This window comes from Sphingobacterium sp. ML3W (genome assembly GCF_000747525.1).
Taxonomy (GTDB): Bacteria; Bacteroidota; Bacteroidia; order Sphingobacteriales; family Sphingobacteriaceae; genus Sphingobacterium.
Genome location: NZ_CP009278.1, coordinates 4,668,412 through 4,726,082 on the forward strand (window position 1 = coordinate 4,668,412; position 57,671 = coordinate 4,726,082).

45 protein-coding genes, 3 tRNA genes and 1 riboswitch (2 of these 49 only partly in view) are annotated in these 57,671 nt (G+C 36.0%); of the genes, 15 read left to right on the plus strand and 33 right to left on the minus strand.

Going from position 1 to position 57,671, the window contains the following annotated elements:
• The 4 genes from KO02_RS19980 to KO02_RS19995 all read right to left on the minus strand — a co-directional run.
• Nucleotides 1–2,340 carry the 5' portion of a DUF2723 domain-containing protein gene (locus KO02_RS19980; RefSeq protein WP_051960093.1) on the minus strand. 675 nt of this gene lie to the left of the window's left edge, so the window shows 2,340 of its 3,015 coding nt (coding positions 1–2,340); its start codon is at nt 2,338–2,340; its stop codon lies off the left edge, out of view.
• Between the two features lie 181 nt (nt 2,341–2,521).
• Nucleotides 2,522–3,478, minus strand: a complete 957-nt coding sequence (gene metF / locus KO02_RS19985) for a methylenetetrahydrofolate reductase [NAD(P)H] (RefSeq protein ID WP_038701161.1) — start codon at nt 3,476–3,478, stop codon at nt 2,522–2,524.
• A gap of 60 nt (nt 3,479–3,538) precedes the next feature.
• A riboswitch (SAM riboswitch) is annotated at nt 3,539–3,644 on the minus strand.
• Between the two features lie 158 nt (nt 3,645–3,802).
• Nucleotides 3,803–4,330, minus strand: coding sequence for a ribosome maturation factor RimM (gene rimM, locus KO02_RS19990; protein ID WP_038701163.1), 528 nt, complete (start codon nt 4,328–4,330; stop codon nt 3,803–3,805).
• A gap of 133 nt (nt 4,331–4,463) precedes the next feature.
• Nucleotides 4,464–4,985 carry a 30S ribosomal protein S16 gene (locus KO02_RS19995; protein ID WP_038701165.1) on the minus strand — a complete coding sequence of 174 codons (522 nt, stop codon included), beginning with the start codon at nt 4,983–4,985 and terminating at the stop codon, nt 4,464–4,466.
• Between the two features lie 317 nt (nt 4,986–5,302).
• Here KO02_RS19995 and KO02_RS20000 point away from each other — a divergent pair, with 317 nt between their 5' ends.
• Complete coding sequence (locus tag KO02_RS20000) at nt 5,303–8,674, plus strand: UvrD-helicase domain-containing protein (protein ID WP_038701167.1); 3,372 nt, start codon at nt 5,303–5,305, stop codon at nt 8,672–8,674.
• Between the two features lie 3 nt (nt 8,675–8,677).
• A complete protein-coding gene (locus KO02_RS20005; RefSeq protein ID WP_051960095.1) occupies nt 8,678–11,554 on the plus strand; it encodes a PD-(D/E)XK nuclease family protein in 2,877 nt (958 codons plus the stop codon).
• 63 nt (nt 11,555–11,617) lie between these two features.
• Here the strand turns inward: KO02_RS20005 and KO02_RS20010 are convergent, their stop codons facing one another.
• From KO02_RS20010 to KO02_RS20020, 3 genes are all read right to left on the minus strand, one after another.
• Entirely contained in the window at nt 11,618–12,484 is an 867-nt protein-coding gene (locus KO02_RS20010) for a cupin-like domain-containing protein (protein WP_038701169.1), read from the minus strand.
• A gap of 359 nt (nt 12,485–12,843) precedes the next feature.
• A complete protein-coding gene (locus KO02_RS20015) occupies nt 12,844–13,614 on the minus strand; it encodes a uroporphyrinogen-III synthase (RefSeq protein WP_038701171.1) in 771 nt (256 codons plus the stop codon).
• Nucleotides 13,615–13,626: 12 nt separating this feature from the next.
• Nucleotides 13,627–14,538, minus strand: coding sequence for a DUF4271 domain-containing protein (locus KO02_RS20020; protein WP_081918504.1), 912 nt, complete (start codon nt 14,536–14,538; stop codon nt 13,627–13,629).
• A 151-nt stretch (nt 14,539–14,689) separates the two neighbouring features.
• On the opposite strand from KO02_RS20020, the gene KO02_RS20025 reads away from it, so the two are divergent.
• Nucleotides 14,690–15,250 (plus strand): DNA-3-methyladenine glycosylase I, encoded by a 561-nt coding sequence (locus KO02_RS20025; RefSeq protein WP_038701173.1) that lies wholly within the window; start codon nt 14,690–14,692, stop codon nt 15,248–15,250.
• Here KO02_RS20025 and hpt read toward each other — a convergent pair.
• Both hpt and KO02_RS20035 read right to left on the minus strand, forming a co-directional pair.
• Complete coding sequence (gene hpt / locus KO02_RS20030) at nt 15,247–15,786, minus strand: hypoxanthine phosphoribosyltransferase (RefSeq protein ID WP_038701175.1); 540 nt, start codon at nt 15,784–15,786, stop codon at nt 15,247–15,249. The genes KO02_RS20025 and hpt overlap by 4 nt on opposite strands.
• The gene (locus tag KO02_RS20035; protein ID WP_038701177.1) at nt 15,786–17,864 is read right to left on the minus strand and encodes a transglycosylase domain-containing protein; all 2,079 of its coding nucleotides are present in this window, start codon (nt 17,862–17,864) and stop codon (nt 15,786–15,788) included. Before KO02_RS20035 ends, hpt begins: the two co-directional genes overlap by 1 nt.
• Before the next feature lie 144 nt (nt 17,865–18,008).
• Here KO02_RS20035 and KO02_RS20040 point away from each other — a divergent pair, with 144 nt between their 5' ends.
• Nucleotides 18,009–19,073 (plus strand): Mrp/NBP35 family ATP-binding protein, encoded by a 1,065-nt coding sequence (locus tag KO02_RS20040; protein WP_038701179.1) that lies wholly within the window; start codon nt 18,009–18,011, stop codon nt 19,071–19,073.
• 69 nt (nt 19,074–19,142) lie between these two features.
• Here the strand turns inward: KO02_RS20040 and KO02_RS20045 are convergent, their stop codons facing one another.
• The 5 genes from KO02_RS20045 to KO02_RS20065 form a co-directional block, all read right to left on the minus strand.
• Nucleotides 19,143–19,907, minus strand: a complete 765-nt coding sequence (locus KO02_RS20045; protein WP_038701181.1) for an exodeoxyribonuclease III — start codon at nt 19,905–19,907, stop codon at nt 19,143–19,145.
• Between the two features lie 21 nt (nt 19,908–19,928).
• Nucleotides 19,929–20,681: a peptidylprolyl isomerase gene (locus KO02_RS20050; protein ID WP_038701183.1), complete on the minus strand. Its 753-nt coding sequence runs from the start codon at nt 20,679–20,681 to the stop codon at nt 19,929–19,931.
• 9 nt (nt 20,682–20,690) lie between these two features.
• Nucleotides 20,691–21,038, minus strand: coding sequence for a hypothetical protein (locus KO02_RS20055; RefSeq protein ID WP_038701185.1), 348 nt, complete (start codon nt 21,036–21,038; stop codon nt 20,691–20,693).
• 175 nt (nt 21,039–21,213) lie between these two features.
• Nucleotides 21,214–21,648 carry a low molecular weight protein-tyrosine-phosphatase gene (locus KO02_RS20060; protein ID WP_038701187.1) on the minus strand — a complete coding sequence of 145 codons (435 nt, stop codon included), beginning with the start codon at nt 21,646–21,648 and terminating at the stop codon, nt 21,214–21,216.
• Between the two features lie 100 nt (nt 21,649–21,748).
• Nucleotides 21,749–23,296 carry a Do family serine endopeptidase gene (locus tag KO02_RS20065; RefSeq protein ID WP_038701189.1) on the minus strand — a complete coding sequence of 516 codons (1,548 nt, stop codon included), beginning with the start codon at nt 23,294–23,296 and terminating at the stop codon, nt 21,749–21,751.
• Nucleotides 23,297–23,537: 241 nt separating this feature from the next.
• On the opposite strand from KO02_RS20065, the gene dapF reads away from it, so the two are divergent.
• Together dapF and KO02_RS20075 are read left to right on the plus strand one after the other, a co-directional pair.
• The gene (gene dapF, locus KO02_RS20070) at nt 23,538–24,320 is read left to right on the plus strand and encodes a diaminopimelate epimerase (RefSeq protein WP_038703072.1); all 783 of its coding nucleotides are present in this window, start codon (nt 23,538–23,540) and stop codon (nt 24,318–24,320) included.
• 158 nt (nt 24,321–24,478) lie between these two features.
• Nucleotides 24,479–27,364 carry a DEAD/DEAH box helicase gene (locus KO02_RS20075; protein ID WP_038701191.1) on the plus strand — a complete coding sequence of 962 codons (2,886 nt, stop codon included), beginning with the start codon at nt 24,479–24,481 and terminating at the stop codon, nt 27,362–27,364.
• Nucleotides 27,365–27,431: 67 nt separating this feature from the next.
• Here KO02_RS20075 and gltX read toward each other — a convergent pair whose 3' ends face one another.
• A complete protein-coding gene (gene gltX, locus KO02_RS20080; protein WP_038701193.1) occupies nt 27,432–28,958 on the minus strand; it encodes a glutamate--tRNA ligase in 1,527 nt (508 codons plus the stop codon).
• Nucleotides 28,959–29,120: 162 nt separating this feature from the next.
• On the opposite strand from gltX, the gene KO02_RS20085 reads away from it, so the two are divergent.
• The 6 genes from KO02_RS20085 to KO02_RS20110 all read left to right on the plus strand — a co-directional run bounded on the left by KO02_RS20085 (nt 29,121) and on the right by KO02_RS20110 (nt 35,536).
• Nucleotides 29,121–30,347, plus strand: a complete 1,227-nt coding sequence (locus KO02_RS20085) for a sensor histidine kinase (RefSeq protein WP_038701195.1) — start codon at nt 29,121–29,123, stop codon at nt 30,345–30,347.
• Complete coding sequence (locus KO02_RS20090) at nt 30,328–30,876, plus strand: DinB family protein (RefSeq protein ID WP_038701197.1); 549 nt, start codon at nt 30,328–30,330, stop codon at nt 30,874–30,876. Before KO02_RS20085 ends, KO02_RS20090 begins: the two co-directional genes overlap by 20 nt.
• A complete protein-coding gene (locus KO02_RS20095) occupies nt 30,848–31,267 on the plus strand; it encodes a hotdog fold thioesterase (RefSeq protein ID WP_038701199.1) in 420 nt (139 codons plus the stop codon). Before KO02_RS20090 ends, KO02_RS20095 begins: the two co-directional genes overlap by 29 nt.
• A 236-nt stretch (nt 31,268–31,503) precedes the next feature.
• Nucleotides 31,504–32,778: a sugar MFS transporter gene (locus tag KO02_RS20100; protein WP_038701201.1), complete on the plus strand. Its 1,275-nt coding sequence runs from the start codon at nt 31,504–31,506 to the stop codon at nt 32,776–32,778.
• 69 nt (nt 32,779–32,847) lie between these two features.
• Nucleotides 32,848–34,575, plus strand: a complete 1,728-nt coding sequence (locus tag KO02_RS20105; protein WP_038701203.1) for a DUF4091 domain-containing protein — start codon at nt 32,848–32,850, stop codon at nt 34,573–34,575.
• A 112-nt stretch (nt 34,576–34,687) separates the two neighbouring features.
• Nucleotides 34,688–35,536, plus strand: a complete 849-nt coding sequence (locus KO02_RS20110; RefSeq protein WP_038701205.1) for a DUF2911 domain-containing protein — start codon at nt 34,688–34,690, stop codon at nt 35,534–35,536.
• A 48-nt stretch (nt 35,537–35,584) separates the two neighbouring features.
• Here the strand turns inward: KO02_RS20110 and cdaA are convergent, their stop codons facing one another.
• Complete coding sequence (gene cdaA / locus KO02_RS20115) at nt 35,585–36,379, minus strand: diadenylate cyclase CdaA (protein ID WP_038703075.1); 795 nt, start codon at nt 36,377–36,379, stop codon at nt 35,585–35,587.
• Nucleotides 36,380–36,496: 117 nt separating this feature from the next.
• On the opposite strand from cdaA, the gene KO02_RS20120 reads away from it, so the two are divergent.
• A complete protein-coding gene (locus KO02_RS20120) occupies nt 36,497–37,213 on the plus strand; it encodes a pyridoxine 5'-phosphate synthase (protein ID WP_038701207.1) in 717 nt (238 codons plus the stop codon).
• Between the two features lie 49 nt (nt 37,214–37,262).
• Here KO02_RS20120 and lepB read toward each other — a convergent pair whose 3' ends face one another.
• From lepB to KO02_RS20145, 5 genes are all read right to left on the minus strand, one after another.
• Nucleotides 37,263–38,687 (minus strand): signal peptidase I, encoded by a 1,425-nt coding sequence (lepB, locus tag KO02_RS20125; RefSeq protein ID WP_038701209.1) that lies wholly within the window; start codon nt 38,685–38,687, stop codon nt 37,263–37,265.
• Between the two features lie 98 nt (nt 38,688–38,785).
• Nucleotides 38,786–39,532 (minus strand): 4-hydroxy-tetrahydrodipicolinate reductase, encoded by a 747-nt coding sequence (gene dapB, locus KO02_RS20130; protein WP_038701211.1) that lies wholly within the window; start codon nt 39,530–39,532, stop codon nt 38,786–38,788.
• Nucleotides 39,533–39,615: 83 nt separating this feature from the next.
• Nucleotides 39,616–40,338 carry a DUF5683 domain-containing protein gene (locus tag KO02_RS20135; protein WP_051960098.1) on the minus strand — a complete coding sequence of 241 codons (723 nt, stop codon included), beginning with the start codon at nt 40,336–40,338 and terminating at the stop codon, nt 39,616–39,618.
• Between the two features lies 1 nt (nt 40,339).
• Nucleotides 40,340–41,266: a ParB/RepB/Spo0J family partition protein gene (locus KO02_RS20140; protein ID WP_038701213.1), complete on the minus strand. Its 927-nt coding sequence runs from the start codon at nt 41,264–41,266 to the stop codon at nt 40,340–40,342.
• A gap of 1 nt (nt 41,267) precedes the next feature.
• On the minus strand, nt 41,268–42,065 hold the full coding sequence (locus KO02_RS20145) for a ParA family protein (RefSeq protein WP_038701215.1): 798 nt from the start codon (nt 42,063–42,065) through the stop codon (nt 41,268–41,270).
• 227 nt (nt 42,066–42,292) lie between these two features.
• Between KO02_RS20145 and KO02_RS20150 the strand changes: the two genes are divergently transcribed.
• Nucleotides 42,293–42,814: an NADPH-dependent FMN reductase gene (locus tag KO02_RS20150; protein WP_038701217.1), complete on the plus strand. Its 522-nt coding sequence runs from the start codon at nt 42,293–42,295 to the stop codon at nt 42,812–42,814.
• A 92-nt stretch (nt 42,815–42,906) separates the two neighbouring features.
• Nucleotides 42,907–43,629 (plus strand): DUF1080 domain-containing protein, encoded by a 723-nt coding sequence (locus tag KO02_RS20155; protein ID WP_038701219.1) that lies wholly within the window; start codon nt 42,907–42,909, stop codon nt 43,627–43,629.
• Nucleotides 43,630–43,671: 42 nt separating this feature from the next.
• Here KO02_RS20155 and KO02_RS20160 read toward each other — a convergent pair whose 3' ends face one another.
• The 12 genes from KO02_RS20160 to KO02_RS20210 form a co-directional block, all read right to left on the minus strand.
• Nucleotides 43,672–46,605, minus strand: coding sequence for a M16 family metallopeptidase (locus tag KO02_RS20160; protein ID WP_038701221.1), 2,934 nt, complete (start codon nt 46,603–46,605; stop codon nt 43,672–43,674).
• Nucleotides 46,606–46,858: 253 nt separating this feature from the next.
• Nucleotides 46,859–46,933, minus strand: a tRNA-Val gene (locus tag KO02_RS20165).
• A gap of 34 nt (nt 46,934–46,967) precedes the next feature.
• A tRNA-Val gene (locus KO02_RS20170) sits at nt 46,968–47,042 on the minus strand.
• Between the two features lie 34 nt (nt 47,043–47,076).
• A tRNA-Val gene (locus tag KO02_RS20175) sits at nt 47,077–47,151 on the minus strand.
• 148 nt (nt 47,152–47,299) lie between these two features.
• Nucleotides 47,300–49,288 (minus strand): putative porin, encoded by a 1,989-nt coding sequence (locus KO02_RS20180; protein WP_038701223.1) that lies wholly within the window; start codon nt 49,286–49,288, stop codon nt 47,300–47,302.
• 28 nt (nt 49,289–49,316) lie between these two features.
• Complete coding sequence (locus KO02_RS20185) at nt 49,317–50,132, minus strand: purine-nucleoside phosphorylase (RefSeq protein ID WP_038701225.1); 816 nt, start codon at nt 50,130–50,132, stop codon at nt 49,317–49,319.
• Between the two features lie 69 nt (nt 50,133–50,201).
• Nucleotides 50,202–51,692 carry a sodium:solute symporter gene (locus KO02_RS20190; RefSeq protein WP_038701227.1) on the minus strand — a complete coding sequence of 497 codons (1,491 nt, stop codon included), beginning with the start codon at nt 51,690–51,692 and terminating at the stop codon, nt 50,202–50,204.
• A 26-nt stretch (nt 51,693–51,718) separates the two neighbouring features.
• A complete protein-coding gene (murQ, locus tag KO02_RS20195) occupies nt 51,719–52,531 on the minus strand; it encodes an N-acetylmuramic acid 6-phosphate etherase (protein ID WP_038703079.1) in 813 nt (270 codons plus the stop codon).
• 19 nt (nt 52,532–52,550) lie between these two features.
• On the minus strand, nt 52,551–53,213 hold the full coding sequence (locus KO02_RS24170; protein ID WP_235212296.1) for a polysaccharide deacetylase family protein: 663 nt from the start codon (nt 53,211–53,213) through the stop codon (nt 52,551–52,553).
• A 38-nt stretch (nt 53,214–53,251) separates the two neighbouring features.
• Nucleotides 53,252–55,078 carry a glycoside hydrolase family 9 protein gene (locus KO02_RS20200; RefSeq protein WP_235212297.1) on the minus strand — a complete coding sequence of 609 codons (1,827 nt, stop codon included), beginning with the start codon at nt 55,076–55,078 and terminating at the stop codon, nt 53,252–53,254.
• Nucleotides 55,079–55,098: 20 nt separating this feature from the next.
• Nucleotides 55,099–56,952: a PQQ-binding-like beta-propeller repeat protein gene (locus KO02_RS20205; RefSeq protein WP_200878574.1), complete on the minus strand. Its 1,854-nt coding sequence runs from the start codon at nt 56,950–56,952 to the stop codon at nt 55,099–55,101.
• A gap of 122 nt (nt 56,953–57,074) precedes the next feature.
• Nucleotides 57,075–57,671: the final stretch of a RagB/SusD family nutrient uptake outer membrane protein gene (locus tag KO02_RS20210; protein WP_038701229.1), read on the minus strand. Its footprint extends 1,143 nt past the window's final position; 597 of the gene's 1,740 nt are visible here — the last part of the coding sequence; its start codon lies beyond the right edge, outside the window; the stop codon is at nt 57,075–57,077.

Consider the following 57,671-nt stretch of genomic DNA (forward strand, 5'->3'; position numbering starts at 1 on the left):
CATTAAGCCTAAGTCTGCCCGTGTCACGTAATCATTATTAAAAGTCCACTCCAGATGATTTGCTATTTCACTTTCCCATTCTTTGGGTACGACATGGTTTTGAATGACATCAACTTTATTGACAGCAAGTTTAAAATGCTTTGTTGGCAAGAAGTTTTCATATTGCCCATCTCGCATTTGAAGTTTATTCTCATTACTATCGGATAATAAAAAATCCAACAATAATTTAATATCTGTAGAACCCGCCAAATTCAGGTCATGGAAAGGCAAAGATTCACGAATTCCTTTAGCAACCTTTTCATTCGGAATGGTTATAGGTAGTCCTGCGGCTTGATAAGTTCCACTTTTCACTTGGCGGAAATACCTATCGGAAGTCAAATAACTAATCACTACTATTCTCACATCTCGTCGTACACCTTCTACTTCCTGTAAATACCATAGTGGAAAAGTATCATGATCGCCATAAGTAAATAGAATAGCATTGGGGGCGCAGGTTTCCAAATAATTTTTTGCGACATCTCTTGCCAATGATTTCTCCGATCGATTATGATCATCCCAATTTTGATTAATAAGTATCAAGGGACCGGCAATAAGACATAATGATGTTGCCATCAGCGTTGCATTTCTTTCGTTTATATATTTTTTGAGAAATTCCGAAATAGCAAACACCCCCAAACCAATCCATATGGTGAAGGCATAAAATGATCCTGCATAGGCATAATCTCGTTCACGTGGTTGCAAAGGGGATTGATTTAGATAAATAACAATAGCCAAGCCTGTAAAAACAAATAACAAACCAACGACAGCTGCATCTTTCATATTCCGTTTAAAATGCCATAAGGCTCCCATGATCCCTATTAATAAGGGGAGGAAGAAATAGGTATTCCGAGAGGGATTATGAATCATTTCATCCGATAATTTAGATTGTCCCCCTAAGTACAAATTATCAATCGCTTGAATACCCGACAACCAGTTTCCTTCTGCTAATGATCCGTTCCCTTGTTGATCATTTTGCCGCCCGACAAAGTTCCAAAGAAAATATCGCGCATACATATGCCCTATCTGATAATTAAAAAAGAATTTTAAATTATCAGCAAAATTTGCTTGTCTTCCTTCTTCAATGCCTAAATATCCTTTATAAAAATATTGATGATATGGTTTTTGACTATAAATCCTTGGAAAAATGGTCTCTCGATCAAATTGATAGCTTGAAGATCTTTTTATTGCTGCGTATTGATGACTGTCTTTTCTATAATCAATACGTTCATTCACACCTGTTGGGTTAGCATCAAAGTATGGGCCCTTTATTAACGGTTCTGATTCATACTGTTCTCGACTCAAATAACCTAAAAAAGAAAAGACATTTTCGGGATCATTATTGTTTAACGAGGGGTTGGCATTGGCCCGAATCAAAACCATGGTGAAAGAGCTATAACCCAATAAAATAAAACAAGTAGCCAGAATTGCTGTATTCAACGCTGCTTTCCCCTTTTTTATGGAGTAATGGATACCATAAATTAATGTTCCTATAATCAATACCACAAAAACCAGTATCCCCGAACCAAATCCTAATCCAAGGGTGTTGACAAAGAATAAATCGAATTTGGCGGCAAACTTAATGAGGTATTGGATTACTCCCCAGAGAATAAGAGCTAGAACTCCGAGTCCAATCAACATCGCTTTACTAATCCCCCAGAAAGTCGTCCTTTCGGTTTTCTTAAAATAAATAATGAGTGCTATAGCTGGAATAACCAATAAGTTCAATAGATGAACCCCAATTGAAAGTCCAATGATGTAAGCAATAACAATAAGCCAACGATCTGCTTGCGGTTTATTGGCTCTTACCTCCCACTTCAGAATGGCCCAAAACACCGCTGCTGTACATAAGGAAGACATAGCATAGACTTCGGATTCTACTGCTGAGTACCAAAATGTATCGGAGAAACTATAGGCTAAAGACCCAACCACACCTGCTCCCATTATTTTAATAAGCTGGTTTCTATCAAGTGGGCGATTATCGGAATATGTGATTTTTTTAGCTAAAGCTGTAATGGTCCAAAATAAGAACAACACTGTTAAACCACTACAGACAGCCGACCCTACATTCATCCAAAAAGCAACCTGAGATACATTACCTAAAGCGAAATTTGAAAATATATTCTGCAACATAAGAAATAAGGGTGCACCTGGCTGATGAACAATCTGAAGTTTATAAGCTGAGGCAATAAATTCGCCTGTGTCCCACCAACTTGTTGTTCTTTCGGCTGTCAAAATAAAAACTACTGTTGCCATGATAGCACATAGCCAGCCTAACATATTGTTCACTTTCGTATAGTTCATCGGTTTAAAGGTTTAATTAGTCCTGCGATAAATCAATTCGCACTTTGATTTTGAGTTAAATATAATAAAAGGAGATTTCATATGATATGGATTAACCTTTTTTAACAAAAAAATACAGCGCACAAAAAAAGAGCCTACTACATCTGAAGTGCAGCAGGCTCTTTTTAATATTTACTTTTCTTTAGAATAACTTCTCAACAATACTCCGAGTAGGACCAGGATTACTCATGGTATAAAAATGCAAAACTGGGGCTCCGAAGTCAATTAACTCTTTACACTGTTGTACCAACCACTCCTCTCCGACTTGCCTTACATCGGCATTATTTTTACACCCTGATACCGCTTCACTCAATACTTCTGGAATATCTAAATGAAAAATTTTCGGTAACGTAATCAGCTGCTTTTTTGTCGTCAAAGGCTTTAACCCTGGTATAATAGGTACATGAATATCATTTTCTCTACACTTATTGACAAATTCTTTATATTTTTCTACATTGAAAAACATTTGCGTAACGATAAATTCGGCACCCATCTCGACCTTCTTTTTCAACCATTTGAAGTCGGTATTAAAATTGGGAGCCTCAAAATGTTTCTCTGGATAACCTGCAACACCGATACAGAAATCTGTTTTCTCAGAATTCACAATATCCTCGTGTAAATATTGACCTCTGTTCATGTCATCTACCTGCTTTAAGAGGTCCGTAGCAAATGCATGGCCACCTTCAGTAGGAATAAAGTCAGCATCACCTTTTCTGGCATCTCCACGTAAAACCAACACATTATCAATCCCTAAGAAGTTCAAATCAATCAAAGCATTCTCTGTCTCTTCTTTCGTAAAACCACCACAGATAAGATGTGGAACAGCATCCACTTTATACTTGTTCATAATAGCTGCACAGATAGCGACTGTCCCTGGACGTTTCCGATAAGCAACACGCTCTAGCAAACCGCTTTCATGCTTCTTATACATATAGTCCTCTCTATGATAAGTCACATCGATAAAGGGAGGCTTGAATTCCATAAGTGAGTCCATTGTTTTAAAAATACTTTGGATACCTTGACCCTTAGCTGGGGGCAACAATTCAAAAGAAAATAAAGTTTTTCCTTTGGCATTACTGATATGATCAACGATTTTCATTAATTTTTTTTAAAAGTGATTTGGTTGGCTTACATCGAAATGCACAAGTAGACTTGTTTCAACTTATCTTTCCCATCTCTGAGTTGGGGTAGAATGTAGCACCTTATAAAATAACAGGTTGCTAAGGCTTCATTGGGTCTATTCCCTCTGCCTTTCTCTATAAGCATCGCTAATATCGGTAATAGAAATTGATAATCAAAATAATATTAATAGCTTGTATTAAATAAGGCAATAAATACTAATTTCAACGGATGCCTAATAAAACAAAAAAGTTATTACATTTTCATGCAATAACTTTTTTGTTTTATTATTTAATCCGAATACTTAAATCTCTTTATACAATTCGACTAATCCTTCAGGTAGATCTACCTCTAAAACTTGGCCTTCAGAATCAATGCCCAACATTAAATCATCATTTAATGGAAACATGAGCTCTTTCCCATTGAAATCGACTGTTGCTATAAATTGCTGAGGCATTTCCTGCACATGTGTTATTTTGCCAAGCTCACCATGCGTCTCATCAATGACTATATACCCGATTAAGTCTGTATATCTAAAATCATCAGGATCTCGCTCAGGCATTTTATCATTAGGAAGGTATATTTTTTTACGGACTAAAGGTTGTGCCTTATCGATATGATCGACGTCTTCTAAGTTCAAGTATGCTGTACTATTTGCTTGATACTTGATATTGTCTACAAAGTAAGGTACTAATTTTTTATTGACTTCGGCAAATAGGACATCAAAGTCCAAATCTTGGTAATCTTCAAATTCAAAAAAAAGCTGAAGCTCTCCTTTTAGTCCGCGAGTTTTACTAATATAACCGATGTAAAAACTTTCTTCTATGGTCATGTTCTTATTTGAAAGGGCAAATTTAAATATATATCTGCAAAATTGCAGTATGTATAGGAGTAGAAACTACATTCTTGAAAAAAAAAGCCGGCTCATAGTGAACCGGCTTTCTTGATACTGTATGAAAGAAAAATTATCCTTCAGTTTCTTCTGCAGCTGGAGCTTCAGTTTCTTCTGCAGGAGTTTCCTCTACAACTGGAGCGTTTTTAGCAGCAATTGCAGCAGCCATTGCTTCTTTTTTCTTAGCTTCAGCAGCTAATGCAATTTTCTTAGCTTCAGCTTTAGTAGTTGCTAAACCATCTTTTTTACCAGAGATTCTAGCATCATTAGCTTCAGTCCAAGCAACAAATTTAGCATCTGCAGCAGCTTCATCAAATGCACCTTTTTTAACACCACCATTTAAGTGTTTTTTGTATAAAACACCTTTATCCGAAAGGATAGTACGAGCTGTGTCAGTAGGTTGAGCACCTTTATTCATCCAATCCAAAGCTTTTTCAAAATCCAAAACGATAGTCGCTGGGTTTGTGTTTGGGTTGTAAGAACCAATACGTTCAATGAATTTACCATCACGTGGTGCGCGTGCATCTGCTACTACTAAGTGGTAAAAAGGACGTCCTTTTTTACCATGTCTTTGCAATCTGATTTTAGTTGCCATGTTTTCTTGTTATTTATGTATTCAACATATCCCCCGAGCTACATGCAAGAGGGGACGCAAAGATACAAAGGATTATTGAAAGTAAAAAGACAAAAAGAAAGGGCAACTCCCACAAAATAAGAAAGATGATGGAATCGCCAAGAACGCAATCTAATACTATCCTCACGACAACATCTTTATCTATACAGCAATAAAGGAATTTTCAAAAGGAATTTATTCGTAATTTTACTTCATCTCTTACAGCGTCAAACGCATAGACAATTTTGTCTATTCAAATTAATAAGCGTATTTTCATCCTTCCAAATCAAATTGAATTCATGTCATCGATAGCGCCACTAAAAATATTAAAAGCCTCAGCTGGATCAGGCAAAACATTCAGCTTAACCGTCCACTATTTAACTTTATTACTTTCAAAAGAAAACAGTTATCGCGAAATATTAGCAGTCACTTTCACAAACAAGGCGACAGCCGAGATGAAAGAAAGAATCCTGTCTGTTCTAAAAGGATTAGCGCAAGGGGATCAGGCCAGAAAGATCGATGATTATAGACGCTTGCTCTTGAATCAATTTTCTCATTGGAATACTGATCTGATTCAGGAAAAAGCTTACCGTGTCTACCGTAAAATATTGCATGACTATAGCCACTTCACCATCAGTACCATTGATGGTTTTTCACAAAAAGTGATTAGAAGCTTTACTTATGAACTCAATTTGGATGCAGCATATAAAATAGAGATGAATACGAGTAAGGTAAGGCAAGACCTCACCGTTATGTTAAATCAACTCTTGGATAAACGACCTGATCTATTGGAATGGATTATCGAATATGCTGAAAAGAAAATCTCAAACAATGAAAATTGGAACTATCGCCGTGAATTAACGAGTTTGGCGAATGAAATATTCTCAGAAAACTTTAAAGAGTTTGACAAACACCTCCTATCTCAGGATTCGGATAAAGTGTTCAATACATTAAATAAAGAAATAGAAACCTTCACTAAAGTATTCTTAGAAGCACTGCGTGAAGAAGTTAAAAATTTTACAACAACATTTAAATCCTTAAATATCGATGTCGCAGAATTGAAAGGAAAAAGTAGAAATCCGATATACTCACTTTCCAATTCAACGGTCAATGTATTCAAACAAAGTACAACTGAACTCCAAAAATTCATCCTTAAATATGTTGACCTGATAGATAAGGAAGATGCATTTTTAGATGGTAAAAAAGAAGTCAACTACCCCCTGCAACAAGCAATTTTACCTATTTTAAAAAACTTTAAAATATTACAGGATAAATTTAGCACCTACATCACTTACGAAGCATTCCAAAAGAATTTTTACTACCTACGTCTTTTGAAAGAGATGAGTGATCTGCTGGCACAATGGCGAAAAGAAAACAATGCACAATTAATTTCGGATGCACAGATACAACTGAACAAGCTTGGTCTAGATCAACATGGAGATCCTACCTTCATTTGGGAGAAAATTGGGAATCGCTATCAATACTTCCTATTCGACGAGTTTCAAGATACGTCTCGTATCCAATGGAAAAATTATAGCCCACTCTTAATCAACGCGCTTGGAAATGCTTCAGGGGAACTATCCGAACATTTAATTGTTGGCGATGTAAAACAGAGCATTTACCGTTGGAGAAACGGCGATTGGCGTATTTTACTGGAACAGGCGGAGAAACAAGTGGCAAATGCCTTTCATATTACAAATAAACAGGACCTACAGGAAATAATCGAAAGTGGTTCATTGGATGTGAACTACAGAAGCCTTCCGAATATCATACATTTCAATAATTACCTTTTTGAGACTGTCCCGAACCATATCCAAAAGTTATTAAATGAGCATATCGCCGATAATCTCGATGATGAAGGGCAAACATGGTGGGAGGAAATGGGATATGACCACATGATTATCAAAGCGTATGAAGGTGCTTCCCAAAAAGTTCCAGAAGCAAAAGTCCTAGACCAAGCACAGAAAGGGTCCATCACGATCAAATATCTAGAAGTAGAAAACAATGTGAGAAGAAATTCACAAGTAGAAAATCAGGCGGTGGCTTCCCTATGTCAGCAAATTGAAGAATGGATAACATCGGGCAGATATCAAGCTAATCAAATTGGAATCCTTGTGCGATCAAACAAACATGCTCGTTTGATTATTCATGAATTAATGAATTATAGAAATGAAAAACAATTGCAATTCGAAGTCATCTCTGGCGACGCATTGGCGCTGGAAGCGAATGAAGGAATACAATTATTAATCGAGACATTAAAAGCCTTTGTTTTCAGTACAGACAAACACATTCTATATAAAGCAAAGCTTACTCACCTTTATCATATTATTCAAAATGGCAAAAATTTCGATGCTGAAATTTGGCTTAAATTTAAGGAAAATGATATTCTAAACTTACAAGAAGAACTTCCAAGCGAATTAATTGAAAACTGGGAAAACTGGCAGAAACTTCCCTTAGTCCATTTGGTTGAAAAACTTATAGCGGTCTATGGATTGACCTCATTACACAATCCACACTTACCTTATATTCTAGCATTCAAGGATATGATTACTAATTTCTCCGTAAATGGTGAGCGCGGTATCAATCAATTCTTAACTTTCTGGGATGAAGACGGTATAAAAGCCGTACTCCCCTCTTCGGGTAAGGTAGATGCTATTGAAGTGACCACAGTACATAAATCGAAAGGATTAGCTTATGATGTCGTCATGATTCCATTCTGCAGTTGGACATTAGACGGTATGATCAATGGAAATTTTTGGATAGACACTGCAGGGACAGCACTCGAAGCAATTGGCAAAGCTCCTATCAAGTACTCTTCAGCTCTCGGACAATCGACTCTTTATCAAAAATATTATGAAGAGATGGTCTTCAATTATATGGATGCTTTGAATACATTTTATGTAGCCACCACCCGAGCGATACAACATATTTATATATCAGCACCCGCTTTCAAACAACTTGTTGACAAAAAAACAGGAGAAATCATGGGAATGGATGTAAAAAATGACTTAATCAGTGATATTGTCTACCAAGTATTAGGTGATAATAAGAGTGATTTTGCCCTCATGGATAACGAATTGCATTTAGACCATATTATCTCTCGAGAGAAAAGCGATAAAATTGAAGTCGGAAAGATAGCGTTACAACAATATCCAATTTCAAAGGAGCTGGATAAAGCTTTTGATAAATCTTCTCAGCGGACTATCAATAGTATCTTATTATTAGACAAAGCCTCGCAATATGGCGTCATGGCCCATGAAATCATGTCCATTATTACTACTGAAGAAGAAATTGAGACCATCATCAATCAATACATTTCTGAAGGAATTTTCACGCCAACAGAAAAATCTGCCATTCTCCATGAAGTCAACCAAATATGGCAACATCTACAAATCAATACATGGTTAACGGGTGATTTCAAAATTTGGAACGAATCGGCCATCATTACCGCTAAAGGTGAAACATTACGTCCGGATAAAGTTTTTACTAGTGAAAAGGAAACCATCGTGCTCGACTTTAAGTTTACGCAGAGTGAAGCCTTTTCACATCAAAAACAAGTGAAACAATATGTCAAAACACTGGAAGAATTAGGTTATAAAAATGTAAAAGGATTTTTATTTTACGCCAAATCAAATGATTTAGTAGAGGTTATAATACAAGCAAAAAATTAAGAAATGAATCCATTTTTAAAAGACGTCGCTATCGATTTAAAAAATCGTTTTGGAGAAGATTTACATGAAACTGCTATTATATTCAACAATAAAAGGCCTATAACCTATCTGAAACAACATCTAGCAGCTGTGTATGGGCAGGCAATTTGGTCGCCTCAATTCTTCACCATTCAAGAATTTTTTCGACTGTCTACCAATTTATCGGAAGCAACTCCTATTGCGCAGTTTTTCATACTATACCATTTACATAATGACTTATTGGCAAAGGAAGGGCACGAAGCAGAAACGCTAGAAGAATTTTACCCCATCGCAGAAACTATATTAAGTGATTTCTCACAGATTGACTACGACCTCGTTGACATAGACGAAATCTTTATGGAATTGTTTGATAACACACAAATTGATTTACAATTCCAACATTTCACGTCCGAACAACAGGATTTTATCCGTCAATTTTGGCAATCTTTTTCTATAGCGGGCCATTCTGCCGTACAAGAACGCTTTCTAAAACTATGGCGTCGCCTTCCCCTCTTATATCGTGCTTTTAAGGAAGAATTAATAGCAAATAAAATGACAAATATGCCGACCATCTATCGCGATATCGTTGATGGAAAGGCAAAGAAGCAAGAATTCTACAAACAGTATAAAAAAATCATCTTTGTCGGTTTTAACGCTCTGAGCAAAGTAGAAGCTACATTATTTAAAAAATGGCAAGAACAAGGCTTGGCACTTTTCTATTTTGATGCTGACGCCTATTATTTGGAAGATAAACAGCAGGAGGCAGGTCTGTTTATTCGTCGCAATATCTTTCAAACGGCTTTAGCAAATGCATTGGGAGAGCGTCCAAATGTAATCGGGAATCGAGAATCGGAAGTGAACCTCTACTCTGCGACAGGCAATGTATCACAAACAAAACTTCTACATGAGATTTTAGAAAATAATGAAAAAGAGGGTAAATCTTCTGCTATCCTACTAGCCGATGAATCTTTATTAGTTTCTTTATTACAAAGTCTCCCTAATGTAAAACCTAATATTACAACTGGCTTTCCTCTGACACAGTCACCCATTTATGGTATTATCGAATTGTGGATGGAAGTGCAGCACCTCATCACCCATCAGAAAAAAACAAAAATTCCTTATACGTTGATTGAAACATTTTTCAATCATCCCTTGACCAACGTTTCGAAGGAGGAGAAACTGGCTATTCAAAAATTAATAACAGAAAAGCAACTTTTTGAAGTGGATATCAAAGAGCTTTCCTTTAAAAGTTCTAGTCTAGCGCACTTCTTTCATCCCATCACGCGAATTGAGGAGACCATTGTCCTATTGATTCATATCATTGACAATCTATTGGCAAATCTGGCCCAAGAGGACAGGATAAAACAGATTGACAGCAACTTGTTGATTGAAGTGAGAAAGACCTTAAATCAACTTAATTTAGGCTTAGAATCCCTACAGCCACTCAGCTTGCCATTTCAACTAGGTCTAATCAGTAAGGCGATTGCCAATATCAATTCGGCTATCGAGGGTAATCCCCTCGAGGGGCTTCAGATTATGGGTCTCTTAGAAAGTCGTTGTCTGAATTTTGACCATGTCTATGTATTAGGTGCAAATGAAGGTATTTTACCCAAAACATCAAGTTCCCCGACGTTCATCCCAAATTCACTAAGACAGGCCTATAGACTTCCAATTCTAGAAAATCAAGATGCCCTTTCAGCCTACTTATTCTACCGACACTTCCAATACAGTGAAGAAATTCACCTCCTTTACAATGGCATCGTTAGCGACAGTTCCTCTGGTGAAGAAAGCCGTTTTATCAAACAACTGGAGTTTGAAAGTAATTTCAAATTTTTAAAACACAACCAACAACAGAATATCACATTTTTGCCCGATCAAGAAGAATTGATAATCGAAAAAAAGGGAAAAGTTTGGGATAAATTACGATTGGACTACATCGATAATAAGAAGAAAATTTCAGCTTCAGCACTTACAACCTATTTACAATCTCCATTACAATTCTTTTTGAAATACGTGGCAGAGATCAAAGAACCGCCAAGTATCTCCCAAGAGTTTGAGATGAATAATTTAGGGACGGTCATCCACAACGTGATGGAAAAGGTATATTTACCATTCAAGGGTGCAGAACAATTTGTACCGATTCGGGAATTGGAAAAGTCATTAGCAAAAGTAGATACCTTGATTATCTCCGAAATTATCGAATTGTATCAACTGGAAGGAACAGGACTAAGTACATTAAATAGTCTACAGCGCATCATGCACAAAATTGCTTCCGAGTATATCAGGTTACTAATTCAACACGATATCAATCACTTTATAGGCATCAAAATTATAGAATTGGAAAATGACCAGGATTATGTCATCAACTTCCCGATTGAAATACAAGGAAAAGAAGAAAATGTGAGCATTTATGGTATTATTGATCGAATAGATGAAGTACTATTAAAAGATAAGACAATCAAAACACGTATTGTTGATTACAAAACGGGAGCGGACGAAGTTAATTTTAAATCTTTGGATAAGGTATTTATCAAAAACACGGAAAACAAAGCCCTAGTTCAAACATTATTTTACACCTATGTATATGAACAAGTAACAGGTAGAATAGGGATAGAACCTAATCTCTATGTCGTTAGAAAAATGCGAGAAGAAGGCACTTTATTTTATGCAAAATCAGAAATTCTGGAAACGGAATACTTGGTTGAAGTAAAAAAAGAATTTATTACATTCTTAAAAACCACACTGGAAGAAATATTCAACCCTGACGTTCCTTTTAAACATGATCCAAAGGCAAAGATATACGATTCGGATCCTTATATCCTATTTTATAAAAATGCAATAAACGAAGACGACGAAGAGTAAATTTTTGATAATAAAAAAGCTCCGCCTTATCGGACGGAGCTTTTTTATTATCATAAATATGAACTAATTTCTTTTTCTAATTGCTTTTTGCGCTCTTTTTTTCGCCATCTCAATCTTAAAATCGAGCCATTTCTTTTTAAAAACTCTACGCATAGCATCATCAAAATAACGCGTTATAAAAAGATTACGTGCACCCAATAGTTTTTCAGAGAACGTATTTGCTAGTGCACGAACTGAAATAGAATAACCTTCCGTATCATATTGGATATAATGCCACCAACCTGCAGGCATATATAAAGTGTCTCCAGGGTTTATTACAGCCTCATAACCTTCTATAAACTTCAACCCAGGGTAATCTACTTCGGTACTATTTTTAGGATTGGCTATGCTGTGAAAATTATAGGGTAATTTATACAATAAATCAGATTGATCATTCGGAAATAACCAAATCCGCTTAGACCCCTGAAACTGTGATATAAATACATGCGACATATCAATATCAAAGTGATTTCGTGTTGCTGACCCCTCACCTCCAAAAAATAAATAAGGCAACCATTGAATCACTTTACCTCCAGTTACATCATTATAAATGATATCCTTTTTGAGCTCTGGTCTAATCTTTAAAAGATTAAAAAGAAACAAGCGTAATTCAGTAGGTTCGGCACTTATTTTATCGAGATATTCTGCCAATGTCATTTTACCAACAGGAGGACTAGCTGCATGGTTTTGAGATTCCTCTTCCCGGCCATACACATCCACTTGCTCTTGCCCTGCAATTTCCTTAAAATAATCGTAACTCCATTTATGCCAACATGCACTATCCTTACTTATAAAGTCTTTAATAATTACAGGCTGACCTTTTTTTAAGTAATCTTTTACAAATTCTTTTGGAGCTATTCCTGAGATACTATCAACTGGTTTTAATTTCACAAGCTATCTGTTTTTACAACTACTACAAACTTAAAAAAAATATTTCTACTTAAACTTATGCTGTGATTAAAACAATCACTCCTGCTAAAGTACTAATTTAGCACATAAGTTAGTAGAAATATTCTAAATAACTAAATGAGATAATTCATTTAGCCTTATTATGTTATTTTATTTCCAAAGAGTAAAAACCTTATTAATAGTTTATTAACGATTTTTATTCCTTAATGAATTCTTAGCAAAAACGCTCTAATCGTTCAACCGACATGTATGCTTTTGGCTTTACTTATCCTCCTCAAGTTACGTATAAAAAGGCAACTATTCCAAACAGGAAAATAGACGGTCAAAGATAATAAAACTGTCTATTTATTGACTATCTTAATATATTCTTCAACTGCCATGGTCATACTCGGAGCTTTTGGTGTAGGCGCAGGAATGTCTAAAACTAAACCATGTTCCAACAAAGCTTGTTGGGTACTTGTTCCAAACGCAGCAATCCGAGTTTGATTTTGATTAAAATCAGGGAAATTTTCATATAAAGACTGAACGCTAGAAGGGCTAAAGAAAACAATGATATCATAGAAAACGTCTTTCAGATCTGACAAATCACTAACCACAGTCTTGAATAGAACTGCAGGTGCAAATTTATAACCATTATCTTTTAACCAATTACTAGTCTCTTCATTCGCTACATCTGAACAAGGAAACAAAAAATTCTCATCCTTATGTTTTTTAAGCACATCTTCCAAATCTTTAGCCGTCTGTTTTCCAAAGAAAATTTTTCGCTTACGATATTGAATATACTTTTGAAGATATAAAGCGATAGTCTCTGAGATACAAAAATATTTCATTTCAGATGAGACCTCAAATCGCATTTCTTCACAAACTCTAAAGAAATGATCTACAGCATTTCTGCTTGTAAAAATTACAGCCGTAAAATCAGCAAGATTAACTTTATCTTTTCTAACATCACGGGCTGGAACACCCTCTACGTGGATGAAACCTCTAAAATCAAGTTTCAAATTATATTTCTGCGCTAATGCAGCATATGGAGACTTATCATTTTCAGGTTTTGGCAAGGTTACCAATATACTCTTTACCTTTTTCGTTCTTTCTACGTCGGAAGTTTGCATATTATCTTTTAATTAGCTTAGTAGTCGCACTAAAATTAAAATCGGTGCTATTTCTAGGCAGCAAAGATACAAAATTAAATAAAAAACTGAAAACTGCTGTTGTGTAACAACATTCAAAGCTGTTCTAAGAAATCGATAGGAAAACAGTAATACACCTATAAATACGGTAAAAGTGAAGATATAAGGTAGATAATCTATCGAAACCAAACTTACTACAAGAACAATAGGAAGTAAAAATAACAATGAATTAAAGTAAATTAAATATAAGATTGTAACATATTCCTTCACTAATCGCTGTATTTCGAACACAAATGCAATAAATCGGATAAATCCTATTTTCAAAGCAAATATAATTGCAATTATTGCTGAGACTTTTAAGTAATTGGTAAATGACAAAAAGTCAAAGCGTTGTAAGATATAAGCGTAGAATATACAGACGAAAAGACTGAGCGCTAAAGAAAAAAGTAAATAGAGGAATATAAATGGCCAAGACGTTAATATGGTATCCTCTTTACTCACCTGCACAATAATACGTTCATTGAAATAGGCCGAAACAATTAATTTTACGTCAGAAGAAAAGAAAAACCGGACAATCGCAAATGCGAGGAAAAGAAATAAACTAGTAAATAGCACCCACCGTTTTCGCTCATACTTCACTATACCAACATGTACTTTATCCCTCTCTGTTAAGTCATTCTCTAAAAAATATTGCGTGACCGCATAGGAATTCAAGTTATGAAGTATAATTTCGTCTCCCACGACATCCAAGATCCGATGTGGCTTAGCTAGGGAGGGATGTAACAGCTCTTGACCTTTGGGGACCACAGATAGTGCTAAAGTATCTAAGACCGTAATAGAGTCCTTAGAAATGACGCCTATCGAATCAATCAAATCTTGGCCTTTTGCATGATGTGCAAACGACATAAAAAAGAAAAAAACAAATTGAATAATGTAGCTTAACTTCACCTGCATCACTTTAAAAACCTTTAGAAATGTAAAGTTAGGATAAAAATCGGCTTTGAAAAAAACATTACAAATGCTTTTCTTAACTTTATCAAAAATTAAATAATAGCCGATGTCGACAACAAGATGCTTATGGTGCGGGAATGATCCGATATATGTGGAATATCATGATTTAGAATGGGGTAAACAGGTAAAAGATGATAAAACTCTTTTTGAATTCCTTATTTTGGAATCCGCACAAGCTGGATTAAGTTGGATTACCATATTAAAAAGAAGAGAACAATACCGGTTAGCTTTCGCAGATTTTGATGTGCAGGCTGTCGCTAAATTCACCGCAGAAGACGTTGCGCATATCTTAACAAATACTACCGTTGTTCGTCATCGAAGGAAGATTGAGACTACTATAACGAATGCACAGATTTTCATCCAGATTCAGGAAGAATTTGGCAGCTTCTACCAATACCTATATCGTTTTATGCCCAATCAACAGCCAATCGAAAACAATATCATAACTCAAAAAGATGCTGCTATAATATCTTTAGAGTCCGATTTAATTGCTAAAGATTTAAAGAAGAGAGGAATAAAATTCTTTGGTTCCACGATTTGTTATGCCTATATGCAGGCCGTAGGAATGGTCAATGACCACCTCAACAGCTGTACCTTCCGGAATTAAAAAGGAACATTTTTATAAATGTCCGAAATATTTCTACCAAGGCCATTATAATCCATACCATAACCTACCACGAATTCCTTTTCAATTTCAAAACCAACATACTGAATGTTTTCAAAATCATATTGTAAACATTCAGGCTTTAATAATAAGGTACAGACGACTACACTTGCAGGTAACTGTTTCTCTATAACTTCAATTGTATAGTTTAACGATTTTCCAGAATCGACAATGTCTTCAACAATAATAACATCCCTTCCTTCGAGATCTATACCCAATCCAATGAGCTCATTTACCTCTCCCTGGTTGGTACCCTGATAGGAGGCCAACTTTATAAATGACATCTCACACGGAATAACGACCTGTTTTAACAGGTCGCTCATAAACATGAAGCAGCCATTTAAAACCCCAATAAACACAGGATTCTTCTTCTCATAACGATGATTGATATCAACTCCAATCAAACGTATACGTTTTTGAATCTGATTTTCATCAATCATCAATTCAAAATGTAAGTTATCAATCTGTACTCGTTTCATTACTTACCCTCTTCTTCTTTATTTCGTCCCAATAATTTATCAAAGACAGAACGTTTATGGTCCTCCGTTGTTTCATTTATATTTAAAAACTCATCATCCCTATCTTCTATATCCAATACATCTGAGTTCGTTGTATCGACAAATGCTGGTCTTGCAGATCGAAGATGAGGTACTAATTCAACTTGATAAAAACCGTAATTCGATACAGTTGAATCAACTCCTATCTGTCCTGTTTTCACCATAATACTACCATAAGTATTAAAATAGCGCATCATATTAGGTTTGAGATGCCCCGTCCAGTCAAAGGAGTACAATCCGGTTTTAGGTCTAGGAACAATACTGGATAGAAAAATACTCTCTCCCAAATTTAAATCTGCTGGCTTTTTGCCAAAATAGTATCGCGCAGCCTCAGTTATTCCATACACATTCTTTCCCCACTCAATCACATTCAAATACACCTCGTAGAGTCGCTTCTTACTAACTTGCTTAGAAGACTCCATTAACCAAACTACAATAATCTCTTCTACTTTTCGAACCACCGTTTTATTTCGATTCAAAAACACATTTTTCACCAATTGCATTGATATCGTGCTTGCTCCACGCTTAAACTTCTTCTCCTTTAGATTTGTCGCTATGGATAATCGAAAAGCCTCCTCCTGAAAACCATTATGAGCAAAAAAGAAAGGGTCCTCTGTGTTTATCAAAGAAATCTGCATATATCTTGAAATCTGATCTAATGGGGTAAAGTCTTTATTTTGAGTCCCCAATACAATTGTACGCATGGGTTTTCCATCTTCATAGGCGATATAAGTAAATGGTTTATTCAATTCCGCGATATTCGCATTCCCCCATTGTTCGACTTTCAAGTCTTGATCTTCCATTTTCGAAGTAAATACGATATCGTCTGGTTTCTTAAAATTCAATGCAAAATTTAAATCATATTGCATATGTCCCGAAACACGTATTCCTTCCAAAGAATGAAATAACCCCTGCGGAATAGCATCAAAAAACTTTTGGGCTTCAATACGATCCGTATGAATAGCAAGTTCTAGCAGCTGTTCTGGTTTGTGAACATATTTCACATATGGACTAAATTCAAAATCCTTGACTTTGACCTTACTTTCCTTATCAATTTCAAAAGAGGTCTTCCCGATATTTAGCGTTCCACTCATTAATCCCTCAGGGAATAGAACGTCCTTATCTGAAATACGCCAGTGATTAAGTTTCAGATTCTCAAAGCCCCATTCGCCAGACAGCGATAATAATTCTTTATTCTTCCTATCGACTTTATTTAAACGAAATGATATCGCGTCAAAACTAGCTTTTAATCCGAATTTTCGTCGCAATAACGGCAGTTCAATATCCTTGATATCAGAAAACAAACGGAGATAAAGTTCTTTATCATCTGGATTGACAATACCCTCTAAATTCCAAACCGCTTCGTGCTCATTGAGTAAAAATTTAGTCTTCAAATCTCCACCAGAAATTTCTGCTTCAGGAATCAATATACGTTGCGATGTGCTATCATCTTGATAGGATATTTCAAAATTTTTCATATCCATATCCTTTGGAATCTTATAAAAGACACTTTTCAGCATACGGTCAGCCAAATCTGCAAAATTGGTTTCTGCTTTCTTATTCGTTGTACTATCGGGGTTGTTCTTCTTGAAAAGGAAATCGTAATTACTCGTTGAGTCTTTTTTAATCAATGTAACAGCACTATTATCCATGAGTACCCGGCCCAATTTAATATCACCAAAAAACAAAGGCAGTATACGGACAGAGACTGTCAAATCCTGAATATGAGCAAGTTGCTCACCTCCCTTGGGTTGTAAGATAATATTCTGAAATTGCACCGAAGATAGGCCCTTAAATGCATAGTATTGTATCTTAAGGTCTAAGTTGTACTTAGCCGCAAGTTTTTCCTTTGCTTTACCAATAGCAGATAGCAACAAACCATCTCTTTTTTGATAGGCAAATACTCCAACTCCAACCATAAAAATAAGAACAACTCCTAATATGATATATAGGATTCGCATTTTCTTAGAGCGAAGTAGGGGGCTAAGATTGTTGAACATATTATAATGTAAACGTATGACTCTCTATTTTGAATACCCAAATGTAAAAATTAAATCTTAATATCATTAAAAACATCTATATGACAAGTTTTAATTTATCATTCAGTAAATTTGTCATTTAATATTCATGCATCCATATATCAGATGATAACCAAAGAACAAGTACTAGAAGCTTTATCATATGTCGAAGAACCAGATCTAAAAAAAGATTTGGTGACGCTCAATATGATCCAAAATATTGTGATTGAAGATCAAAAACTATCCTTCGAAGTAGTTTTAACCACACCAGCATGTCCACTTAAAGACCATATTGAACATGCATGTCGCAATGCTATTGCACATTTCATTGACAAAAACATTACGGTCGAGGTCCATATGACCTCAAATGTATTAGGCAAAGAAGGAAATCAATTATCAGGAATTAAAAATATCATTCTCGTTTCTTCCGGAAAAGGAGGTGTAGGAAAATCTACTGTTGCCGCTAATTTAGCCTTATCATTACATGCAAAAGGAGCGAAAACTGGACTTTTAGATGCTGACATCTATGGACCTTCTCTTCCTATCATGTTTGGTCTTGAAGGAGAAAAACCTCAGTCAGTTCAACATGAGGATGGTACGGTTAAAATACAACCGATAGAAAAGTTTGGGATAAAGTTATTATCAATTGGTTTTTTCACTGATCCAAACCAACCTATTCCATGGAGGGGCCCAATGGCCACTTCTGCAATCAAACAATTATTGAATGATACAGACTGGGGAGATTTAGATTATTTAATCATCGACATGCCTCCTGGAACGGGTGATATACACATTACTGTTGCCCAAAACTTCCCAATCGCAGGAGCAGTTATTGTTACAACTCCGCAACAAGTTGCCTTAGCAGATGCGATTAAAGGAATTGGGATGTTTTTGATGGATTCAATTAATATTCCGCTGTTGGGTGTTATAGAAAATATGGCGTATTTCACACCTGCTGAGTTACCGGATAATAAATATTATATATTTGGTAAAGGTGGGGGTAGCAGATTAGCAGAAGAATATAAAATGCCATTTTTAGGTGAAATTCCCCTACTAAAAGGTATATCAGACGCAGGAGATAACGGTTTTCCAATTGCTATAGATGCAGAAGACCCAACTACAAAAGCATTTATTGCTATCGCTGAAAAAGTGGCACAGCAACTATCAATTATACAAGCTACAAGTAATTAAAACTTACTCGATATTTAAAAAGGCCTTAATTCAGTTGAATTAAGGCCTTTTAAATATCTAAACATACTACTATTTCAAGTTTAGTACAACCGGACAGTGGTCGGAATGTACTGCTTGGCTTAATATCTCTGCGGAATCAATTCTACTCGCTAATCCTGATGATACCATATTGTAATCAATGCGCCATCCCAAATTCCGAGATCTCGCTCCCGCACGATAACTCCACCAGCTATAATGATGTGGATCGGCATTCAAATGACGAAAAGAATCTATAAAGCCAGAATTAATGAAATTCTCCATCCATTCTCTTTCTTCAGGTAAAAACCCAGAAGAGTTGGCATTTGATTTTGGATTGTGGATATCAATAGCCCGATGACAGATATTATAATCACCGCATACAATCAAATTAGGTCTTTCTTGTAGCAGCTGATTGGAGTAATCTTGAAAATCAGCTAAAAAACGATATTTAAAATCTTGACGAATACCACCTGTAGTTCCAGAGGGAAAATAAGTACTCATGATAGATAAATCATCAAAATCTGCACGAATTATTCGCCCTTCAAAATCATAATCCTCATGACCACACCCATACTCAACATGTTTCGGCGTTATCCGTGTAAAAATGGCTGTACCACTGTATCCTTTCTTCTGTGCGGGATACCAATAATGTTCATAGCCCATTTGTTCTAATAGTGCTATTTCAGGAATCTGATCGGGAGTAGCTTTTATTTCTTGCAAGCAGACAACATCCGCATTGACTTCTTTTAACCAGCCTAACCAATCTTTCTTAATGGCAGCACGCAAACCATTCACGTTATATGTAACTATTTTCAAAACACTTTCCTATTTTAGAACTTAATAATTACGAGAAGAGAACATATCGGCAATCTTTGTAAATAGTCCGTTTTTCGGTTTTAACCCTTTTAATTCACGTTCCAAATTAATTGCTTCTCTTTTCGTCAATAACTTAACATACATTCGCTCGTCCACTATTGGACGATCATTTTTATCCGTTTTCACAGCCGCAATAGCATCAACGACTTCTATACCATTCACAAGCTCGCCAAACACGGTATAATTACCATCTAAATGCGGAGTTCCGCCTACAGTTGTATAGGCTGTACGTTGCGCTTCTGTAAATTTAACACCCTTCATACGCATCGTTTCTAAACTATCTAAGCCCGCATTTGTAAACTTCTTTCCTTGCACAATGTAAAACTGTGAAGCAGAAGAGGCTTTTGCTGGATTATCATCTCGAGCCGCCCCGAGCGTACCTTTTTTATGAAATAATCCCGACTGGATTTCTGAAGGAACCGTATAGTTTGGTCCTCCTTCTCCTAGTTGCTGACCTGGTTTGGCATTTTTTGAATCAGGATCTCCACCTTGAATCATAAAATTGTGAATAACGCGATGAAAAAGTAAACTATCAAAATAATTTTCTTTCACCAATTTGACAAAATTATCACGATGCTTTGGAGTCTCGTTATAGAGTTTCAAAACAACAGTCCCTTTATCTGTCTGAATACGCACATACTTAAAAGCAGGTTTTGCTGCAAACAATGTAATTGATAAAGCACAAAAAAATGCGCTTAAAATAATCCTCTTCATAACGATTTGTTAAATTACGTTTAGCTCTTGAAAATAATCAATAATCAATGACTTGATGATGAGCTCCTGTTCTAATATGGTATAATTAGGAATAGGCTTAACCAATTCCCAATGCGGCCATCCCTGTTCATCCAATCCCTTCAACTCATAAAAACCCATCGCACTGAAAAGACGACAATTGGCAATATGCATCAATTCTTCCTTTTCTCTTTTTGAAAAAGTCTGAGGTCCCTTTCCCAATTCTTGGACGCCAATCAAAAATAAAAATACTTTTAAATCTGGCAAATCCATATCAAATGATTGTGCAATCTCATGCTGCAAAACCACCCATTTTTTATTTACTTCTGATGCATTCATATAAACACAAACTTAGATAAATTGTATTTTATATACTAATATATCTAAGTTGAATATAAAAACATTATATTCAAATTATCTTTACAAATAGAAACCTACACTTACAACCCAGATATTGCCCTACAACAAGTCTAAAAACAACTTGATCAAGTAATGGTGTAAATAATATAAACCGCTATCTCCAAGCTTGAATCAGCTCTTGACATCGACTTTCGATCATCTTATACACAGGTTCAAATAAGCGTTCATCAAAATAAGGATCTGGCACAACATCATCAACTAAAAACAAAGCTACCTTCGCCTTTTCATCTTCTGTAGATGCCTGTTTCAAAACATCCTTATAATTCTGGTGATCCATTACTAAAATATGATCATAAATAGCAAATAAACTCGAGTCAAAATGCTTTGCCCTTTGCTGTGATATATCCACTTCATATTTTTTAGCAACAGCAATTGATCGCTGATCTGGACTCTGTCCAATATGCCAATCTCCTGTTCCTGCCGACTCAATAGTCCAATCTAAACCTTCTTTTTTAGCTAAATGGTCTAAAATACCATGTGCTAATGGAGACCGACAAATATTACCTAAACAAACCATTAAAATTTTCATGCCCTAAAATAACGATAATATTGAAAGTACAAGTTTAATATAAAAACAAAAAAGGTGATTCCGAATTCGAAACCACCTTTCATAATCAACCTAAATGTTATTAATATTCAATAGGAACATTAAGAATAACTGTACTTCCGCGTTCTGGAACACCTTTTAAACTCACAATGTTACGTTTTGTTCTAGCTAAAGCAGCCTCAATATCGTCTACATTATTAACAGGTACACCATTCACTTCGGTTATCACCAATCCTCTTTCCACACCAAAATATTCGAAAACTCCACCTTTATTAACTTGGGTTACCACTACACCTGAATTGATACCCAATTCTTTTTTCTTCTCTGCAGAAGCAGGTAGGAAACTAGCTCCTAATTTATTGTAGATTTCGGTAGCGCTTTTACTAGACTTTCCTCCATCTGCAACTTTATTGATTTCTTCTCCTTTCAGAGTCACATTCACTTCTTTTTCTTTTCCATCACGTTTGAATGTCAATTTTACTTTATCCCCCGGACGCAATCGACCAATAGTTTCTTGCAAAATCGGTGATGAAGTAATTACCCTTCCATTGATCTTGGTAATTAAATCAGATTTCTGAATTCCAGCAGCCTCAGCAGCACCACCTTTTACGATATCTTGAACAAATAAACCATTGAGGTCAGTTAAGCCTTTTTCTTTCGCTAATTCTGGCGTAATTTCTGTAAAAGTTATTCCGATAAAACCACGTTTCACATTTCCAAACTCAACAAAATCATCAACAATCTTTTTAACCAAGTTGACCGGAATAGCAAAACCATATCCAGCATAGACTCCTGTAGGAGAAGCAATAGCCGCATTGATACCGATCAATTCTCCTTGTGCATTGACAAGAGCTCCACCACTATTTCCTTTATTGATAACTGCATCCGTTTGAATAAAAGATTCAATCGACGAATTTGCAATAGGCTGTTCCTGACCGCCATAACCACGAGGCTGTTGTTGGCTTTCGCCCAAAATTCCAATCTGACGACCCTTAGCACTTACAATACCTGCTGTCACTGTAGACTGCAAACCTAATGGATATCCTACTGCTAATACCCATTCTCCAATATTAACATTATCAGAGTTTCCCAATTTCACAATAGGTAATCCCTTAGCTGTTACTTTTAGAAGCGCTAAATCAGTATTAGGGTCACGTCCAATTACTTTAGCTTCAAAAGAACGTTTATCAGTCAATACGACATCAATCTTATCTGCATCTTCCACGACGTGATTATTGGTTACGATGTAACCATCCTCGGAAATAATCACTCCAGAACCCGAAGCCTGAAGTGGTTGAGCCTGTCTTTGTTGCCCTCCACGACCTTGAGGCATCCCAAAAAACTCTTCGAACATATCAAATGGAGAACCTCCCCCCCCACCTTGAGATGCCTTTCTTGTATAAGTTGTTTTAATATGAACTACCCCTGGAGACACAATAGCAGCTGCTTGTGTAAAATCTGGATTTCCGGTTGAGGAAATCACTCCAGTTGGATTGTTCGCAAAATATACTTTTTGTTTGTCTTCGATAGACATTCCTTCAAACTTTTTATTTTCAAAAAGCTTATATCCCCCAAGGGCTATGGCTCCACCGAAGACAGCTGTTAATAAAGTTAAACTTACTTTGTTCATAAACTATTACTTCTAAATTTTTATTAATATTGTATATCTAAAATTGATATTTATATCGGAAAGTTATTCTATATAAATATACCATTTATTGATCAAATGTAATACCATTTCGAGTTTACCTGCTAATTAGGCACGTTAAAAAATGTTAATTACAACCTAAAAACTACTGATTTAACAAAACTTAACTTTCCCTATGTTATATGTAACAGAAAAGTTAATTTTGCTATATACATTCACGCAGATGGAATCAAAAATTAAGTTTTCAAAATATCAAGGTGCTGGCAACGACTTCATTCTCATTGACAACAGAAATCTTCATTTCGACGGCAAAAATGAGGTTTTAATAAAAAAGCTTTGCGATCGCCGATTTGGTATAGGAGCCGATGGTTTAATGTTATTGCAAGAAAAAGAAAACTTTGATTTCGAAATGATTTATTTCAATGCAGATGGACGAGAGGGTACCATGTGTGGTAACGGAGGACGCTGTATTGTAGCTTTTGCCAAGGACCTTAACTTAATATCTGATAAAACTGACTTTTTGGCAGTTGATGGTATTCACCATGCCAATCTTGAAGATCATTTAATTGACCTCCAAATGATTGATGTGAATCAAATAGATCGCGATAATGATGCATATGTTATAAATACCGGCTCTCCTCATTATATTACTTTTAAAAATAACTTAACCGAATTAGATGTTTTCAACGCCGGTTATTTAATCCGAAATAATGAAACCTACAAAACAAAAGGTATTAATGTTAACTTTATAGAGAAGGAAGGTAATTCGGGATATTTCTTACGGACATTTGAACGCGGTGTCGAAGACGAAACCTTCGCTTGTGGTACCGGAGCAACCGCTGCTGCCATGACAATAGCACTTCATGAAAATAGAAATGGGAAAATGACCATTCCGATACGCGTGCTAGGTGGACAACTCTATATATCTTTTTTTAAAGAGGGTTCTTCATTTTCAGAAGTTTACCTTAAAGGCCCAGCTACTTTTGTTTTTGAAGGAACAATATAGCTTTCAAACGCCAACCGACCTTAACACAACAATACTGAATGGGCATAAACAAAATCATTGTTTGTGCCCATTCAGTATGAAATTATTAACAAATATTAGCCACATCATATAGATTAATCTGTATATTAGAAACCTTTTCAGAGGTACGAATATATTTAATGCAACAAACAAAGTTAACTTCATCACACCGAATTGTTTATTCCATCTGCGAACATCCCTACTTGGGTTATTTAATTGAGCCACATGTGGTCAAGTTAAATCCAAATGGAACATATTCACTTCGATATAAGCGTGTATTTAGCAATACCGTAAATGAATACGCACAAGCAGTTGATGAATTAGATTACAAACTCATCCGCTTGCTTGACCAAATTGAGCCAACTAGCCTCATAAAAAAATACCACAAAAAAGCCATTAGGCCCGTTGACTTTTTTTCCAAAGTATTTGATAAAAGTCTATTTGAAATCCTGAGAACAAAAATTGATGAAGTACTCATTCAGTTTTTTTCCATCGTAGCGGATAAACCCATATTCTTAATGAGTAAAGATGGTTACCCTGCCGATCAGAAAATTCAAATCGCTCCACAGGCTGCATCCATACTGTTTCATTTTAGACGTAATGAAGAAGAAACACGCTATTTCCCGACCATAAAATATGAAGACCACCGGATGGAATTCATGTTTAAGAATGCACAAGTAATTGTCAATGAACAAGCTTGGTTACTGCTTAACAATACCTTATTCCACTTCGACCAACAACTAGAAGGTAAAAAACTAAGTCCCTTTCTTAATAAAAGATTTATATCTGTATCAAGGAGTACCGAGAAAAAATATTTCGAGACTTTCGTTTGTAACTTAATCGAAAAATACAATGTATATGCGGAAGGTTTTGAAATCAAAACCCATCAACATAACGCCAACCCAATACTGAAATTAATCTACCATGAAGAAGGTGATTCTCCGGTACAATTGCAATTTCAATACGGTCCTTATATATTTTCATCCGGCAAAGACAACAAAGTCAATGTTCGAATGGAATATCTAGAAGAACAGGACCTCTACATTTTTCACCGGATAAAACGCTCCATTATCTGGGAGGAGAAACAAGCGAAAATTATAGGGGAACTTGGATTGGAGAAAATCAACCAAAAATCGCATGATTTATTACCTAAAGAAATCAACGGTAAGCGACCTTCTATCTTCGATTGGATAAGTCAAAATGATGCTATTTTAAAAGAAGTTGGGTTTGAAATTATACAGGATGTGGCTGAAAAAAGATTTTTCATCGGTCATACCTCTATTGATATTTCTATTAACGAGGACAACGATTGGTTTGACATCAAAGCGATAGCCAAGTTTGGGTCCTTTGAAATTCCATTCATTCAATTGCGTCATCATATCCTACATAACATCAAAGAATTTACTTTGCCAAATGGAGAGATAGCCATGATACCCGAAGAGTGGTTTGCACAATACAATCACCTTTTTCAATTTTCTAAGGATAAGAATGAATTAAAATTAAATAAAATTCATTTGGGATTATTGTATGAAATTAGTGAACATACTGAACTTACCTTCAGTCGGAAATTAAAAAAACTAGCCGAGTTTGAAGAAATCGCTGATGCACCTTTACCCAAAAACTTTCATGGACAACTGAGGCCATACCAACAAGCAGGATATAATTGGTTCAATTTCCTGCAACAGTATAAATTTGGTGGATGCCTAGCGGATGACATGGGCCTTGGTAAAACGATTCAAACACTAGCGTTACTTCAGCATCAAAAAGAGATATTGACCGACAGTCATGCCGTTAAGACCTCTCTGCTTATACTACCGACCTCATTAATTTACAATTGGCAAAACGAAGCGCGTAAGTTCGCCCCTGATCTCCAAATTTACATCCATGCAGGAAATAACCGTTTAAAAGACCCTGAATTACTATTCTCTTTTGATTTAGTAATCACTACTTATGGAATTACACGGATTGATGAAGAATTTTTAAGTCAATTCTATTTCAATTACATCATCCTAGATGAGAGTCAGAATATCAAGAACCCAACGTCCAAGTCTTTCAAGGCCATCAAAGGCTTAAAAAGCCAAAATAAACTTGCATTAAGTGGAACGCCAGTTGAAAATTCTGTTTCTGATTTATGGACGCAAATGCACTTTACAAATCCGGGGCTTTTAGGTAGTTATACTTATTTTCAAAAAGAATTTGTTCAACCTATTGAAAAGAAAAAAGATGAAGAAAAAGCAAAAAAACTACAAGCAATTGTCAAACCCTTTATTCTACGAAGAACAAAAGATCAAGTAGCAACGGAATTACCTCCAAAAACGGAACAAGTACTGTATTGCGAAATGACAGAAAACCAGCATGAACTGTACGAAAAAGTAAAATCGGAATATCGCAATGCAATTTTAGACAATCAACTTGCAGGAAAAGCAAAATCAAATCAGATTGCGCTACTTCAGGGATTGATTAAATTAAGACAGCTTGCCAACCATCCTAAAATGGTAGACCCAGAATATTCAGATAGTTCAGGGAAATTTGAAACAGTCATCGAGACCTTAGAAAAAGTGTTGCAAAGGGGGAATAAAGTTTTAATATTTTCTCAATTTGTCAAACATTTGAATATTTTTAGAAGTTATTTTGACAAGAAAGATATCAACTATGCATACCTCGATGGGAGCACAAAAAACAGAGATGAGGCCGTTAGTCAGTTTAGAGAAAATGAGGATACTAAATTATTTTTGATATCCATCAAAGCTGGTGGTGTAGGTCTGAATCTTATTGAAGCCGACTATGTATTCATTCTAGACCCCTGGTGGAATCCCGCAGTTGAACAACAGGCTGTAGACAGATCCCACCGTATCGGACAGACCAAGAATGTCTTTATTTATAAATTCATCTCTAAGGATACTGTAGAAGAGAAGATACTCGCCATGCAAAATAGAAAACGTTCTATTGCTCAGAGTTTAATAACCACTGAAGAGAGTTTCATTAAATCACTATCTTCAGAAGACATTCAAGAATTACTGAGATAGGGTCACAAAAAGAAAACCCCATGTTCTTAAATGCGCATGGGGTTTTTTTTCGAATTTTATAAATCAACTACTCAGCAGTAAAAGCAATAAGCGCCTTATTAACCCGAGCAACAACTTCTTCTTTTCCTAATAAAGAAACGATTTGGAACACATCAGGACCAAATTTACCTCCAACTAACATAATACGGAAAGGCATCATGAGTTCACCCATTTTCATTCCAGATTCTTGAATTGCACCCTTAAAGAAAGATTCTAAAGCTACGGCATCCCAAGATTCAAACTTACCGAATTCAAGATTAACATGATTAAAGAAAGTCGTTTTCTCAGCTGACCATTTTGGTTTGACAGCTCCTAAATCATAGTTTTCTGGACGAACAAAGAAAAATGACGCTTGTTCCCAGAAATCAGAAACAAATGTCAGACGCTCTTTCACTGCGCCCAATACTTGTACAATATAATCATCCGCTACATTTGTCACTTGATGCGATGTTAACACCTCTCTTATCTGCGGTAATAATGCTTCATTTGATGTCTTCTTAATCCACTCATGATTGAACCATTTTGCTTTCTCAAAGTCGAATTTAGCACCCGCCTTACTGATACGCTCAACCGAGAATTTTTCAATCAATTCTTGTAATGAGAATAGCTCCTGCTCAGTACCATCATTCCATCCCAGTACACCCAACATGTTGACAAAGGCTTCTGGTAAAAACCCCATTTCACGGAATCCAATTGTTTCTTTTTCTGCTTGAGCATCTTTCCAATTCATTGCATATACAGGAAAACCTAATCGATCACCATCGCGTTTACTCAACTTACCATTACCATCGGGTTTCAAAATTAATGGCAAATGTGCCCATTGTGGCATTTGCTCATTCCATCCCAAATATTCCCATAACAAAATATGTACGGGAGCAGATGGCAACCATTCTTCTCCTCGGAAAACATGTGAGATTTCCATCGCTTTATCATCCACTACTACAGCTAAGTGATAAGTAGGCATTCCATCGGCCTTTAACAAAACCTTATCATCGATTAGATTGGTTTCAAAACTTACTTGACCACGGATCATATCCGTAAAAGAAACGGTCTCATCAGTCGGTACTTTTATACGAATAGTATGTGGAGTACCTTTCGATAACAATACTTGGGTATCCTCTTTAGAAAGGCTTAAAGAATTTCTTAACTTTAATCTATTTTCATGGCTATAACGAAAGTTTGGTTGTTCTTTTCGCTGCTCGTCCAACTCTTCTGCTGTATCAAAGGCATAATAAGCGCGTCCATTTTCAATCAATTGCTCTGCAAATTGACGATAAGAAGGTTTACGTTCACTTTGGCGATATGGACCAAAAGCACCACCTTTAATTGGACTTTCATCTGGTACCAAACCACACCAAGCTAAACACTCATTTATATATTCTTCTGCACCAGCGACAAACCGTGTTTGGTCTGTATCTTCAACACGCAAAATAAAATCACCTTGATGTTTACGCGCGTACAAATAATTAAATAAAGCTGTACGAACTCCTCCAAGGTGCAACCCACCTGTCGGACTTGGTGCAAAACGCACCCTTACTTTTCTTTCAGAACTCATGAAACAAAATTACCACAAAATTTTCATTTCAATGAAACTATAGCATTGATAACCACAATAAAATAACAAAAACAAGACTTTATCGTTAGATATATGTCGCTGATAAAGATTAATTTCATTTAATTCCTTAATTTGCAGCAACAAGATTCCCCTTTGGCTAATATGAATCCATATCAATACAATCAACAACGTTGGAAATTTTTCTTGCTTATATTCGCAGCTATTATCGCAGCGGCCTCCCTTCTGTATACCAACTACCTCGTCCGCAATCTTTCTAAAGTGGAGAGAACAAAGGCAGAAGTATGGGCAATGAGCACAAAGAGCATCATGACTATGCCCGATGTTGATGACGAATTTATTACGTTTGTCTACTCCGTAAGAGATAGTCTAGCAGTTCCAGCAATCATTACAGATGAAAACAACAATATTGTTTTCTGGAGGGATTTAGACTCTACCAAAACCAACATCAAAACGACGACCAAAGATAGTACAAGTCATATAGATTATGATCCCTATTATTTTGAGAAACAACTCAATTTTATGAAAAAAAGCCATCCTCCTATCACTTTAGAATTAGATACGGGCGCCAAATGGATGGTTTATTATAAGGATTCATGGTTCCTACAGCAACTTAGAGTATTTCCCTATATTCAACTTTCATTAATTGCGGTATTTTTAATTATAGCATACACCGTATTCAATTCCATTCGAAAATCCGAACAGAATCTGGTATGGGTGGGCCTTACCAAGGAAGCCGCCCACCAATTGGGTACTCCCATTTCCTCCTTGATGGGATGGCTAGAACTCATTAAATTAAAATTTGATGCAGAGGATGATGAAACGTTAAATGAAATGGAAAATGACATCAAACGGCTAGAAATCGTAGCCGACCGATTCTCCAAAATCGGATCCACTCCCGTGCTTCACAATGCCAATGTTTACGAAGTAATAGCTTCATACATCCGCTACTTTAAAGTACGAACAAGTGACAAAATAATATTTGAACTCATTGGAGATAAACATGTAGAAGCAAAGTTAAATATCCCATTATTTGATTGGATAATTGAAAATTTATTAAAAAATGCAGTGAACGCTATTACATCGGAAGGAAAAATAACTGTTAAAATATCAGAAAACATTGCGAAAGAAGAAATTTTTATTGACATTAGTGATACAGGAAAGGGGATTTCAAGATCAAATTTTGAAGCCGTCTTTCAACCAGGTTTTACTACCCGCAAACGGGGATGGGGATTGGGATTAAGTCTAACCAAAAGAATGGTACATTATCATCAAGGCCATATTTTTGTGAAAGATTCTGAAATTGGAAAAGGAACTACATTTAGAATAATATTAAAAAGTAATCTAACTTATGAACCCACTAAAATCTGATGAATACCCAGCGGTGTATTCCACGTACATAGAGACTGTAGTCGGCGATGTCATGGATGTGTTGGAAGAGCAAATTTTATCCTTTCCAGCATTTCTCGATACAATACCTGAAGAAAAAGGAGACTTTCGCTATGCAGAAGATAAATGGTCAATCAAAGAGGTGATAGGACATATTTTAGACAATGAGCGCATTATGGCTTACCGAGCTCTAAGGTTTTCACGCAATGATATGAAAGAGCTTTTAGGCTATGATCAGGAATATTTTATACAAAACTCCAGATATCCCGAACGAACTTTAGCTTCTCTTAGTAAAGAATTCATACACTTGCGCAAAGCAAATATGTTTCTTTTTGAAAACTTTAGTAATGCAGAATTAGAAAGAAAAGGGATGGCTTCCGAAAGGCTAACAAGTGTAAAAGCTTTACTATATGTAGTTGCGGGACACTTAAATCATCACCGCATCATTATACAAGAACGATATTTCAATTCAAACAATGTCAATGATTTGGTTTCAGAATTACAGCATTGAGCAAGTTAATGGCATACTTGCTCAATATATGACGGGCTTACTTGAAATAAAAGCAACAGCTATCGACCGTCAATCGATTACAGCTACAATGCCTGTGAATGATAAAACAAGACAGCCATTCGGAATACTACACGGTGGAGCATCCGTAGTATTAGCAGAATCAATTGGGAGTATTGCGTCAAATCTAATCCTCAATCCAGACACGCATAAAGGTGTAGGCTTAGAAATCAATGCAAATCATCTACGCCCGGTCGCTAAAGGATTGGTAACTGCGGTTTGTTCCGCTATACATATTGGAAAACAAACGCATATTTGGGATATCCGTATTTCTGATGATTTAGGTAATCTCAATTGTATTTCAAGGCTAACTGTTGCCATTATACCAAAATAAAAATATTTCAAACATTTCTCTTCACCACTTGTCTTGAATATAAACTAAGCCAACTGAATTGGTTTACAAATACGGTTTTACAAAAAGGGAGTAGCATACTAGGTATGTTACTCCCTTTTTCTATTCAAAATATTACCAATTAATCGCCAAATCCATGCCATTTTATTTCATTTTCTTGATAAAATTAATTAGTCTTGCATATTATATAAATAAAATCAAAATTTATCAACCAAATCATGCAATCAAAAAATCATTCTGCGCAATCAACGCTGGGTCCAATGATTATCATAGGTTCACTATTTTTTATCTTTGGATTTGTAACTTGGTTAAATTCATTATTAATACCCTACTTAAAAATCGCATGTGAATTAACTGAGTTTCAATCCTACTTTGTTACTTTCGCTTTTTACATTGCCTATTTAGTAATGGGGCCAATATCGACTCGAGTATTAGACCGATTTGGATTTAAAAATGGGATGTCCATATCCCTATTGATTATGGCTGTTGGTGCATTAATCTTTATACCTGCCGCTATTTCAAGAACTTATATTTTATTTTTAATTGGTTTATTTGTACTTGGAGGTGGTTTAGCCATCTTACAAACAGCTTCTAATCCCTATATCACTATTCTAGGACCTGTTGAAACAGCAGCCAAAAGGATTTCGATTATGGGAATCTGCAATAAATTTGCAGGAGCTCTGGCTCCGATTATTTTAGGGTTATTCTTAAAATTAGAAGATGCCGATAAACTACATAACGAAGTAGATAACATGACTGCTGCCGCACATTCTGCAGCTTTAGATGAGATGGCTTTACAAGTTGTAAACCCTTATATTGGTATTGTTGTTGCTTTATTAATTTTAGCTTTTTGGATTTCAAGAGCAAATCTACCTGAAGTAAAAGGTGATGAAGAAGAAACGGCTGACCATCATGGTACTATTTCCTCTGAAAAATCTTCTATATTCCAATTTCCACATGTAGTTTTAGGGTTTGTTGCCCTATTCTTGTATGTCGGAGTTGAAGTTTTAGCAGGTGATAGTATAATTGCTTATGGAAAATCGCAAGGTATAGCCCTAAATACAGCTAAGTATTTTACCACTGGAACAATGATTTCAATGGTAGTAGGATATATCATCGGTATTATCGCAATTCCAAAATATATTAAACAAGACGTAGCGATGAAAGCTTGTGCAATTTCAGGTATAATCTTCACGTTAGGTATTATCTTCACAAGCGGTTATACCTCTGTCGCATTTGTTGCGTTGTTAGGATTATCAAACTCATTAATTTGGCCGGCCATTTGGCCATTAGCGCTTAAAGGTGTTGGTAAATTTACCAATGCAGCATCTTCATTACTAGTTATGGGTATCGCTGGTGGTGCTGTTATTCCGTTAAGCTATGGCGCATTAGCGGATCACGTTGGCTCTCATCAGGCATACTGGATTGCAATTCCATGTTATCTTTTCATATTGTATTATGCCATCTCAGGACATAAGGTAGGGAAAAAATAAAAAAACTATTATAAATAAAAAAGCGGTTATTTTTACAAAATAATCGCTTTTTTTCTTAAACACCTAAATATGAAAAAATCCTTTTATTGTTTATTAGTCGGTTTATTTATTTGCACACAGCAGGGTTATTCGCAGAAAATAAATGAACTAGCAGACCCAAGGGCATCCAGCACCACTGAAAAATGGGACAATCTAAAAGAAAAAAACAACTTTTCTTTTAGCATAGCAGATTATAGCTACTCCAAAACCATCCCCCCAACCGTAGAAACATTGACAAAATCATGGAATACAAAGGCTTGGAAAGGTGAAAAAGTACACACACAGCTGGTATTTTGGAGCAATCGAGACCATGAAAAAGTTGAAGTGACATCCTCATCTTTAAAAAATAGTCAAGCACAACAAATAGCAACTAAAGATATTACTTTAGGATACATCACCTACGTCCTGACAGATTTATCAGGAGATTTAAAACAAGGTTGTGGTATCAGTCAAGGATTGGACTCAGCTTTGGTAGCAGATCGTATCACAGATCAATCAAGTTTTGAATACGAAAAAAACACGACAAGACCGCTTTGGTTAAGCATTCAAGTACCTCGTGATGCTGCAGTAGGAATATACAAAGGTTCGCTTACAATAAAAGCCGACAATTACAAAACGACTATACCTTATAGTATAGAAGTACTTGCTCATGTATTACCAGAGACAAAAGATTGGGAATATCATTTAGACTTATGGCAAAACCCTTACTCTATTGCCCGACAATTTCAAGTAGAACTATGGTCGCCAGAACATTTCAACATCATGAAACCACACTATGAACGGTTACGTGATGCTGGCCAAAAAAATATTACCGTAAGTATCATTAATGATCCCTGGAATGGTCAAACATATGATAAATACCAGGCCATGATTAAATGGACTAAAAAGAAGGATGACACTTGGTCTTATGATTATAGCATTTTTGATAAATGGGTAGGATTTATGCGAGAGATTGGTATTTCAAAATATATCAATTGCTACAGTATGATTCCTTGGAACATGAATTTTCAATACTTTGATGAAAATACAGGTAAATATGAAATTTTAAAAGTTAAAACTGATGATCCAAAATACAGAGAACATTGGTTACCTCTATTAAAAGACTTTGCAAGGCATCTTAAACAAAAAGGTTATTTTGAATGGACAACCATTGCTATGGATGAAAGACCTCAAGAAGATATGAAACGTGCAATTGCAATTATTAAAGAAGCAGACCCACAGTTCAGGTCATCACTTGCAGGTGCATATCATCCAGAAATTTCTAATGAGTTTGCTGATTACAGTATCACCCTAGGAGAAGAAATGGCACCAGAGGTATTAAAAGCACGTCAAGAAAAAGGCTATAAAACAACAGTTTATACATGCTGCACTGAGATTTTCCCTAATACATTTACCAATTCTGGCTACCAAGAAGCAACTTGGTTAGCTTGGCATAGTGTACAGAGGGGTTTCGATGGTTATCTAAGATGGGCATATGACTGTTGGAATGCCAATCCCAATCAAGATACCCGTTACGGATCATGGTTAGGTGGGGACACGTATTTTGTATATCCAGACAACATGACCTCTATTCGTTTCGAAAAATTAATTGAAGGTGTACAAGATGCTGAGAAAATAAGGATTTTAAGAAAGGAATTAAATGCTCCACAATTGCAAAAATTAAATGAAGTAATTGATGGATTTACAAATAAAAACATCAATCAAAAAGCAATTCCAAACCAGATTAAAGAAGCGCAAAAAGTGTTGAACAGTTTGTAAAAACTCACATTAAGGGCCAATATCAATCCTTTGTTGGCCTTTAATTTAAAAAACCAAAATTCTTTATTTTGATAATTTACAAGTAAATTAGTGGAAATTAAACATTTCCAAAATGAAGAAATCTATTTTAACACTATGCGCCGCGACGGTACTCACATTTAGTCTCTCAACTACTTCAGTTGCTCAAGTAAAATTACCACAAGCAAGTAGCACTACATCCATCACCCAAGGATTAGGGATTAAAAACATAGCACTTTCATACCAGAGACCAAACATAAACGGTCGTGTTATTTTCGGTAATTTAATTCCCTACAATGAGGTCTGGAGAACTGGCGCAAACAATATACCTGTTATTAAATTTGAAGAAGAAGTTACAATAGAAGGAAATAAAGTTCCTGCTGGAACGTATGGCATCTTGACCATCCCAACAAAGGGCGATTGGACAATTATATTAACAAAAAACAGCAATCAATGGGGTGCATATACCTACGATAAAAAAGACGACCTCATACGTTTCAATGTAAAGTCGACTAAGCTTTCAAATAAAGTAGAAACCTTTACCATGCAGTTCGAAAATGTAACAACAAATTCAGCTGTATTATCCCTATCTTGGGAAAACAGCTCTACTCAGTTTTCAATAAAAGTTGACCAAACACAAGAGATATTAGCTAATATTGAGGAAGCAATGAAGGGTGATAAAAAACCTTATCTCCAAGCAGCACAATTTTACCTAAACAACAACCTCGATATCAAAAAAGCATTGGTATGGGTAGACGAAGCTGAAAAAGAAAATCCAGAAGCGCCTTATATTCGCTACTGGAAAGCAAAAATACAACTGAAAGCAGGTGATAAAAAGGGAGCAATAGCAACAGCACAAAAAGGAGTGGAAATTGCGCAAAAAGGAAACAATGCTGAATATGTTAAATTAAATAACCAAGTCATTAAAGAAGCCGGTAAATAATAATATACCATTATGAAAAAACGCCACTTTTTGAAAGTGGCGTTTTTTTTATAATTCTTCTTTTAGTAACTCTGCGAGTTCTTCATGTGTAATATTCATATTCACATTACCATCTTTAGCAAAGGATATTTCACCTGTTTCCTCCGATACCACGACAGCAACTGCATCAGACACCTCTGTCACTCCAATTGCCGCACGATGGCGTAAACCGAACTGTAAAGGCAAATCTTCACTTTCCGATAAAGGTAGAATACAAGACGCGGACATGATTTTAAAATCCACAACTACAACAGCACCATCATGCAAAGGGCTATTCTTATTAAAAATACTTTCTATCAAACGTTTTGAGATATGTGCATCAATAAACTCGCCACTACTTTGATAATATTCTTCGTCAAAATACTTAGAAAAAACCAACAGGGCACCAGTGCGTGTCTTTGACATACTACGGCAAGCCTCTATAATAGGTTTTAAATGTTCAGAATTATCTTTGGCTACAGTCTTCTTACTAACTAGAAACGACCATAGGATCTTCTTTCGCTTCATAGAAATGTTCTTCCCTATATGTAACAAAAAACGCCGAATCTCCTGCTGAAAGACCACAATCAAGGCAATGGAACCCACTGAAATGAACCCCCCAAATATTTCGGTCAACAAACGCATATGCATTTGCTTTACAATAATATAAATACCATAAAATAGGGCAACGCCAATTAAGATATTAACAGCAATCGTACCACGTATCAAACTATATACATAGTAAATAATAATCGCTACTAAAATAATATCGATAACATCCAATAAACGGAAACCCCTAAAGAGGCTGTAATCAAATCCTTCCATATACATGCAAGTTAAAAAAAATCACCTAAACAATGAGCTCTTTGTCGTGCAAATTATCGCTAAAATGAGCAAGCGTTAGAATTGTTTTGTATTTTTACTTAAAAGATTGGAATAAATATGACTGCATTATCTGTAAACATCAATAAAATAGCCACTCTTCGTAATTCTCGAGGAGGAAACAATCCCAATGTATTGGCCGCAGCCTTAGCTTGCGAACGCTTTGGTGCTAATGGTATTACTGTTCACCCGAGACCAGACGAACGTCATATTCGCTATGCAGACGTTTTTGATTTGAAAGCTAATATTCAAACAGAGCTAAACATTGAGGGAAATTGTCAAGAACAAAAATTTATCGATCTTGTTCTAGCAAACAAACCTGCTCAAGTCACCCTAGTACCGGATGCAGAAGGACAAATTACATCAAACCATGGTTGGGATACGATTAAAAACAAGGCATACCTAACCGATATCTGTAAGCTTTTCAAAGACCAAGGTATTCGAGTGTCTATTTTTGTTGATCCAGATACAGATATGGTTGAAGCCGCTGCGGAAACAGGGACCGACCGCATCGAATTGTATACTGAGTCATATGCGCAAGCTTTCTTGGAGGAGAGAGATGCAGCAATCAAACCCTATTTTCAAGCGGCTTTAAAAGCGAGAGAAGTTGGTTTAGGCATCAATGCAGGCCATGATTTGGACTTAAATAACTTGACATACTTTAACCAGCATATCCCAGGATTGTTAGAAGTGAGTATTGGCCACGCACTTATCGCAGATGCACTTTATTTAGGATTAGAAGAAACAATAAAAAGATATTTAAATGCATTAAAATAAAAAAGAAGGGCTTTACAAATTTGTAAAGCCCTTCTTTTTTATTTTATATTTATTCAATACCCTTGAATATTCTGTTCCAGCGTATTTTTGATAATCCCGAACCGTCCTTATCAAGACTCAGCCAAGTAAATAATGCTTTACCAACAATATGGTCTTCTGGTACGAAGCCCCATCCACGAGAATCTAAAGAATTATGTCTATTATCACCCATCATCCAATAATAATCCATCTTAAAGGTATATGAATTAGCTTTAACACCATTAATATAGGTACCATCTGCTTTATTTTCCATTGTATTACCTTCATAAATAGTAATTGCACGCTCATAAAGTGGCACAGTAGCACTGTCCAATTGAACAGTCCAACCTTTACTCGGAATTTTAATCGGACCGAAATTATCAAAATTCCAATTCAAAGAAGCAACATTTGGGAAGGTTCCTTCTTCATGTTCGCCTGCTTTACGAATATTTGGAATAACAGCCTTCACATTCATCCATCCTTTAACCATAGCAGCCTCATCAGCCGTCATAAAAACTTGATAAACATCGGGTTGACCTGTAGGGAATGTTTCTAATCGTTTATCATTCATAACACGCATGTCCAAACCAGTTTGGTCGGTTTCTACTATATAATCCAATTGTCCTTCTGGTGGATTAAAACCAGGTTTACCATTTACAAAGAACACAGCATTGGACATAGAGACTTCATCGCCCGGCATACCTACACAACGTTTGATGTAGTTCTCACGTTTATCAACTGGACGGTTGTACGGCGCATCAGCTTCCATTGGATAGTTGAAAACGACAACATCATTTCTTTTGATATCCTGGAATCCAGGCAGGCGCTTATAAGGCAGTTCAATTAACTCTGAGTATGCATTACCTCCAATTAAGGGCATTGTATGATGCGCAAAGGGAAATGCAATAGGTGTCATAGGAACACGCGGTCCATAATTAACCTTACTTACAAATAAGAAATCACCAACCAATAAAGTCCGTTCCATAGAACCTGTTGGAATCATATATGCCTCTATTAAAAACCCACGAATTAATGATGCTGCAACGGTTGCAAAAACGATTGCATCAGCCCATTCACGAGCCATAGATTTTTTATAAGGATATTTCTTTTTAAATTCTTCCGAGTTTGGGTTACCCAAATACTTTACCAAAGCGTCATTGCCCCACATGGGTAATACGATAAAAGGAATTAACACCGCAGCTGCATTTTCCCAAAATCTTCTTTTCCCAAATGCCTTTATCAAATCTAAATATAGACCATAGAAAACAAAGATATTCACGATTGGCACCAATAATAGGATAACAACCCACTTTGCGCGACCCGTTAATTCGGCCATTACATATTCCCGATAAAAGGGAACTAGCGCTTCCCATCCTGATCTGCCTGCTTTAACAAATAATTTCCAAAGCCCATAATGAGCAATTACTGTTAAGACCGCAAAAATAATATACCACATAAGTTTCTTTAAATTTTATTTTTTAATAATCTAATATGTCAATTAGTATAAAAGATTATGCATTCGTTACAGACTTCGCAATTTTTTATAAAAATCGATTACTTATTGAAATCAAACATTTCGGTCACTTGAAAGAATCCTTCTTTTCCAAACAGCCACTCTGCAGCGATAACGGAGCCTAATGCAAACCCGTCACGACTATGCGCTGTATGTTTAAATTCAATTTGATCAACTTCCGAACTATATACGACTGTATGTGTACCAGGGACCTCTTCGATACGGTGACTTTCTATTAACAATTCCGTTGCTTTAGGTATAATCTCTACATCTCCATCCCCTACCAATGAATTGACCCAAGATGTTTTAACATCACTGTTGTTTAAGATTCCTTCAGCTATAGTAATTGCTGTCCCACTTGGTGCGTCCAATTTATGAATATGATGTATTTCTTCTACTTGTACATCATAAGCTTTATAAGGTTGAATGGCCTTCGCCAACATTTTATTGATATGAAAAAAGATATTGACACCTATGGAGAAGTTCGAACCGTACAAGATAGAACCATCAACAGCTAAACATTTTTCCTTTACAAGATCAAGGTCTTCATACCAACCTGTAGTCCCCATGACAATTGGCAACTTTGCTTCCAAGCATAATTCCATATTAGAAAGAGCTGCATTTGGAACACCAAAGTCTATTGCAACATCCGCACCTACCAGATCAGCTTTGGTAATTGAGCTACGGTTCTCGCTATTGACAATCAAATGAATCTCATGCCCTCTTTTTTGCGCAAATTTCTCAATAATTTTGCCCATTTTGCCGTAGCCGAATAATACAATTTTCATATCTATTTCAGATCATATTTAATAAGAAGACCAAATAAGTTTTATGCTCTATAGCATGAATACGAATTTAAGCTTTATAATTTTTATTTAAGTGTCATGGATAATTTAAATCCAAAATTGGGAGCAGCACTGTATGCAAAACTATTTGATGATCCCAATAAGATAGTTGGTCTAATTTTTAATGCAACTTTTTCTGAACTTACGCTCCAACGATTTTTGAGCATCGAATCTACATAAGCTTCGACTACATTCAATCCATACACCCCAACAGTCAAAAGTACCATCAAATCTCGATCACGTCTTGCCGCATCCTTAGCTCTAATAAGCCCTTGATCCGACCAGCCAAAATAATCTGGATTATCCTTCTCATTATGCTTAAAACGATAGTCCAATTCTTTAATGAATTCCTTATAATAACGATGATTAAATTCAAATACCAGTGCAGTTGATACCAGTCCTCCATAAATAGCAGGTACCTTAATCCACCACAATCCCTTATTTGTATATTGCCCCCACCCAGGAAGTATCAAAGAACGTTTCCATGCAGTAACTGTTTTTGCTTCTATTGCAAGTCGTGTAGAATCTTTAAAAATCTTAGGAATCTTCGCTTCTTCTTCAGCCTTCTCTCTTCTTTTTCTTTCCCTCCGACTCTCTTTTTTTGTTGTATCCTGCACAGTCGTTACTTTCTTAGTTGAATCTAATGCAGAAGTAGTTTTTAACGCTACTTTCCCTTTGGGATCAACTTGTTGCCCTTGTGCAACAAAAAATATAAAGATAGCACACAATAAACCGATTACTTTATGCATCTTACCAGTCTAATAATTCCAAAATACGACTCAGGTCATCTTCCGATTCAAAAGGAATCTCAATAGCTCCCTTTCCTTTGGCACTTTTCAAATTCAATTTGACACGAGAAGAAAACTTAGATGCCAAATCATCTTCAATTTTTTGAAATTGAAAAGATTTAGGTGCATTTTTATCTTTTTGTGCTTTCTTTTTATTACCGTTCTGAATCTCACGAACCAATTCTTCTGCTTTACGAACAGACAAACCCAAATCAACAATTAACTTAAAAATGTACAATTGCTTATCTACTTCTCCAACATTAATAAGTGCACGAGCATGTCCCATAGTTAACTCACCATCACGAATAGCAGCCTGAATCACAGGGGGTAACTTCAATAAGCGCAGATAATTGGTCACGGTAGAACGATTTTTGCTCACGCGCTCCCCTAATTCCTCTTGCTTAAGATTACACTCTTCTATCATACGTTGAAAACTCAAAGCCACTTCAATGGCATTCAAATTTTCACGCTGAATATTTTCAATTAAAGCCATTTCCAGCATCTGCTGGTCATTAGCAGTACGAATATAGGCTGGAATTTCGGTAATACCCGCCAACTTTGAAGCACGATAACGACGCTCTCCAGAAATTAATTGATACGCATTTTCACCAATTTTCCGAACAGTAATGGGTTGAATTAGCCCTTGTAATAAAATCGATTCAGAAAGTTCCTGTAATGCTTGTGGGTCAAAGTCCGTACGAGGTTGAAATGGATTCATTTCAATCTCATCCACATTAACCGTACTGATACTACCCGTTTCTTTGGATTTCACAGGAGTATCTACTCGGGATGTCTCCAGGTCAGAGTTTCTTTCAGGGATATCGGTACTATCATTTAATAAGGCACCTAATCCTCTTCCTAGACCTGTTTTTCGCTGTTGTGCTGCCATATTATATTGTAACTGATGAATCTAATTCTTTTAGATGTCCATTTTTATGTAAAATTTCTCGAGCCAAATTTAAATAGTTGATAGCTCCTTTGCACGATGCATCGTGCATAATGACAGAGATACCAAAACTCGGAGCCTCACTCAAACGTGTATTTCGCTGAATAATCGTCTCAAACACCAAATCCGTAAAATGTGTCTTTACTTCTTCAACTACCTGATTTGATAAGCGTAAACGAACATCATACATTGTCAATAAAATACCCTCAATTTCCAGACTAGTATTTAAACGTGTTTGTACAATTTTAATTGTATTTAACAACTTACCCAAGCCCTCTAGTGCAAAATATTCGCATTGCACTGGAATAACAACTGAATTAGATGCTGATAATGCATTGATGGTGATTAACCCTAATGAAGGAGAGCAGTCAATAATGATAAAATCATAATCATCCTTAACTTGATCTAAGATTTTTTTCATCTTATATTCACGTTCATGCATATTGATCATTTCAATTTCTGCACCAACCAGGTCAATATGAGCAGGGAGTAAATCCAAATTTGGCGTTTCTGTGGCCTGAATAGCATCACGAGGATCCAAATCATTTACCAAGCATTCGTATATACTTTCTTTGATGGTTCTTGGATCAAATCCAATTCCAGAAGTAGAGTTTGCTTGCGGATCAGCGTCAACCAATAAGGTTTTATATTCTAAAACAGCTAAACTAGCTGCCAAATTGATTGATGTTGTCGTCTTACCAACACCACCCTTTTGATTTGCAATTGATATAATTTTACCCATTCGAATGAAATTCTTTCTTTATAAAATGTCATTTTGTTCCCCTAAGGTCACAAAAAAGGATTATTCTGCTCATTCATAAATTCTTCCTGGTAAAAAAACACTTAAATGATGCATATTTCTTACTTTTGAAAGTATCTAAAGGAATAGATCCTCAAGATGCTAAGATACAAAAAATCAGGATATACATCCACTTTGTTCGGTGGGTTTTTATAAGTTACAACTAGACAATGATTTTAATAATTTCGGGAACGAATCGTCCCAAAAGTAAGACGTTAAAAGTCGCACAATACTACCAAGAGCAGTTACAGAAAAAAGGTGAAAGCTGTCAAATACTTCCTTTAACCGATCTACCTGCAGATATTATCATATCGGATTTATATGGTCAAAGAAGTGATCGATTTAAAAATATACAACAACTCGTTTCGGATGCAGATAAGTTTATTTTTGTTACACCTGAATATAACGGAAGCATTCCTGGTGTACTCAAAATCTTCATCGATGCCTGCACTTTTCCGATCAGCTTTTATCATAAAAAAGCAGCACTTGTTGGCATCTCGTCCGGACGATATGGCAATTTAAGAGGTATAGATCATTTAACAGGAATTTGCAATTATTTGCGCATGCATGTATTGCCCTTAAAGATATTCTTACCGCATATTCAAAACGAAATAAATGAAGAGAACACCTTTATTCATGAAGAAACAATAAATGCCATTCAAGAGCAAATTGATGAACTTATCAACTTCTAGAAAATATTAGAGCCCACTCTTAATCATACCAGCACTTATTTGTAAATATAATAATATGGCAAATTTTCGTATTTTGTTCAAAACCCAATCATATGAACCTTAAAATAACATACCTTATATTTTCCCTTGGATTACTATCCGCCTGTAAGCAAACTCCTCAGCATAATACCCTAAGTGCAGATGAAAAGAAAGAAGGTTGGCAATTACTTTTTAACGGAAAAGACATCCATAACTGGCATATTTACAACCAAGGAGATCAAGCATCTAAATGGGTGGTAAAAGACGATGCCATTCTATGCGACCCAACCGTAAAAACAGGGATATTCGGAGATTTAGTTTCAAATGAAACCTATCAAGATTTCGATTTGAAATTTGACTGGAAAGTTGCCAAAGGGGGCAATAGTGGTGTCTTCATCGATGTTCAAGAAGATCCTAAATACGATGCTACATTTGTTACTGGTCTTGAGATGCAACTATTAGATAATGCTAACGCAGAATCCCGTCATCAAACGGATTCGACACATTGGGCAGGATCTCTTTATGCCATAAAAAGCATCGGTTCAAATTCAAAACCCAACCCCTTCAACGAGTGGAATGAATCGCGTATCGTACAAAACAAAGGGAAGGTGAGTTTTTGGTTAAACGGTCAATTGACATTTGAAAATGTCACCAATAATCAAGAATGGAAGGATTTAATTGCCCATACAAACATGAAAAATTACCCCGATTTCGGTAAGTTCCAAAAAGGAAAAATTGCGCTTCAAAATCATACAGATGAAGTCTATTTTCGAAATATCAAAATAAAAACATTATAAAAAAAGAGAGTAGGAAATCCTGCTCTCTTTTTTATATCAAAATTAATATCCAAACAACTCTTCTAAAGTCAATTTCTTAACTTCACCAAGTTTTGCTAAATCTTCGATTTTCAAGTTCTCATCCTTGGCAACAACACAATAAATATAAGGTTTGCGACTCATTTCTTTATTGTGGAAAGTTTTCAAATCTCCAAAAGTTAATTTTGGTGCCTGCTCATAAATTTCCTTACGGATATCTGAAGAAAGACCTAATCGCTGCGCACTCAAATAATTTGATAAAATGTTTGCATTTGTGATACGGTCACTAGCCAACGATTTGACTAAACTTACTTTAGCAATTTCCAAAGCTTTTGGAGCATCAGGCAAATCATCTAACAATTCATTCATACCGACAACTGCTTCATTAAATTTATCCGCTTGAGTACCTACATAAGCACCCACCGAGTAATGATTCTCTTTTTTGATTGGAGAAGCAAAATGTGCATAAGTAGAATAGGCTAGAGCTTTAGACTCTCTAATAGTCTGAAAAACGATACTCCCCATGCCTCCTCCGAAATACATATTAAACAGCGCCACAGTAGGGCTATATTTCGGATTATATTGATCCGAATTTCTAAACCAAAATACCTCCGCTTGCTTCATATCGAAATCCGCAAATAACACTTGATTTTTCGGGGTAGGCAATTCTGCAAAGTTACTTGCCTTGCTAATAGTTGCAAAATTTGTATTCGTATTCAGGGGTTTCAATACAGCAACTAGTTGACTCGTAGTTTTAGGTCCATAATACAATATCTGATGTTTCGTATTCGCCAGTTCATGCAAAATATCAACCAGATCAGATGCTTTAATGGAATTTAACTCTTCATCTGTCAAAACATTGTTAAAAGGATTTTTAGCACCATATTTTGCATATGACCTTAACCCTTCCATAATCAAGGCTTTATTTTCTTTAGCATTCGTTCTTGATTTTTTTAAACGACCAATATATGCTTCTAATGCTTCCTGATTCCCTATACTATTTTTCAAGAGATCTTGAATTAATGCTACCGTTTGCTCAAAGTTCTCATTCAATCCTGAAATATTAATGCGGGTCTCTTCATTTCCTGAAATCACCGAGAAATCAGAAGCCAACTTATAGAATGCTTTGCTGAAATCCTCACTTGATTTATCTTTAGTTCCTAAAAACTCCAGATAATCTGCTGCAATACCCAATAACTTATTATTCCATTTCCCCATATCATAACGATAGGTCAAACTGAATAATGCATTATCATTATTCTGAACAGCGACTACATCAATACCTTTTAAAGTTGCCTTCTGGACATCTTTAGCATAATCTATCCAAACTGGGGTAATTTTACTTTCTGGCATTTCAGCAATAGTCTTAACGAAAAGCGATTGATCATCACGATTGACAACTACTGGCGTAATAGGAGGCTTCTCTACTTTGACAACACTATCATCGACACCTTTACGTTTATAAACCACAACATAATTATTATCATTCAGATATTTAGAGGCAAAATCCATAATATCCTGCTTCGTTATTTTTGTCAAGTTATCCGAATAACTCAATTCTGTTGACCAATCCACACCCGAAGTAAAAGCATCCATAAGCTCCTCAGCACGATGACTATAACTCTCATTTCGTGAAATTTCCGATTTCTTCTCGTTATTCACAATTGAAGTAATCAGATCGTCAGAAAATTCTCCTTTACGCAACTTATCCAACTCTGCTAGAATCAAGGATTTTACATCGTCCAACGATTGACCTTGGCTTGGATTAGCCTGCATGATCAACATTGAATAATCTTTCAATACATATGGAAATGCTCCAGCGCCCAATAATTTTTGGGATTTCACCAAATCCAAATCAATCAAACCTGCGGAACCATTGGTAAGCATATTACCAAGTAAATTCAACATTTGAGCATCTTTAGTAGATGCACCTGGGAAACGAAATCCTAAAAATAAAAACTCAGATTCTGGTCCCTTCACTTCTCTTACCACCGGTTGTTTGATATCTTTCTCAGCATCAAACGTATAAACAGGAATATCCTTCGGTTTCATATAACTGAATGCCTGATCGATTTTTTTAACGACCTCATTTGGATCAAAATCACCAGACATAATCACCCCCATATTATTGGGAACATAGTAAGTATTAAAATATTCACGAATAGCTTTTAAAGAAGGATTCTTCAAATGTTCAACCGTTCCAATCGTTGTTTGTTTCCCATAATTGTTATTAGGAAACATGGCCTCAAACATAGCCTCTACAGATTTACGACCATCATTATCCAATCCCCTATTCTTTTCCTCATAAACAGCCTCTAATTCGGTATGAAACAACCTTAACACGGGATAACGAAAGCGCTCTGCTTGAACAGCAAGAAATTTGTCAATAACATTATTTGGAATATCCTCTGTATAAACGGTCTGTTCAAATGAGGTAAAAGCATTCGTTCCTTCAGCCCCCATCTCACTCATCAACTTATCGTACTCATTAGCTATGGCATATTTAGCTGCCTCACCGGAAACCTGGTCAATTTGTTTGTAAATTTCTTTACGTTTGGCCTCATCTGTAGTTGAATTATATTGTTCATATAATCCATCAATCTGATCAAGCAATGGTTTTTCCTTTGCCCAATCTTTTGACCCAAATTTATCTGTACCCTTAAAAAGCATATGCTCAAGGTAATGTGCTAGACCAGTATGATCAGCAGGATCCGTTTTGCTACCTGCTTTTGTAGCAATATACGCCTGAATACGAGGCACCTTTTTAGACGGGCTCAAGATTACTGTAAGACCGTTTTTTAAGGTGTAAAAACGTGAATTTGTAGGGTCGTTAGTTACATAGCGATACGTATAACCACCTTCATTTGTTTCTTTCCAATCATACTTTTTCATCTGCGCAAAAGTTGTGATACTTGATAAAAAAACAAAAGCCATTATCGAAATAGATTTTAAATTCATTTCTAATATGTTTAAAAATACAATCAAATATATGAATGTTTAAAGAAAAATTCAGGTACTATTGAAACATCTTTCACAACTACAAGTAAATAATTGATCTTTTCAGACAGATTAGCTAAATTAATACGATTTAGCTAATAACCAAAAGCACTCCGCTTGGTACATGATCACACACTAATGAATATAAATTATGTAGGAAATACACATAGATAGGCTTAAACAAAAAAAGCATCGAATTATCGATGCTTTTTCGTGGAGAATACTGGGTTCGAACCAGTGACCCTCTGCTTGTAAGGCAGATGCTCTGAACCAGCTGAGCTAATTCTCCTTTCTTTAAGGGTTTTGAAACACTTCTGTTTTTGTGGAGAATACTGGGTTCGAACCAGTGACCCTCTGCTTGTAAGGCAGATGCTCTGAACCAGCTGAGCTAATTCTCCTTTCTTTAAGGGTTTTGAAACACTTCTGTTTTTGTGGAGAATACTGGGTTCGAACCAGTGACCCTCTGCTTGTAAGGCAGATGCTCTGAACCAGCTGAGCTAATTCTCCTTTCTTTTAGTTCCTGATATCGGTAATACCTTTCCCTAATTGCGTGTGCAAATATACTCCAAAATTTCGACTCTCAAAATTATTTGACAAGTTTTTTATAGTGAAAAACGCAATACACTAGAAGCCACGCATATAATTTTCACAATTCTTAATCATAAAATTTCCAAGAAACCCCAAATCTAATATTAGCATCATTCATCGGATAACGACGAACAGTATAATAGCCCTTCGGCATACCCAGATATTGATTAACAAAGTTGCAACTCAAGAAAAGGGTCACACGTTGAATGTTCGCTGTAGTCCACACATCAAATATTGGATAAGTCGAAAACTGAAGTGCGGCATTATCATTATAGAACTGACCTGTATTAATCGAATAAGATGGTGTTGTAAATGGCGTATTAAAACGTGCATCAACACCGATATTAAAATCAACAACCTTATATAAGACATTATTATAGTACAAACTATGCCAGGTATAGATCTCAGGAGTAGCTAGAACCTTCTGTTGATCGGTTTTCTGATAGACAACCAAGTTATCCAATGTAAATCTCCTGAACTTAAACTTTTGCCCTACGGACACCTTTAATAGGTTTGCAGAACCCAATTGAGCAGGTTCGATTAATTTAGAAAGTCGAGCATCACCTCCTGGATTATCGATTTCCTTAAAATAAAGGTAATTGTCCATTAGGAAGTATTCAACCTTACCCTTGAAACCAATTTTAGGATTGCTGTATTGGAATGCTAAATTCTGTGTTTTAGTTTTCTCAAGCTCGCGCTCCCATTGATGATACGTATAATTCATACGACTAAATACCATTTCAGGAGATTTATTCTGCGAATAAGCTGAAATAGTTATTTTACCCACATTAGAACTCAATAGCATGTCTGCTTTTGCTTCATATAAATAGTCTCCAAAATTATGTCCCAATACAATTTGATTCACATTACCAGTTACATTAACGCGATCGGAAAACTTATAGCCTAATTCTCCCTTCAGCATGCCATTTTGATAGAACCTATTATTGATACCGCTATCCGAATACCAATACATATCATGTTGAAAAGCTACATTCAACTTTACTTCATTCTTAAAAATAGATTTACCTCTTAGAAAAAAGCTATATTCAAATTCATTGGATATTGAAGTAATTGAAGTAGTATCTTGTGTTAGTGTGGATGACCCATATGGAAAAGCACCATTGCCATCCGTTTCATTTTTAAAAAAATTGTATTTTTGAATCCTTACCGAACTATTATGGGCCACACTATTTGTTGGAAATATCTGCATCGTAGGCTTACCTGCATCAACCGTATCCAAACGACCAATAAACATAGATTGTCTAAGAAAAAACGAATTATCACGCCATTCATTTCGAGGTCTATTGTCTCCCAATCCATTTAAGCGTACCGGATACCGATCAGAAGACTGACCTAAGGTATCTTTAAAAATATTATTTGCTAAGACAGAACCGTTCTCTGTAGCATCCAATTTATTAAAGACCACATTAGTCAACAAGTTGTAACGATGGTTCTCAGATTCGTACCAAGCAAATAAAGCAGATTTAATATCAGAATAAGTCTGATTCGAATAGTAACCCGCTGTTTTTGTAGCATGAAACTCTCCACCAATGTTAAGCCTTGGATTAATATTCTGCGCCAAACGTGCACGAAAAACCTGATCATCAAAGAAAAAGCCAACCGTATAGAGTTCTGAAAACCTTGCGCGCGCTCTAAAATACTGTATAGAATCTGGCCGATATAAAGTACGCTCCAAGCTATGAAAGCCGCTTTGAAATCCAATGGTCTTAGTAGGTTGAAATAATAAATCGCGAGTTGCTAAACCGTAAGAGCCCAAATTAATACTTGGGTTCCACGGCAAATTCTGTTTATTATAATATTGAAAGTTTTGATGTGAAGTATCTATCTGAACGGTAAAAGTGCCCTTTTTCATCATATCCAATGTCGTATATCGAATATATTTAGCCGACAAAATCACAGAATCTTGTTTCGCATCCTCTTTTGCCCTAGCGGAATCTAAAGCACTACTCCATTCATCATTACTTTGTGCTTGAACTTGATTTACAAAACCAAGAATACAACAAAAAATCGCTAATAAGCGCAGGGTCACCATCATTTATATTTGAACTAACATTGTTGAAAAACTATTGCAAAGCTATTAATTCTTTCAAAATTAATGTCATTTTTGGTTCAGCTTTTGCAGCGATGTCGACAATATCTTCCAAAGAAACTGGTTTCAAATCCTCATGAAAACCTTCATCTGTAATTACAGATATGGCAAAAACAGGTAAATTCATGTGATTGGCAATAATAACTTCGGGAACAGTACTCATTCCGACAATATCACCACCGATCAATCTCATGTAACGATATTCCGCTTTTGTTTCCAAATTAGGACCAGGGGCAGAGACGTAGACCACTTCATGTGCACGAATTTCTTTTGCAGCAGCAATAGCAAGACCTTGTTTAATCATCTCTCGATTATAGGGCTGACTCATATCAGGAAATCGAGGACCAAATGCCGAGAGATTAGAACCTCGCAAAGGATTATCAGGCAATAGATTAATATGATCTGAGATAATACCCAAATCACCTTTGAGGATGTCCGGATTTAATGAGCCTGATGCATTCGAAACAAAAAGCTTTTGGATCCCTAGAACTTTCATGATACGAATCGGAAATGTAATCTCTTGCATATTATATCCTTCATAATAATGAAGCCTACCTTGCATAGCTACAACCTTGCGACCATTCAGGGTACCAAAGATCAACTTACCAGTGTGAAATTCTACAGTCGAAATGGGAAAGTTGGGAATATTAGAATACATCAAAGCGTATTCCACTTGGATCTCATCGACCAATTTACCTAAGCCAGTACCCAATATTATTCCAAAATCAGGTTGAAAATCACCTATTTTCTTGCGGATAAATCCAGCTGTTTCTTCTATCAAATGATACATACGTACAAAAAAACTAATTTAATCAAACTTAACTTAATTTTTTTGCACGTACAACACACTTAACTTATTTTAATTATGCGAAAGCTCTCTATCAGAAGCTTTACCAGGAGAAGTAAGCACTAATAGTAAGAAAGTAATAAACCCATTAATAATGATTAAGTCCAATCCAATAACGTAAGGAGTATACACTTCAATCACATAAGTTTTCAGTACATACAATATAACAGGTGATATCACACAGATATACGGCACCAATTTATCTTTAACAGCATATTTAGTTGAAATACCTAGTACAAATAAACCAAGCAATGGACCATAAGTATAGCTTGCCGCAGTAAAAATTGCATTGACGACAGAATCATTATTGATTAATTTAAATACTAAAATAACCAACAACATCACAATTGAAAATCCGAAATGCACATAATTTCGTTGCTTGACCAACGCTGGATCATTTGGATTCTCTTTCTTATTAAAATTTAAAAAATCAATACAGTATGAAGTAGTCAAGGCCGTCAGTGCCGAATCTGTAGTCGCAAAAGTTGCTGCTGTCAATCCCATCATAAAAATAATTGCAGGAAGAATTGCTAAATGATTCAATGCAATTTCAGGATATAGGTAATCTCGCGTGGCCAATTGACTAATATCAATACCATTTCGCTCCGCATAAATATATAATAAAGCCCCTACTGCCAGAAAGAAAATATTGATGACTACAAATACACTTGTAAACGTAATCATATTCTTTTGAGCCTCTTTAATCGTACCCATAGAAAGATTCTTCTGCATCAAATCTTGATCTAACCCTGTCATAGCAATCGTGACGAAAATACCACCCAAAAATTGTTTCCAAAAATTCGTTTTACTCCCTACGAAATCATCCCAGAAGAATATTTTAGAATAGCTACTTTCTTTCACCGCTTCAAAAGTATCGACAATACCAAAATCGAGTCCCTTAGCCATAAAATAGATTGATAAAATTACAGCAGTAATCAAAAATGTAGTTTGCAAGGTATCAGTCACGATAATTGTCTTTAATCCACCTTTATTAGTATAAAGCCAAATGAGCAACAAGCAAATCACTACTGTGATTGCAAATGGTATTTTCCAAGCATCAAAAATAAAATGCTGCAAAACGATAGCAACCAAATAAAGTCGAAATGCAGAACCAATCGTTCGCGAAATAAGAAAAATAGCAGCTCCCGTTTTATATGTTGTATGTCCAAAACGCTCTTCTAAATAGGTATAAATAGAAGTTAGATTCATCCTATAATATAACGGAAGTAAAACATAGGCAATAATAATAAAGCCAACTGCATTTCCCAGTACAAATTGAAAGTAGCTAAATTCTGAAGCACCTACTGCACCCGGAACTGAAATAAACGTTACACCAGATAAGGCAGTACCGATCATACCAAAGGCAACCATGTACCATTTAGAATTACGGTTAGCCACAAAAAAAGTGGAGTTGTCCGATGACCCCTTTGATGTAAAATGCGCGACGACAAGTAAAACAGCAAAGTAGATAACCAAAAAAGATAATAAAATTATTGGTGACATAAGTTTGGTTTATAATTGATTTGTGTTTAATGAGTTTCTTGGTATGCTTCTATCGCTTGGCGGACATGACCAAATTTATCTAATAAAGCTGTTGCCTCATCTTCCGTAGCATTCGTCTCATCCATGATAATACGGACACCGCGTGCAACAAGTTTATGATTTGACAACTGCATATCTACCATTTTATTTCCCTGGATTCGTCCCAATTGAATCATGATAGAAGTACTCAACATATTTAAAACTAATTTCTGGGCAGTCCCGGCTTTCATACGTGTGGAACCCGTAACAAACTCCGGCCCAACAACAACCTCGACAGGTAGTTGCGCCTCAGCAGCTATTGGAGATCCACCATTACAAACAATACAGCCTGTTGCTAACCCAGCAGCATTTGCCGCTTTCAAACCACCTACTACATAAGGTGTAGTTCCTGATGCTGCGATACCAATGACAACATCCGTTTTATTGATGCTATACTCTGTTAAATCTTTCCATGCCTGCTCTGTATCATCTTCTGCAAACTCTACTGCTTTACGAATTGCTGTATCACCGCCTGCGATCATTCCGATAATCCAATCAAATGGCACGCCATATGTCGGAGGGCATTCCGATGCATCCAAAACACCTAATCTTCCACTCGTACCAGCACCAATATAAAAAACACGACCTCCATTTTTCATCTTAGTAACACACTCACTAACTAATGCCTCAATTTGAGGAATAGCCTTTTCAACAGCAGCAGGAACCGTTTTATCTTCGTTATTAATATTCGTTAACAACTCCAAAACAGTCATTTTTTCTAAATCCTGGTAATTCGATTCTTTTTCGGTTGTATTTATCATTCTTTTTTGTAAATTTTCTTTAATTGTATTGTAATAACGCACGAATATCAACAAATTGATATCCCTCTCCCTTTAACTGATCTATCATTTCACCCAAACGATCATAGAATTTATCCTTTCTACGTGAGTCCGTACCCATATGTATGAGCACGATAAATCCATTTAAACCGTTAGGTTTTTTATTCTCTTTCCACAAACCCGCTTCGATATCCTCAGATGATAAATACCGCGCTCCCATTTCAGGATAACTATAATCTGCAGCAGTTCGTAATCCAGGTGTATAGTTAATAGGAATATACCCCATCTCTCTACTCCATTTCACAATCTCTTGATTATACCATTCATAAGAAGGAATAAAATATTTATTATCGGTACCAAAACCCATTTTTTCCAATTCCTTAAAATTCATATCCAAATCATGGACAAATGAATCTTTTGTTACTAATAAATCAATCCTATTTCCCCATTCACTAAACAATAAATGTTTATCAGAATGAGCTGAAATATAATGCTTATTTTTTTTTATTTCATTCACAACAGATCGAAATTTTGTTGTTCTCAAAAAATCTCCTGTCAAAAAAAACGACCCTTTTATTGATCTACTCTTTAATGTATTGAGTACACTTAATCCACCCTCAGCTAAATCATGTCCTGTAAAGACAAGAGCAATCTGCTTTTGCAAACTATCCCCCCTCACGATTGCTCCGTAGGCGTCCGTTACTACTTTTTTACTTGAGGCTCCTCGATTGCCTTTTGCTCTTGAGATGCCAACAAATATATTAAAGATGCAGTCCCATCCATTGTCGGTTCATTTGTACTATAATCTCCGTAGTCATCGTGATAAACAACTAAATCACTTTGAAATGGAGCATATAAATCCTCATTCAATAACTTTATACCAATCAAATTACGATAAGTCGATGTCATAATAGGCCCATCAACCAACCCGCCATCAATCGGAAAATTCTTCAAATGGGTAAAAGCAGAATGTGGATTAACTGGCGTATCTCCCCAAGAAGGTAAGCCATAAACCATACTTGTACCCCAAGGGTTTGTCCCAAACAACCAATCGATATTTGCTTGTGCCAATTCATCATACTGCACATCACTTGTCAACTCTTTATACCATAAACATTGAATAGCAAAGGATACCGTCAAATTATTACTGCACCAAATAAAAGGTACCCCTCTATAAAATGCATTTTTTTCCGCTCTAGCAAAAACCTGCTCTATTCCTGATTTATAATATGAGACAATTTCCTCGCGATCATTGCCTTTTAACTGTTTACCCAGTTCATAGTGACCTAGATTAATAAATGGATACCATTGATAATGCGCAGCTGTATCAGTCGTCATCCAAGGAGTAATTTTTTCTTGTCTCGCATATCCCATCGATTCTTTTAAAAACTTCTTATTGTTAGTCGCTCCATAAAACATTGCTCCTGCCAACTCCATATCATCCACCCAATTATCCTCAGCATAGATATATGGAGATTTTACTGATACCGTTTGTGTTACCCCTGGTTTTATTAATGCAAAACTATAGGCCGTCTTCGCTTTTTTAGCCAGGGTTTTCGCATACTTTTTATCATCGCCCCAAAATAATGAACTACCAAGGTGAAAAGCACTCGAAAATTTTGCTGCTGTAGAGCTTGTACCTGTCGTATTATTCATAAATTTCCCACGTTGCTGTGGTTCACCATCAATAAAATAAACAGGCCGTTCGTATCCCCTTCCATAGAAAGGGTCTTCTCCAGGCATCCTCATATTCGTGTGGTCCCTATCATCTGCAATCTGATTAAACATTAAGTTTGGTGCAGGATGCATCTTAATCAACCAATCCAACCCCCATTTTGCCTCGTCCAGGACATCAGCACGCCCATTTTCCCCATCTAACCCATTTGCTTGCTTCTGATCGCCAAATACATTTGGAAAATCACGGTAGGCAGCCAACAGATGATAAGTTGCATTTGCTGAGGTGGTCGAGTACTGTAAGTAATCAGAAGCATCATGCCAACCTCCACCTGCATCAATTTGCGTACTATCAGCGATCCCCACTTTGTTTGCATGCAAAACAAACCCATCATGTGTATGGCAACTATCTTGTAGGTATGGATTAAAAAGTGTTCTCTGCTGACGCATATAACGGAGAGCAAAATCCGCAGCTCCTTTGTAAACATCTTTTCCAATCTTAAAAACAGGAGATTTCACATCTCCAACCTTTAAATAGTAAGACCCTGTATCGCGATAAGCTGAGAAATCAAACCTAAAACTCTGTACAAATGGGCCATACGAACCAAAATCTTTACCTATAGTATTAGAAAATACGCGTTTCTGCGTTTTCACATCAATCAACTCAAACTGTATGTAGTTCCCCTTTTCCTTTCCCCCAAATACAGCAACCTTTATTCCTGAAGGTGTATACCCTAATTGGTTTACTCTAATCCATGCCTGTTCTTGCGCTTTCGCAAAGTTAAAAACAAAACATGCAAAAACAAGCATAAAAACTCGTTGTAAATGTAATAAGTTTTGTGTACTTAATTTCATAATTTAGAACTTTTATAAAGTTAAAACTTTAGTTTAACAATTTTACCATCCATTGTACTGCAGACGATCTCTTTATTACCCAAAACAAGCATTGGATTGACCATGCCATTCGAAATTTTATACTGCCATAAAACAGCACCCGATTTAGCATCAACAGCTGACAACAATCCTGAATGACTCGGTACAAAAACAATTTTTCCATTTGTAGCTACAGCTGATGGGGTCAATTCGTAAGGAAGTTTTAAACTTGATTTCCATGACACTTGCATTTCACGTCCTTTTGTTGAAACACCAAGCAAATCACCGTCCATCGTTTTCACATAAACATATTTATGATTAGCAGAAAGCCCCATAGACTCTCTCACCCGGATAGGATCTTTCTTCTCTCTCCATATCACCTCACCATCTTTTGCATTTAATGCGGTCATAAAGCGATCTGGAGCGACTACAAAAATGGTATTATTCACCGCAACAGGATAACAAGCTGCTGCTGAAAACATACGATTAGCATGACCATTGTTCCATTCCCATTCCAAAGCTCCTGACTTAGCATTTAAAGCATAAAAACCATTACCCCATGAACCAAAAATAATTAAACCTTGATAGTAGGTTGGAAGTGTAGACACATAACCTTTTACGCCATTGAAGTTCCATTTCTGTTTTCCAGTCATGACCTCCAGCGCTCTGAAAACCCCATCTGATCCACCAATATATGCTGTACCATTATGAATCAAAGGCGACCCCAACACCTCCTTTTCTGTTTTGACTTTCCATTTCAACAAACCAGTCTCCGCATCCAATCCATAGATATGATGATCAGAAGAACCAACCACTGCAACTCCTTTCCATGTAGCAGGTGTAGCATAAACTTTACCCCCAGTTTTGAATGACCACTTCTTTTCCCCTGTCTTACTATCTAAAGCAAAAATTTCACCTGAAGTATTTGCTGTTATAAGCAAGTTCTTATAAAGAGACATTCCAGCTCCAATATCACTTGCATCTTGAAATTCCCAATCTACAGCAACTTGCGCTGCATATTTATCATTGACAGTGTAATTTGGTCGAGGATATTTTGTTTTATCCAATTCAAAGTGATGGTTCTTTAATGCAATCACTGCCCAAGGATCCAAATATATCCCCTCAACTGTACGTTCTTGATAAGTAGCCTTACCCTGGTCTATTGTCACAATATTATAACCCCCAAATTCGCTTTTTGCTCGCAAGTTCGACCTACCCATTACACCCGGAATTCCTTCCCAATCATATACTTTATTCGTATGCCCATGTCCACAAAAAGCCAACTGTACATTTCTAGACTTCACCCGATCCAAAGCTTCAAACCAATTATTCAAAGAAGAATCTTGTGGATAATGATTGATATAAATTAAGGGAGTATTACGATCAGGATTCGCATTAAAAATAGAGTCCATCCAAACCAGATTCTCTCGCGGAATCTGACCTGGGCTCATCCGCATATTCGGTCCTGAGTTCGTCCCCAAAAACATAAAACCTTTGTGTTTAAAAAAAAACGTTTCTCCTCCAAAAACACGTCGGAAACTATTAGCTCCATTTTCAGACCAATTACCATCATGGTTACCAGGAATCACATACCATGGCAATACAAGACTATCTAAAATTCGCTTTGCCAACTCCAACTCATCATCTGCTCCAAATTCGGTAATATCACCCGATAGAATAACAAAGTCAATATCTTTTAACGTATTAAGATCCTTTACCGTACGGCGTAAATCCTCTTCTCCTGTAGCACCACCAACATGTGTATCAGTAACATGCGCAAATTTGAAAGTTTGCGCATTCAAGAAATTAAAGGCAAAAATCAACGTACAAATAATACTATAGGTTCTCTTCATCATATTAAGAATTAGTTATTAAGGTAAATATACGAAACTATGCGTGTTTGTGCGATATTTATAATAAAATTGGCATAAAAAAAGGGTCATCTAAAATAGATGGCCCTTTTTATGCTATGAATCGATTACCAACCTGGATTTTGATTTAAGGTAACACCATGATCTGCGTACAATGCAATCTGATCTATTGGAATCGGATTCAAATAATACTTATCCAAAACCACACGTTTATTGACAAAAGATGGAATGATATAACCTTTAATACCATCTCCATCAACGAATACACCTTTTAAACCATTCGGATATTTTGAAAGATCTAAATATGCTCCACGATTAATAGAGGGGTGTTTATCTGTATCTGCGTATGTTAATTTTTTCCATCGACGTAAATCATCTAATCGCAGTCCTTCAAAAATAAGTTCAGATCGTCTTTCTCTACGTACTTCCCAAATTATACTTGACACATCTGCATCACGTTTAGGGTCATCATAAATAACACCTTCAACAGCAGGATTATCACCTATTATTTGCAAAGCTGGAAGATCAACACCATTACGAGAACGCAATTTGTTAATAGAGATATCCAAATCTTGTTGCGTTAAAATACCCAACTCTGCTGCAGCTTCTGCATAATTAACCAACACCTCTCCATAACGTAAAATTGGAGCATCAGTAATATTTAAATAACTGGAACCCAATACATCATCTTTCAACTTATCATT

What these genes read in the sequence shown, in the direction of transcription:
- KO02_RS20015 (WP_038701171.1), bottom strand. Translation starts at nt 13,614, where the DNA reads ATGCAAACTTCCGACGTAGAAAGAACGAAAAAGGTAAAGAGTATATTG.
- KO02_RS20120 (WP_038701207.1), top strand. Translation starts at nt 36,497, where the DNA reads ATGACTGCATTATCTGTAAACATCAATAAAATAGCCACTCTTCGTAAT.
- KO02_RS20185 (WP_038701225.1), bottom strand. Translation starts at nt 50,132, where the DNA reads ATGTATCATTTGATAGAAGAAACAGCTGGATTTATCCGCAAGAAAATA.
- KO02_RS20040 (WP_038701179.1), top strand. Translation starts at nt 18,009, where the DNA reads ATGATAACCAAAGAACAAGTACTAGAAGCTTTATCATATGTCGAAGAA.
- KO02_RS20035 (WP_038701177.1), bottom strand. Translation starts at nt 17,864, where the DNA reads ATGTTCAACAATCTTAGCCCCCTACTTCGCTCTAAGAAAATGCGAATC.
- KO02_RS20160 (WP_038701221.1), bottom strand. Translation starts at nt 46,605, where the DNA reads ATGAATTTAAAATCTATTTCGATAATGGCTTTTGTTTTTTTATCAAGT.
- KO02_RS20180 (WP_038701223.1), bottom strand. Translation starts at nt 49,288, where the DNA reads ATGATGGTGACCCTGCGCTTATTAGCGATTTTTTGTTGTATTCTTGGT.
- KO02_RS20055 (WP_038701185.1), bottom strand. Translation starts at nt 21,038, where the DNA reads ATGAATGCATCAGAAGTAAATAAAAAATGGGTGGTTTTGCAGCATGAG.
- dapB (WP_038701211.1), bottom strand. Translation starts at nt 39,532, where the DNA reads ATGAAAATTGTATTATTCGGCTACGGCAAAATGGGCAAAATTATTGAG.
- KO02_RS20145 (WP_038701215.1), bottom strand. Translation starts at nt 42,065, where the DNA reads ATGGGTAAAATTATATCAATTGCAAATCAAAAGGGTGGTGTTGGTAAG.
- KO02_RS20150 (WP_038701217.1), top strand. Translation starts at nt 42,293, where the DNA reads ATGATTTTAATAATTTCGGGAACGAATCGTCCCAAAAGTAAGACGTTA.
- gltX (WP_038701193.1), bottom strand. Translation starts at nt 28,958, where the DNA reads ATGAGTTCTGAAAGAAAAGTAAGGGTGCGTTTTGCACCAAGTCCGACA.
- KO02_RS20065 (WP_038701189.1), bottom strand. Translation starts at nt 23,296, where the DNA reads ATGAACAAAGTAAGTTTAACTTTATTAACAGCTGTCTTCGGTGGAGCC.
- dapF (WP_038703072.1), top strand. Translation starts at nt 23,538, where the DNA reads ATGGAATCAAAAATTAAGTTTTCAAAATATCAAGGTGCTGGCAACGAC.
- KO02_RS20205 (WP_200878574.1), bottom strand. Translation starts at nt 56,952, where the DNA reads ATGATGAAGAGAACCTATAGTATTATTTGTACGTTGATTTTTGCCTTT.
- KO02_RS20085 (WP_038701195.1), top strand. Translation starts at nt 29,121, where the DNA reads ATGAATCCATATCAATACAATCAACAACGTTGGAAATTTTTCTTGCTT.
- KO02_RS20025 (WP_038701173.1), top strand. Translation starts at nt 14,690, where the DNA reads ATGTCGACAACAAGATGCTTATGGTGCGGGAATGATCCGATATATGTG.
- KO02_RS20110 (WP_038701205.1), top strand. Translation starts at nt 34,688, where the DNA reads ATGAAGAAATCTATTTTAACACTATGCGCCGCGACGGTACTCACATTT.
- hpt (WP_038701175.1), bottom strand. Translation starts at nt 15,786, where the DNA reads ATGAAACGAGTACAGATTGATAACTTACATTTTGAATTGATGATTGAT.
- KO02_RS20020 (WP_081918504.1), bottom strand. Translation starts at nt 14,538, where the DNA reads ATGTCGTTTGCACATCATGCAAAAGGCCAAGATTTGATTGATTCGATA.
- murQ (WP_038703079.1), bottom strand. Translation starts at nt 52,531, where the DNA reads ATGATAAATACAACCGAAAAAGAATCGAATTACCAGGATTTAGAAAAA.
- KO02_RS20105 (WP_038701203.1), top strand. Translation starts at nt 32,848, where the DNA reads ATGAAAAAATCCTTTTATTGTTTATTAGTCGGTTTATTTATTTGCACA.
- KO02_RS20075 (WP_038701191.1), top strand. Translation starts at nt 24,479, where the DNA reads ATGCAACAAACAAAGTTAACTTCATCACACCGAATTGTTTATTCCATC.
- rimM (WP_038701163.1), bottom strand. Translation starts at nt 4,330, where the DNA reads ATGACCATAGAAGAAAGTTTTTACATCGGTTATATTAGTAAAACTCGC.
- KO02_RS20135 (WP_051960098.1), bottom strand. Translation starts at nt 40,338, where the DNA reads ATGCATAAAGTAATCGGTTTATTGTGTGCTATCTTTATATTTTTTGTT.
- KO02_RS20000 (WP_038701167.1), top strand. Translation starts at nt 5,303, where the DNA reads ATGTCATCGATAGCGCCACTAAAAATATTAAAAGCCTCAGCTGGATCA.
- KO02_RS20095 (WP_038701199.1), top strand. Translation starts at nt 30,848, where the DNA reads ATGATTTGGTTTCAGAATTACAGCATTGAGCAAGTTAATGGCATACTT.
- KO02_RS19995 (WP_038701165.1), bottom strand. Translation starts at nt 4,985, where the DNA reads ATGGCAACTAAAATCAGATTGCAAAGACATGGTAAAAAAGGACGTCCT.
- cdaA (WP_038703075.1), bottom strand. Translation starts at nt 36,379, where the DNA reads ATGGAAGGATTTGATTACAGCCTCTTTAGGGGTTTCCGTTTATTGGAT.
- KO02_RS20005 (WP_051960095.1), top strand. Translation starts at nt 8,678, where the DNA reads ATGAATCCATTTTTAAAAGACGTCGCTATCGATTTAAAAAATCGTTTT.
- KO02_RS20190 (WP_038701227.1), bottom strand. Translation starts at nt 51,692, where the DNA reads ATGTCACCAATAATTTTATTATCTTTTTTGGTTATCTACTTTGCTGTT.
- KO02_RS20140 (WP_038701213.1), bottom strand. Translation starts at nt 41,266, where the DNA reads ATGGCAGCACAACAGCGAAAAACAGGTCTAGGAAGAGGATTAGGTGCC.
- KO02_RS20060 (WP_038701187.1), bottom strand. Translation starts at nt 21,648, where the DNA reads ATGAAAATTTTAATGGTTTGTTTAGGTAATATTTGTCGGTCTCCATTA.
- metF (WP_038701161.1), bottom strand. Translation starts at nt 3,478, where the DNA reads ATGAAAATCGTTGATCATATCAGTAATGCCAAAGGAAAAACTTTATTT.
- KO02_RS20155 (WP_038701219.1), top strand. Translation starts at nt 42,907, where the DNA reads ATGAACCTTAAAATAACATACCTTATATTTTCCCTTGGATTACTATCC.
- KO02_RS20050 (WP_038701183.1), bottom strand. Translation starts at nt 20,681, where the DNA reads ATGAAGAGGATTATTTTAAGCGCATTTTTTTGTGCTTTATCAATTACA.
- KO02_RS20090 (WP_038701197.1), top strand. Translation starts at nt 30,328, where the DNA reads ATGAACCCACTAAAATCTGATGAATACCCAGCGGTGTATTCCACGTAC.
- KO02_RS20100 (WP_038701201.1), top strand. Translation starts at nt 31,504, where the DNA reads ATGCAATCAAAAAATCATTCTGCGCAATCAACGCTGGGTCCAATGATT.
- lepB (WP_038701209.1), bottom strand. Translation starts at nt 38,687, where the DNA reads ATGTGGTATATTATTTTTGCGGTCTTAACAGTAATTGCTCATTATGGG.
- KO02_RS20200 (WP_235212297.1), bottom strand. Translation starts at nt 55,078, where the DNA reads ATGAAATTAAGTACACAAAACTTATTACATTTACAACGAGTTTTTATG.